Genomic DNA, 47,112 nt, shown 5'->3' on the forward strand with positions numbered 1-47,112 from the left:
GCTGGCCAGGGGGCCTTCGGCGGTGCCGGACGGTTCGGTGGTCAGGGCTTCGGCGCCAGAGCTGCCGGCGGCGGCCTTGGTGCCGGACAGGGCCGATTCGGTGCTGGCCAGGGGGCCTTCGGAGGTGCCGGACGGTTCGGTGGTCAGGGCTTCGGCGCCGGGGCAGCCGGAGGCAGTGGACCCGGTGTCGGACAGGGCCGATTCGGTGCTGGCCAGGGAGCCTTCGGCGGTGCCGGCCGGTTCGGCGGTCAGGGCTTCGGCGCCGGGGCTGCCGGCGGCAGCGGACCCGGTGCCGGACAGGGCCGATTCGGTGCTGGCCAGGGGGCCTTCGGCGGTGACGGCCAATTCGGTGGTCAGGGCTTTGGCGCCGGTGCGGCTGTTCAGGGGGCCGGTGCCCCGGGCGGGGGCGTATTCGGCGGTCAGGCGGGCGCACAGGGCGGTGCCGGCTCGCAAGGAGATAATCCAGCCCGGCGGCGAGCCGTCTTCCTCCGGATGCTGATGCGGCGCCGCATGGGAGGCGGTGTCAATGCCCAGTCCGGCGGACAGGGCGAACTGCAGCAGGGCGGCCAGACCTTCCCGGCGCTTGGCGCAGCAGGTGGCGAGGGTCGCTTCGGCGGTCAAGGTTTCGGTGGTGCTGCGGCCACGGGCCTTGGCGGCGGACAGGGCGGCCTGTTTAGGAGGGAGCAGCCCGCGCAGGGCGGCTTCGGGGCGACAATGCAGGGTTTCGAGGACCAGATCATCGACGGCTCTGCCGAACGGGAAAGCTAGGAAGGCGAGCCCCCCGACGCCGGTGCGGGGGGCAACGGGAGCGCACCGCAACGGGCTTTTTCCCCGCCGATCCCTGCCGCAACGTTGACTGAACGGTGATCATCACTGCATCCGGGCTTCGCCACCGCTCTGTTTGACCAAAACACGCTCTTTCTGCGGCAATAACCCGGTGCGCGCGGCCAGTCATGCCCCGCCCGGCGCGCCTGAACCGAGGGGATCGCAATGCGAATATTGGTGACCGGTGCCACCGGCTATGTGGGTTCACGCGTGGCGCGCCGCTTGGCCGGTGAGGGACATGCAGTCAAGGCATTGATCCGGCCCGCCTCGGCGGTTGTAAAGGACACAGTCGACACGCTGACGGCGCTTGGGGTCGGGATCGTCGTCGGCGATATCGCTGATTTACACAACGCTGCGGCTGCAGTGCGCGACGTGGACGTCGTCGTGCACCTTGCATGGCAGGGCAATCCCATGAACGTGCAACCTGCGTCACCGGGCAGCCCCTTCTTGGATTTCCAGGCCAATCTCCACGCGATGAGCGGCTTGATCGAGGCGTGCAAGCAAGCGCAGGTGGGGAGGCTGGTCTTCGCCAGCAGCGTCTCTGTCTACGGTACGCGCAGCATGGAGTCGCCAACACCGCTTCGCGAGGAGGAGGGACCGAGCGACCTTGCGTTTATGCCGGGCCGTCGCTGGCACAACTTCGGCGCATCGAAGGCCGCGGCGGAATACCTCCTGCTGACGCACCTGCCCTGTCCGGAGCTCGTCATTCTCCGTTCGGCCATCGTCTATGGCGTCGGGGCACCATTGCCTTCCTCCTTGGTTGGTCGTCTGGTCAAGTCCGGACCGTGGGACAGCGGTCGGCACACGGTCCAGTGGATCCATATTGAGGACCTTGTCGAGGCCATCGATTTGGCTGTCCAAGCGCCGGATGCCGCCAACCAAATCTTCAATCTGGCAGGCAGCGAAGCGATCGACAATACGACCTTCCAGCACGGGGCCCTAAGGATCATCAATGCCGTGCAGCACGGGGCGGCGCAGAAGGCAGAGCCATTTTCGGAGCAAGCGGTTAGTCCTACCTTCGATATCCGTAAGGTACGGGCGGTGCTCGGATTCGTTCCGAGGAAGGGCATGGCAGAGGGGCTGGAGGAGATGGTCCGCGCCGTCTTGGCCGACTCAGGAGAGGCGGAAACGGCGGGCAAGGTCGCGTCGGCGCCTCGCATGCGCACCATGAACCGACCACTCGGTCCCAATGCCGACGTCTCCATTGCAGGCAATCAGGCCCCGATGCTCGGAAAGACGGTCCTTGTCACCGGGGCCACCCGAGGCATCGGCCGTGTGACGGCCATCGAGCTGGCGCGCCTTGGGGCGACGGTTGTCGCCATCGGCCGCAGCGAGAAACGGGGAAAGGAGCTCGTCGAGGGGAGCGAGGTGCAGGAAATGCCCGGGGCGATCCACTTCATCGCCGCCGATCTCTCAAGCCAGGCAGAGACGCGAAGGTTGGCGGACGACTTCATGCAACGCGCATCTCGGCTTGATGTCTTAGTCAATAATGCGGGCGGGTTCTTTGACCAACGGCAACTGACCGTCGATGGCATCGAGATGACGTTTGCCGTGAACCATCTGGCGTACTTTCTGCTCACGAACCTCCTGCTCCCTGCTCTTCGCGGCTCCGTCCCGTCACGCGTGGTCAATGTTGCCTCTCATGCCCATTACACGGCGCAGTTGAATCTGAACGATCTCCAGGCGCTTCGACACTATGACCCGCTCGGCGCCTATGCCGATGCGAAGCTGGCCAATCTCCTTTTTACCTATGCCTTGGCGAGCCGACTCGAGGGCACCGGCGTCACGGTCAATGCCGTTCATCCAGGCTTCATCGCGACGGACGTCGGCACTCGGATACGGGATCACCTGCCATGGGCTGCCAGGGAGCGAATCTCGCGATCCGAGGTCAGCATAGAACAGGGTGCTGAGACCATGATATATTTGGCGAGCGCGCCAGAGGTCGAGAGTGCGAACGGGATGTACTTCGACAAGTGCCGGCCGGTGCAGTCGTCTCCTCTCTCTTACGACGCGAATTGGGCCGAGTATCTGTGGCAGACGTGCGCCCAACTGACCGGTCTTGCCGCGTAGGCGATGCGGTGTATAACCCAGGGCAATCGCATCAAGCACTGCTAATATTAGCGGATGCCCAGCAGACGCGGAATCGCCGTGAACTCATTGGATTTGGCCTCCGTGGCCACCTGCCCAAGCACCACCCGCTTGGCCGTCGGCCCGACACTGACCAGGTGCAACGCGGCCAACCCGTTGCTGCGGTTGTGCAAAATATATAGGGTCACAGCATGAACCTTCATCGACACAGGGTCTTCTCCCTGGCCATCTTATTGCTGCTCGCGTGCTTCGGGTCGTATGCGACGGCGCGGGATGAGATCCATACTCTTCGCCACGATGGCCTGACGCGACGCTTCCTCGTGCATCTGCCCCCTCAATACACGAAGGGCAAGGACCTGCCGATGGTCATGGTGTTTCACGGCGGTGGCGGGAACATCGAGAATATCATGAGAGAGACCAGGATGAATGTCGCGGCGGACCGGCATGGCTTCATCGCGGTGTATCCGGCCGGTACCGGGGGCAAGCGTCGGCGCATGCTGACCTGGAACGCGGGTTACTGCTGTGGGGAGGCGAAGGAGAACAACGTGGACGACGTTGGGTTCGTCTCGAAGCTAATCGACTTCATGGTCTCCAAGTATCAAGTCGACAGCCACAGGGTCTATGCCACCGGCCACTCCAACGGCGCCATGCTGTCGTTTCGCTTGGCGTGTGAATTGCCGGAACGGATCACGGCGGTCGCCCCGAACAGCGGACATGGCCGGGTGCTGACCTGTCGCAGGGGAACGAGACCGGTCCCCATCATGTATCTACACGGAACAGAGGACAAAGGGCTCCCAATCGAGGGTGGAGAGTGCGGCGGCATGTTCCAGGATTTTTTGAATAGCGTGGGGATACCGGCCGATAGGAAGAGTGCCCTTTGGAAATGCGACTCGGTGCAGGCCGTGTTGAAGAAGTTTGCCGCGCGTAATGGGTGTTCGACCAAGACGCGGCGAACACGCATGAGCGGGGCGACCCTCGAAGGCTATCTGGATTGTCCGAAAGGCGGCGAGGTGGAGTTCTACCTCTTGGATGGTGCCGGTCATACCTGGCCAGGCGGGGAATACGGTACCGATGCCTGCGAGCGAAAACCGGACGGGCGGTTATGCCAACAGTGGAAGGACCACGCGGGTGCGATCAGCCGTTTCAACGCAAACGAGAAGATGTGGGAATTCTTCTCCAAGTACAAAATTGATCAGCAAGTGTCCTTGCCTCAATGAGCGGTCGGCCTTCTGACACGGGGCAAGGACCCTTTGCCGGCCAGGTTGCCCTGATCTATGGAGGCGGGCGTGGAATTGGCGCGGCTTGTGCTATTGGGCTGGCCGAGGGGGGAGCCGATATCAGCGTGGTGTCGCGTACCTTCGGGGAGGTCCAGCGGGTGTGTGGGGTGGCTCAAGGTAGAGGGGTGCAGGCCGAGGCAATCGTCGCGGACCTAGGCGACCCTGATCAGATCATGCACTCGGTAGCGCGCACGATGGAGCGTTTCGGCCGTATCGATCTGGTCATCAACCTGGTGGCCGATACGGGGCCGTTGAACGTGGCAACTTGGGAGGTCTCGGAGGCGGATTGGCGCAGCATGTTAGCGGTCAATGTCAGCGCACCCTGTGCCATCGCGCGCCTCGTGGTGCCGATCATGTTGCAGCAGGCGCGCGGCAAGCTTCTTTTTGCCACTTCCCCGTTTGGCGACAGGGTTACACCCGGTATGGGCGGCTACGGCTGCTCACGCGCTGCCGTCAACCATCTAGTGCTTCAGCTTGGCGCCGAGCTTCAGGGCTCCATCGTGGCTGCCTGCCTGGTCTATCCTGGGATCACCGATACGCCCGGGTTGCGCTCCTTTCGCGAACGACATCATGCGGGGGGGGCCAGCCTGCCATTTGCTTCCGCCGTGCACCCAGAGAATATGGCGCGGTTGTTCCTTTGGGCAGCCCTACAGCCGCCTGACGCGATCAACGGGGCCGTCATCGCATGGAACGATCCACAGGTCCAGGCCGCCCTACGCGTCTTCTGGAGCGGACGCCCCGGCCGTTGGTAGCCGACTGAGTCTCGACAAATCACCACTCTCCCCGAGCCAACGAGCGCGGACAAGGTCGGTATCGAGCTCGGCAAGAAGTGCCGCGGCCATCGGCATCAGACCATCTCGACCAGCGCCTTGCTGACTTGCCAGAGACGGGCGCAGACCGCAGGATCAGTGGTGGCGGGCGCGATCGGTGCCTGCACATCCTGATCCATGTAGATACCCGTCAACGGCGCAAGCCGGGGCTCCAGCAATAGGGCCGCCACATGGGTGGCCGCCTTTTCCGCAGACAGCATCCGGCCGCGACTCATCGGCGCCAGCTCAGGCCGCTCGCTCAGCCCCGCGCGGTCGAGGGTCTCGTTGCGTACGATGCCCGGACTGACCGTGGCGACCCGAGGCCCGCTTGGCCCCAGCCGCTCGGTCAAGCTGTTGGAAAACATCACGGTGGCAAATTTCGCCCGTCCATAGGCATCCAACGGATCATAGCTGCGCGAGCAGAAGATATCGCTGAAATCAAGTCCGGAACGGCGGTAGATCTCCGAGATCAGGTTCACGATATGCCCGTCCGCCGGGATCGCGTCCAGCAGGAGAGTGGTCAGCAGGAAGTGGGCAAGGTAATTCACCGCGAAGGTGGCCTCGATCCCCTCGGCCGTCATCTGGCGGCTGGCGAAGACCGCGCCCGCGTTGTTCACCAAGACATCGACACGCGGGTGTCGGGCCAGGATGTCGGCAGCCAACTTGCGGACTTGGGCCATTTCCGAGATGTCGGCGATCAGAAGCTCGCCCGGCGTACAGCTCGGCCGCTCCTCAAGCTCGCGCATTAGCGCGTTGCCCGCCTCCTGGTCGCGGCCGACGGCAACGACGCGGGCACCGCAACGCGACAGGATCACCGCCAGCTCGCGTCCGATGCCCACGGTTGCGCTGGTGATGACGCAGATCTTGTCCGTCAGCGGCCTGGACCGACTTTCCAGCGCGGCTATCACCGCGGGCAACCTGGGCTTGTTGTCGGGCACGCGTCCCTCCCGCCGCAGGGCGAAGACGATCTCCTGCGCACATTCGGCGAGACCCACCCAGGTGCTGTGGCCGGTGCGGAAACCCAGTAGCCGGGCGGCCTTGTCGATAGCCAGGACCGGCTGTTCCCGCGGATACTCCTGGCGCACCCGGTCCTCGGTCGCTTCGGAATCGGACAGCAGGCGGCCCAAGCGCTGAAGCTCGGACAACAGCACTTCGGGCGCGATCGCCGTCGGCTCGGCGATGTTGAAGACATTGCCTTGGGCATGGGGCAGGCGGGCCGCCGCGATGAACGCGGTGCAAAGGTCCTCGGGGTGGAGCCGCTGGAGCGGAGTCGGCGGGCACGCCGCCGCGCCCCCCAACATGATCGCGCGTAGATCGGTGAGCGCGTCGGGATCGCTCCTGTCATAGAGTGCGGGTACCCGCAGGACCACCCGCCCGACCTTATGACCCGGCATGCCGGCGAAGACCCGCTCCAGCGCCAGCGCGACGTGCGCCGCCTCGGGCATGCCCTGCCCGTCCGGGCGCAGCGGGTCGCACTCGCGTAAAGGCACAGGGTACCCCACCACGGGCGCATAGACTGCCGCATCGCTCAGCAGTATCGCACGCTTGACTGCTGCCCGATCTGCCGCGGCCATCAAACGGCGCACCCGCGCCTCGAGCACAGCAGGGGGCAGATCGGTGCGAATGTCGAGCAGGAACAGCGCATCGGCCTCGGCCAAAGCCGCCTGGAGCGCGACATCGTTGTCAGTGGCCGCCAGGTCCCCGCCGGGCAGGCGGCTGACCTCCCAGCGCGCCTTTTCCAGTGCGGCACAAAGCCGCGCGCCCAGATCGCCGCCAGAATCCGAGACGACGCCCTTCATTCAACCCACCACCTGTTTGCGGGCACCATAGCCATCCGTCATTCAACCGGCAATTCGACAGGGAACTTGGCCGCGGTCGAGTAATAAAACTCGAGCCGACCCAGCACCTCGCGGAGGCAGTCCTTGGCGGTCATGCGCGGGCGCCACCCCGCTGCGCGCAGTCTTGCGGGGTAGAATTTCCGCAAGCCAACGTTGTTTCGCGACGCGACCTCGGCGTAGGGGTTATCCTCTCGGCCGACGTTCATGATCTCCCACATCAGCGACAGTACGTCATAGGCGGTGATGGGCTCTTCGCCGGCGACCAGCGCGCAACGGTTGCACAGATCAGGATGATCGGCCGCCAACAGCGCAGCGCTGCCGATATCGGTGCCGTGAGTCCATTGCATCGTGTCCCACATCCGCCGCAGACCCTCGGCCGCTTCGGGATTGCGGATCAGTTGAGTGACGACGTTGTCCACGAACGGGCTGGTGCGGCCAGAGATGATCGAGGGGCGCAGCATCACATAGTCAAAGGCGCCCACCTCGGACGCCTCGAAGACGATATCCTCGGCTCGTATCAGGCTCTCGCCCAGTGCCTGCTGGGCGGGATTGCCATGGGCCTCGCGCGGGGCGTCGTCGGTCAACGGCCACAGGTCGGGAGTGCGATGCGGTACATGGACATTGTTGGATGATACCATCACAAAGCGCGACACCTTGCCCCGGCAGGCCGCTACCAGGTTGCGGGTACCTCCGACATTGACATGCTCCAGCATGTCGGGGTCGATCTTCGGCGGCGGGCCGATGAGCGCGGTGTGAAAGACGAGATCCACCCCTTCGAGCGCCTCGTCCAGCGCACGCAGATCGGCCAGGTCGCCCGGCACTATCTCGATCCGGTCGCGATAGTTGATTCGGTGCATCGAATCGGGGAGCGCGAAGACCCGGACCGCGTTGTCGGTCCGCATCAGGGCCTCCAGCACATACTGACCCACGGCACCGGAAGGGCCGGTCACCAGCATTTTCATCTGGTCTCGCAAGAAGGTCTGGTCGCCGACATACAGTGATCCCTTTCCACCCTTAGTAACTGTCCATCAATTACTTCCCGCTTTGAGCGTCAACGTCGGCCAACAATCGGGAAATAGAAAATGGACACTTTCTTAGCTCAACCGCGGCCGAGCCCTCCACTCCCGCCGGAGGTAGCCCCGCCCCGGGCGCGGGCCGCCGCGATCCGCTGGCGCAGCGCGCCCCAGCGCTTGCGGCGCTCAGCCCTCTCCTGCAACCGCTCCGGGGTCAGGCCCTGTTCCGCGCGCCGCGCGGCATTGGCCCGCCTAGCTTCGCGCAAAGCGTCGAATTCCTTGACGTACAGCGCTAGCGCTTCCGCACCGTCCGGCGATTTCAGTCGAGCCTTGGCAAGTTCCACACGGGCCAACGCTTCTTGGCCATCCCTCATATGCATTAACGCGGCGCGATAGCTACGCTCGGCGTCCTCCACCTTCCCTTCAGCGGCAAACGCATCGCCGTAGAGCCGCTGCACCGCTCCCCGCAGGTTGCGCCCGGTCACCCTGCTCAGCAGCGCACGCGCCTCGGGCAGTTTCTTCTGGGCGATCAGCGCCCCAGCCATGGAGAGCCGCGCTCTCCCGTTGCGGTTGCGCCCCTCTTCCTTGCCGAGGATGTCGCCAAAGGCGGCTTCGGCACCGGCAAAATCTTTTTGCGCAAGCTTCAGATCACCCAGACGCTTCAACAGCGCCTGGTTGCCGGGATTCTGCGCCAGTGCCGCGGTGAGGACCGAGATCGCCTCGGCCGGCTTGTCGGTGCGCGCCAACAGGCGTGCAAGCTGCATTGCGGTGCGCGGATCGCCCGGATTGGCGGTCAGGGCGAAGGACAGATGTGCGCGGGCCTCGTCAAGCTGCTCCTGCCGGGCCAATATCGTGGCGATACGCCGCCGCACATCGGGCGACTGCGGCTGGATCTCCATCGCGCGGTTCAGTACCTCAATCGCTGCATCGGGGCGTTTCTGCTGCTCATGCAGCGCAGCAAGACCCATCAGCGCGGGGATCGAGATCGGGTCGATCTCCAGCGCCCTGTGGTAATGGGTCTCGGCATAGTCGGGATTGCCGCCTCGCAGCCCCACGCTCCCCGCCATCAGCGGTGCAATCCGGTTCTTCGGATCGCTCCGCATGACCTCCTCGAGACAATCGGTCGCCTCTTCCAACAGATTCTGGCGCATATAACTGACTGCCAGCATTAGCAGCAGGCGGCTGTTGTGCGGATCCTGCCCCAGCATCTCCGAAAGCTCTGCCTGTGCCTCATCGGAGCGTCCGTCTCGCATCAGGCCGCGCACATAGTGCAGGCGCTGGTCGACGTTCCCCGGCACTTGCTCCACGTTCGGCACCCATTGCCCTCGCAAACTTGAAACGGGCATGTCCGATCCTCACTGGTTTGGTACAAATAACTTGCCGTCCGTATTGTAAACTATTTCCCGCTTACCCTAAGCTTCTTTCACAAGCATTGACGAGAGGCTGCGCCACGGCAGGGATCGTTACCGGCTCGCCCTGCCCCGACTGGGCAAAGGATACCGAAGAAAACAAGACGTTCAAGCGTTTGGGAGCCCTCGCAAGCGCGCCACAGGAAATGTGTGCCCTTGACATTTCGGAGCCTGATACGGCCGCTCTGGTTACTTGGGTCGCAAGGTAGCGGAGCCAGTTGCCGCCGCGGACGGTCAGCGTTCACGGCGACAACAGCACCGAAGTCAAGCGCACCTCACGTCAGAGCGGCACGAAGTAGCGAGCACTTGTCGCTGTTCCCCCCGGTGCAATGACCCAGATACGACTTGTCTTTGTGCCGACCGGCACGGGGGCCACGATCTGCTTGTCCGACCGGATCTCGAATGATGTCGACGTTGCCCCGAACAAGACGCGGGTCGCCCCCTCGAAGCCCGAACCATTGATCGTGACGCTGGTCCCAACGGAACCTGAGGTCGGCGTGAAGCTCAGGATTTCGGGTCGCGGGTACACCTTAAACTCACTGGTCGATGCGCCAACTCCATTCGCGGTGGTGACAGTGATGGGACCTGTCGTTGCCTGCACTGGAACCCGGACGACAATCGTGCTCGGCGAACTCCCCAGAATCTCGGCGGACACGCCGGCAAAAGCGACTTCCGATACATCATAGAACGCGACCCCCGTAACAGTCACCACATCACCCACCTTGCCCGCGGCAGGGCTAAAGCCCGTCACCGATGGACCTGCAACCACAAAGTCCTCCGGAGACGTGGTCGTGCCTAAATGGTTCGTGACCTCAATGGGGCCGGTGCTCGCACCTTGGGGGACCTGGACAAACAATCGTTGCAGATCACCGCTGAACGAGCCCGCGGGGACGCCGTTGAAACGCACCGACTCGATATTGAAGAGCGCCTGCCCCTCAATCGTCACAACGGCTCCCACCGTGCCTGAATTCGGACTGACCCCCGCAATCACCGGCAATGGCACTTGAAAGTCGCTCGTGCTGGTAGCCGTCCCGCGTCCGGTCTGCACCGAGATAGGGCCAGGCGACACTGCAGGGGGAACCGCGGCTACAATCCGCTCAGCTGAGACCCACTCGAAGACGGCGGGGATGCCGTTGAACGTGACTCCCGAAACCTCGAAAAGATCTATTCCAGTAATCTCCACCACGGTTCCAGGCGTTCCGCTATCCGGCGTAAACGACACGATCCGGGGGTCATATTCGACAATGGTCGAAGGCGCCTCGAAGAAATCCAGCACCTGGCGGTTGAAATCACTCATGAACCAGTGCGCGGAGTAGGTGACCTTCAACTGATCATTGATCATCGTCTCAAAGTTCCGGTAAGCTTCCGGGATTTTGTCATAGAGCGGACTCATATCTGGATCAACGAGGAGATAGTCATCGGCATCCAGGATACCCGCATCTTTGAGCGCCTGATAGATCACGCGCGAGTCATCGCGTGAGATGCCCTCAAGACGCCAGAAACGCTCTGGATATAGCGGCGAGGCGTGGTGGAGCCAGAGCTGTGTCGGTACCCCCCGGAAAAGAAAATCATTGTACGCCTGCTGGGCGGATTCGCCGCCGACAGTCGTATCGTTTTCGGCGAGCACGAACATGGTTGGTGTATTGCTCGTCGCTAAGGATTCGAGTTGGCCTGGTGAGATGTAAACGGCTCTCGCGGCGACCGGAAATTCGAGATAGGCTTGGTTGGCGTCGTTAAAGAGCGAAACGAATATGCCGCCATGGGAAATGCCAAGCAGATAGACCGGGTCAGCGCTCGTCATCACTCCGCGTCGAATGAGGTCAAGCCGTACGGCGGCAATCCGCTGAAGATCGATGTTGTCTTCCGCATCAGGCTCTATATCCCATAAGACGTTTGCGCGGTCAAAGCTGCTCACCGCGACGACTGCGAAGCCGCGATTGTTGGCATCGTCGATAAAGCGCAATATTTCCGTATCGCCAACAATTGAGTGGGAGTTGCCTTTGCCTCCGTGTATCAGAAAAATGACCCCGTTGCCGCCTTGATCGGGAAAGAAGCTGTAGACGCGTGGGGCCCCCCATCGTGGCATATCACGATACCCGGCGCTAATCGACACATCCCTGTCCGGCATGACGAGTGTGGTGTGTGCTGAGAGGGGATCCGCCAAATACTGCGTGTCGCCCGTCCACTGATCGAAAACGCGTGTCGGCGATCCGATCTCATAGGGTTCGCCCGATTCGTTGACGGGCTCATCTCCGTACGGGTCGGCCCAAACGTGGAGCGTCGACAATGCCTGATAGGCCCCACTGCCGCTGCCATTGGTCACGGACAGGTTAAAATCGTCGGCAATCAGCTGGTGGGGAAGCATTGCGCAAACGAAGAGGCAGAGACCGATGATTACGGATGATCTGCGAGCGGTTACGTGAGGAAGGTAGTGCATGATGATCTCCAATCAACACGCTTAGGCGACGCATATCGTTATCCGAGGGCTTGTCCCGGGTCGTGGGGACTGCATGTGAGCCCTCGTTGCGGGCGCTCCCATCCGAAGCGTGCGCCTGGTGTTGGCTACCTCTTACGTTAGGACCGACGCGATCACGTGACTGTGACTGACTTCACTATTCGGTGCTCCGCCGCAATCGCTAGTCGTTGTCAACCGGCTCGACATCTGTTGAAATCCGAGCCCACCACAACCGATGGGGTGCGAGGAAATGGACGGGGGAGATTCCGAGCGGGCTGTGCGGGCGGGCGTTCACGGGCGGACCTGAAGCGGACCTGGAGCGGATTTGCGAGGAGATTGTGACGGCCGATCCGCCGCAGCGCTCGGAGATCGCGCGGCGGGCCTTGATCGTAAACCCGGCTAGCGGAATGCGTAGTCAGGGCTTCCAGCCCTGACGGAGTCAGGCCAGGATGGCCTGACTCCGTACCTGGCGAGTCCAGTGGCCGGATTCTTGGTCGAGGCTGCGCGGCGGGTATGTCGGGGACACTGGCATCCGCTTGACTGATGCTTGCAAGTAAATGAATTTTTTCCGCTTATCCTAAGTTTTTTTCACACGCATTGATGAGCGGCTGCGCCACAGCAGGGATCGTTGCCGGCTCGCCCTACCCCGGCTGGGCAAAAAATCCCATCTGCCCCGGAGCGGACCCTGGTACGGGCAGATCGCCGTCGGCCTGGGCAGCTTCAATGATCTCACGCAACCCCTCGTAGATCGGGATGCTGGGATAGAAGCCCAGATCCCGCTTGCCCCTGGAAATGTCGTACTGCTGGACATAGCGGCTCCATATCCGGGTCTGATCGGGAACCATATCCGCGCCCGTGGCCGAACCGCTCGCGATCCGCGTCACGCGCCCGACGGTGCGGTAGGTCACCACGTCGGGACCCGCCACGTTGAAGCTCCCGTCCTTGGCACGTTCTTCGAAACAGGCACGCAGAATCGCCTCCACGGCGTCGCGAACATGGACGAACTGGCGCTGCTGCTCACCCTGGCGGCCCTGGCCGAAGCTCGGACCTAGCGCCACCGTACGCACCATACGGTCGAAGAGCGGATCCCCGATTCCATAGACCAGCGCAAAGCGCAGGATCACGTGGTCGTAGCCGCCGCGTTTGGCGTAGAAGCGGACCAGGTTCTCACCTGCGATCTTGGACATGCCGTAATCGGCCAGATCATGCCCGCCATCAACACGCAGGGCGTGAGACTCATGGATCGGCCAGTCCTTAGGGCTGAATTGGTTCTGGTAGACCGCAACCGAGCTGAAATAGACAAAACGCTCCAGCGTGGCCGAACCCTCGCATGCGCGCAGGAGGTCGTGCGTTCCCTGCACATTGGTCTTGCGCAGATCGGGCACCGTGCAGGAGCCCGCCAGCCGCGCGGCCATATGCAGCACGATCCGTGCCCCGTCGATCAACCGCGCGAGCGCGTCGCAATCGTCCAGCCCGCCGATGACCGCCTCGATCTGCGCGTTCTCGGGCAGGGCGCCCTCCGTGCCGGGCACGACCAGCGCACGGATGCGATAGCCTTTCTCCAAGAGCCTTGGCAACAGGTGCTTGCCGATATAGCCGGTGCAGCCGGTGATTGCGAAATCCACCCGCGAGGTGCTCGCTGCCGGCACATCGCTGTCAGCTCCCGGCGCCGGGCCTGCCGCGGCCACGGTATAGGACTCGTGGCCGGCATTTCCGAGGTACACCTCGGTCCCGCCATCGGGATTCTCGTGATAGATCCAACGGCTGGCGAGACGCGCGGGGCTTGGCCCACCGAACGGATTGGCTGTGCCCAGGCACAGCCCCTCGGGGGTCGACACCATGGTTCTCCCTCCATAGTTGTAGGGGTTGTTCATGCCGTTCAGCGTGACCGGTACCCAGGACACGCCATCCTTCGTGCGCCACAGCTCGAACCCGCCGCCGACTTCGGCCAACTGCTCGAACCCGATCCCGTTGAACAACCGCCGAGCGGTGGGCGAGGGACGGTGGGCGTATTGCAGGAACACGCTCCAGTCGAAGGTGGAAACGTAAATCCAGCCGTCATGGACGCACATCCGCCAGGTATAGCCGGAGAAGATGTTGTCAAACCCCGGTCCCATTCCCGATAACGGATACTTGATTCCATCGGGTGTCTCCCTCGGCATACCCACCAGCAGGTCCCAACTGTCGTCGGGCCAGATGCGGATAATCTCCCCGGCGCCCGGGCCGACCAGGTTCGTGCGATCATAGCCGCCATTCTGGATCGAGCTGCCGACGTAAAGAGCACCGTTGAACTCGCACATGCCCATCGCGATCTCGGACAGCGGTCCGCGATGGGCGCCGCGGTCGATCACCTTGCGCCATTGCAGCGGACCGTCACCGCAGGGCGGCGTCGTCCAGATCTGGTAGCCCTCGAAATGGTTGAAGGTCCCGGCGTAGAGCTGGCCATTGGCCTTAGCCATCATGAAGATGCCGTTGTTGTTGGGATCACCGAAGCCCAGGTCGCAAGCCACCTCCCACCTCCCTGGCTGGGGGTCCTTCGAGCGCATCAGCACGGCCGTTCGGTTCGAGTTGAACTGGATACCCTCCCCCGCCGGCGGCGCATAGAGGTAGCCGTCGAAGGATACGAGCTCGCGGAAGGTCGAGATGCGCTCGTTACCGATCCCCGGCTCAGTGGCCGGCTCGAAGGTCAGTCCGTCCTCGGAGCGCAGCACATGCGCCGCGCAGCCCCGCAGTACCGTGGACATCGTGGAGACATAGAGCGTGGGCTTAGTATCGGATTCGCCCTGAAACACGGTCATGCCCCGATAGCCCAGATCGCGCGGTGCAGGCTCGCCCTGCTTACCCGGGATCATCGGCGAGCGGTAGGCCAGCTCCCACTTGTCCTCTCCCGGGGTCCAGCGCCAGATCTGACCCTGCATGTCCAGATCCTGCACTTTTGCTGGAACATCCACCGGCCAGGGCTCCAGCGCGGGCGGGTCGATCGGCGGGAATAGCTTCAGCAGCTTGAAGGAGTTACGGGTCATCCCGCAGTAGAGACGCCCCTCATAATAGGTCATGCCATGGACATAGGCATTATCGGGGTCGCCCACGCCGTTCTTGGCGAGCTGCCGAAAATGACCGCTGGTCAACCCAACGCCCGCGCCCGAGCGGCCCTGCGCGATTTGCTCTTCAGTCATCGTGTGGACCCTAGGCGCGATCAATCGATTCAACGCTGTCTTCTGCTTGCAATACGACGGATGGAAGTCCACCCGACCCCATTGGACTCGGAATGGCTTGGGACAGTCGATTGGGAAAAGACCGATCGCCGGTCAAGATACGATTTGTCAACACACGCCATCTCCGTGACCGAGCCGCCCGCTTGGGCCGGAGGTCTAGTGGTCGGCAAGAAAGCCGTCGATATGCTCTACCAACAGCATGGGTTGGAGCAGGGGGAACAGATGGCCGGCATTGGCAATGGTCCTGCTGGTCAGGGACGGCATCAGCGTCTCGAGCGCAAGGAGGGTCGGCAGGAACCTCGAGCGTCGACCGAAGAGCGCGAATGAGGGCATCGCAATTGCCGCGATCTCCGTTCTCCCGAGACCCGTCCCGTCGGGCAGATCGCAAGTCGCGCTCGTCTGCTCGACCAGTTGACGCCACTTCTTCAACCGCCGGGAATCACCAGCAATGTCGGGAGGCCCGAGCAGGCTCATCAACGGCGCGGCAGCCCCATCGCGCTCGCGATGCTCGATCAGCTCCTCGATAAATCCGTACGCGACGCGCGGCAGCTGGTCATATTCCTTCAGACCCGCCGCGGCAAGTCGACCCCGCTGGGCCTGCCAAAACGCCTTCCCGATCTGCTGCAACGAGGGCACCCAGGCATCGACGAGGCTCAGAGTCGCACCACGATGCGGATGCCGCGCAGCACACGCCAGCGTCACGGCCCCGCCGAAGCTGTGACCGACCAGGTGCGCCCGGGCGATACCGAGGTGATCGAGCAGCGCGATGAGATCGTCCGCAAGATCGATCGCCCGATAACCGGTTGGCATACACTCGGTATGTCCATGGCCACGCAGGTCATACACCGTCACCCGAAAGCGCTTGGCCAGCATCGGCGCAACGGTGAGGTACCAGAACGCCAGGTTGCAGAACAGGCCGTGCACCAGGACCAGGTCCGGCCCTTGACCGATCTGCTGGTAATGGACGGAAATGCCGTTGATGCGCACACGAGGCATGGTCGGATCACAGATAACCCAACGCCTTCAACCGCTCGCGGATCTGTGCCTCGGCCTCCGGCGACAGGGTCTCCAGGTCCCCCTGGGCGTCGACCCGCCCGATCGCTTCCCCTTCCGCGAAGCGCACCGGGTGCGCATCGAGATGGCCCGACTCGTAGATCGACTCCGGCACTCTGCCCTCGAGCTCGGGTGAGAGCGGCAATCCCAGGCTGTAGAGCAGGATCGGCGTGATGTCGTTGATCGACAGCGGCTCGACCCGGGCATTGCACCGAAGGCCTGGTCCCGCTGCGATGAAGATGCCGTCGGGATGATGGGTGGCATAGGGCATCGGACGCGGCTTGATCGACGCGTCGGCCCGCAGCACGGACAGGAATCCGAGATCCGCCAACACAATCGTGAGGTCCGGCGCCTGCTCACCACTGATCCCCGGGAAAACCTCGTCCCGGGTCATAACGCGGGTGATCATGCGCTCTCCGGTCTGCGGATCGCGGACCTCGAGCAGCTTGCGCACCAGCGCGTCGCGGAATTGCGGATACTCGTCGGCGGTGACTCCCGGCTCGCCGGGTCCACGCGCCTTGCGGATATGAATGGCGTTGCTGCTGGAGCTGAAGGCAAAGGCCTTGGTCTGCGACCAATCGAAGAGGGTGCCCACCTCCGTATTCTCATCCAAGGCGACGCGGGAATCGCTGTCGATGGGCGCGTCATCACGCCAGCGCAGGTAACCGTTTTCCGCCAGCCAGGTGTTGGCGTAGAAGATCCTGTCGCCGGCGAGCGCAAAGCCGTGATCGGATGCGACCACGATGGTCGCTTCCGGCCCCGCGGCGGCGATCATTTCCCCGATAAACCCATCGAGTTCGCGGTAGTACTGCAACGCCAGATCACGCGCCCGAAGCGATGCCGGCGACCCGTAACGGCCCGCGGTCTGCTTGTCGATCAGGTGATAGCATAGGTGCTGGATACGATCCGTTCCGTCGTACAGCACCGCGGTCAGCTCGGCCGGCTCCTCCTCCATCAGGAACTTGAGGATTTCGAACCAGCGACGCTCGCGCACCAGGTGGAACTGCACCCAGTCCTCCAGGTTGTCCTCCGCGAGCCCCTGAACGGCCTGGCGCTCCTGCTGCCAGTCCGTCGCCAGCTCTTTGGCGTTGAACCCCTGTCTCTCCCTGATGCGCGCATACAGCTCCCGCGGATACACCGCCCGCGCCAGATAGCTCCAGGGAACATAGCCGGGGATGATATTGGCACCTTCGAGCCTGGGGGCTGGAAACATCATCGGGAAATTGAGACAGGTCACCTTGCACCCCTGGCGTGTCGCCATAGACCACAGGGTCTCACACTTGACGTCCGATGCGTTGGCGAGCGTGTAGCTCGGCGGATCGGTGGTGCAGTCGACCCTGATGAAGTCGTATACGCCATGATTGCCCGGCGTGCGGCCGGTCATCAGTGTCGTCCACGCCGGCGGCGTCAATGGATGTGCCGTCGACACCAAGGGTGCCCGCACACCACGCTTGATCAGGTGGTTCAGATTGGGCATGACTCCGTCGCCCATCAGGGGATCGAGCAGGGCGAAGGTCCCCCCGTCGACACCGATGAGCACTGTCTTGCTGGACTTGCATGAAGACATCGCTATTCCTCTCGCGTTACCCTGAACATCGCGCCGGGAGCGCGCTCCTCATCCCCGTCTCCCGCTGGGAGATGGCCGGGGTGAGGGCATCTAGCGCAACGCCTCGATCGACTGCACCAAATCGCCGACCTTCATGTCTTTCAGTTGCGTGCCGTCGGTACGCAGCTGATTGAACAACCGGTCACCCAGCCCGAGTTGCTGTTGCAGCTCGGCGATGAGATAGACGAGACTGATGGACTCCATTCCGAGGTCGACCAGCCGGGTGTCAGCGGAGATCTCGCCGGGATCCCAATCCTCCGCCACGTCTTCGATCAGTGCACGAATTGCCGCGAACACCTCGCCCGCACCCAGTGAATCGTCTTGCTCTACCATGATGAAACGTTAAACCCCCGCAAACAGAACAGCAAACGCCAGCACCCGCGAGGCATCCATGTCGCGAGTCAGTACCGTTGGTGCGGCGGCGCCACGCCGCTCCAGCTCGGCCTTCAGCTCGCCGTGCAGATCGACCTCGACCCGCCCGGACCCGGCGTCTATCGCGCGCACTTCCACCTCCCGCAGCAGATTGCCCAGACCCCGGTGCAACGCCTTCGCGACCGCCTCTTTCGCACACCAGCAGGTGATCATAACGCGCTCAGGTTGCCGCTGTGCTGAAATCAGGGCTCGCTCTGCCGGGGAGAACGCGGTCTCGGTGAAGCCATCGGGCTTGGACTCGACCCCCTCGATGTCAATGCCGACGCCGAGACAGGCATCGGCCTCGCCGGCGAGGGCCACGGCGGTGCGAGCGGCGTGGGCGATGGAGAGATGCGGCGGCGCGCCCGATGCCGCATGCGGGTCCCAGGCAACGAATGGGTGTCCGTCCTCGCCGATGACCACCTCGATCTCCGCCGCAGCGGGCATCGAAGCCATGCGCCGACCCATCAGGACGCGAGCGGCATCCTTGGCGCAGACCCGCCCGAGCAGCCACTCGATGCGGCGCTTGACGGCCGCATCGGCCATCGCCTGCCAGGTGGAGCGCTCGCTGCGCCCGAGCACCAGATGCGCAAGCACGCGCAGCCAGATCTGGCCACTGGAGGTCAGGATCTCGTGGGGCAAGTCGTCGAGCACCACGAGGCTCAACCGCGCCGCCCCGACCTCACCGCCGAGCAGGTCGGGTCTGGGCTCGGCCAGCAATTGAGAGGCCGGCTGACACCGCAGGCGGAAGAAGCGGGTCGGCAGGTCGAAACGCTTGTCCCACCAGCCGCCGATGCGCTGCTGCAGAGTGCCGTCGGCGCGGATCAGCTCGATATCCGATCTCACCTCGGTGTCGCCGACCAGCGTGATCCTGGCCCGGCAACGTGCCCGCTCGCCGGGTGCCAGATTGGGTCCGTAGATCTGCAGCGACTCCATGCGGAACGGAAAGACGTGAAACCCCCGCGGGAGATGATCCGCCGTCCACATGCCGATGAGCTGCCCGGCCGCGTCCAGGGTGATGGCGTCGGTCTGGAGCACCGGCGCCGCGGTGGATCGGAACAGACGGCCGTGGTCCAGCCCCAGGAAGGTGCCCTCGCTGCCATCCTCGCCCCACAGATCCATCGAGGCGATCGCCCGCAGGCGTGGGCCGTGGAACATGATCTCCCGGTAGACGTCCTCCGGGCGCCAGCGCGACGGACGCTCGGCGCGAAACGGCAGCGCATCCGCGACCGGGGGGGGCGGGCGCTCCGCGGCGAGCAGGATATCGGCTTCGATGATCGTGACCGGCGGCAGGCGCGGGTCGCGGGCCGGACCTGGCGGTTGCCGAAGGGTGACACGGACCACCTGCGCCCCGGGGATCGGCTCGGCATGCAGCAGGAGCTCGATCTCGCCGCGATCCAGGGCGATCCACTGATAGGCCCGGACCTCGCGCATCCCGACCACGACCAACCCGGGCATCAGGGCCGCAGCTGCCTCCGCCATCAGCTCCATGCTGAATGTAAGTGGCACCACGGGCAGCGCGCCAAGCTCGGGATCAGCGGACGAGATGTCGCGGCCGATGGTATGGTCGGCGAGGTACAGGCTCTCGCCCAGATCGATCCTGACCCGGCTGGAAAGACGCACCCCCGGCACCAGCTCGTCGATGGGACCGAGCATGGGCCAGGCGGACGCCGCGTCGGGCGGGCGCTGGTCCGCGAGATCGGCTGCGGCGCCGTTCTGCCCCAGGTAGGTCTCCATGATGCGCTGCTGGCAGCGCAGGAAGCTTCCCATAGTGCCGAACCAGGTGTCGAGGACCTCGGCGCCCGCGTCGGACTCCGCCACCGCAGGCAACGCGCCATGCTCCACCCCGACCCCAGTGGCCAGCTCCGCAAGCCGGGGCATTTCGCGCAGCTCGGCGCGTGCGGCAGGCTCGGCAGGGGCTTGCGGCTGGGCGGGCCGGGCCGGCGCTCGCTCCCGGGCCGAGCGCGATAGACGCAGCGGCTGCAACCCGGTCCTGATCGGAACCGAGCGGCGGACCGACCTCTCGCCGGCGACAGCCGCCTCTTGCGGGTACAGAACCGCCAGGTCCATCGGCACGCCTTGTGCCGCGAGCTGCGCCAACAAATGCAGGAACTGGGTCACGCCGTGCTGATGCTCCAGGTCGCTCGGCAACGCAAGGTGTGGCCTGCCCTTGAGCACGTCATCGACGAAGGCCGTGAGATTGTTGCGGGGTCCGCACTCGACGAAGAGACGCACCCCATCGGCATACATGCGCTCGATGCTCTCACGGAAACGCACGCGCCCCGCCCACTGCCCGATCGCCAGGCGCCGGATCTCGGCCGGATCGTCCGGCATCGGTGCAGCGGTCAGGCATGAGTAGATCGGCGTGCTGGGTGTCGCGATGTCCAGGCGCTCGAAGAATATGCCCAGTCCATCACAGAAGGGTTGAAACGCCGGGGTATGGTAGGCACGATCGAACGGCAACGGGGTTGACATCCCACCCAGATCATCCAGTTGTCCCCGCAACCAGGCCGCCGCCGCGTCGGTCAACGCGCATACGACCTGCTGGTGTGGGCAGTTGTCCATCGCCCAGTGCAGGTCGTCGCGCGCCGCCACCAACCCGGCGATCGTTTCGGGCTCGAGTCCCGCCACGCCGATCAGGCGGCCCCGCGCCACCAGCCCGCGCTGCTCAAGCTGCTCGTAATGGAGATTGAGCGCCAGGATGTCGTCGAGCAGCCTCTGCTCGTTGTCGTATCGGTTGGCACCGGCCGCGTACAGCGCCGAGTACTCGCCGGTACTGTGCCCGAGCATGGCGGCCGGCCGGATTGCCAGGGCCTCGAGCAGGCTGTACATCGCCTGGTTGGCCGCAAATACCGCCTCCGGACCGATGTCCATGCGCCACAGTGCACCGTCATCCATCCTGTCGCCGCCTTCACCCGCGGGGGCGGGCGGCGGAAAGATGACCTCGCTCGGCAACAGGCTGCGCGGATGATCGCGCAGCGCCCGGTCGATGCGGTCGAACCAGGCACGAGCCGGCGGAAAATGCAGGCACAGCCCGGCCAACATATTGCGGTACTGGGAGCCCTCGCCCGGAAAGAGGAAGGCGATCTTACCCTCCGGATAAAGCGGCTCGGCGAAGAAATAGATCCCATCGCGGGATCGGAACCGCCCGCAGCCCTGGTCGGCCAGCTTGGCGGCGGCGCGCTCCAGCTTCGCTGCGGCCTCGGCACGACCGGCAGCGACCACGGCGAGCCGCCACGGCTGCGCGCCGAGCCTTGTACAGAGCCGCCGGGCATCGGCGTACAGCGACCCGTCGCCGTCGGCAGCGAGCGCCGCGGCCTCGGCGCGTACGCGCTCGACCAGCTCCGCGCGCGAGGCGGCCTCGACCACCAGCAGCTCACTCGGCCGCGGCCAATCGAGCGGATCGGTCACGGATTCGGGACCCTGGTATTCCTCCAGGATGAGGTGCGCGTTGATTCCGCCGAACCCGAAGGCGTTGACGCCGGCGCGCCGCGGGGTGGTGCCGCCATGAATCCAGGGCCGCGTCTGGGCGCTGATGTAGAACGCAGAGCCGTCGAGCGCGAGTTCCGGATTCGGATGCTCGCAGTGCAGGGTCGGCGGCAGGGTCTTGTGGTGCAGCGACAGGGCGGTCTTGATGATCGCGGCCGCCCCCGCAGCTGGCAGACAGTGTCCGATCATCGACTTCACGGTGCCCAGGGCGCACCAGGGCCGTCCGCACTCGGGTGATCCGAAGACCTCTTTGAGCGCCGCCACCTCGGTTGCGTCACCGACCGTGGTCCCGGTGCCGTGGGCCTCGATCAGACCGACGCTGCGCGGATCGATGCCGGCGGCCTCATAGGCGCGGCGAAGCGCTAGCGTCTCGCCCTCGAGCCGCGGTGCAAGCAGCCCCATGGCCCGGCCGTCGCTGGCGATACCGACCGACTTCAACAGCGCATAGATCCGATCGCCGGCACGCCGGGCATCGCCGAGCCGCTTGAGGATCAGTATCCCCAGGCCCTCCGCGAGCAGGGTCCCGTCGGCGTCGCGGTCGAAGGGGCGAATCTCACCGCGTCGCGATATCGCCCCGAGCTGGCAGAAGATCTGGTAGATCGGCGGCGGCGTCGATGCATGGACGCCACCGACCACCGCCAGATCACAGCGACCGGCCCGCAGGTCGTCCATCCCGCGGCCGGTGGCGATCAGCGACGACGCGCAGGCCGCGTCGATAATGTAGTTGACGCCCTGGAAATTCAGCCGGTTGGCGACCCGGCCGGTGACCAGGTTCGGGATCAGTCCAGCGATCATCTCGGGATTGAACGGCGGCAGGTTGGCCTTCAGCTCCGCCTTGATCGCCGCGAGATCCTCCTCGCTGTGCTCGGGATGCAGGGTACGCAGGACATCGAGCACCCGGTCGATCACGACCCCGTGCTGCACCACGGTCGTGAAACCACGGTTGATATAGGTGCCGCGACCGAGCACGATCTCGACCCGATCACCCGGCAGCGGCGCCTGGAAAAAAGCCGCATCCTCCAGGGCCCGGTGCACCAGGTCCAGCGCCAGGAACTGGTCCGGCTCGCCGCCGTCGATCGAGCTGGGCACGACACCGTACTTCAGCGGATCGAAGCGTGCCAGGTCGCCGAGGAAACCGCCTTTCTTCGTATAGATACGGTCGTTGGCATTCGACTCCGGATCGTAGTAGAGATCGGCCCCCCATTCCGGCGGCGGCAATCCGACCAGGTCCCGGCCCCCGACGATGTTCTGCCAATAGGCACGCCGATCGGCCGAGCCCGGGAAGATACAGTCCATCCCGACGATCGCGATGTCTTCCTGAAGGGCCTCCCGGCCAGTGCCGCCGGCCGGGGGTTGCGACGAGTGCGCCATGCTCAGTGTGCCGCCGTCTCGGACGGTGTCGGATCGCACGCCGCGGTGTGCACCGCTGCTTCATCGCGCCAGGGCCCATCGCCCCAGACCACCTCCGCATCGCCCTTGGAGCCGAAGCGCAGCTCCCGGTCGAATCCCTCGCGGCCGAGCTGTGGCGGCACCGCCACGACCCCCAGGCGGGCGAACTGCTGTTTGATCTCCGGCGAGACCATGCCGGTCTTGTCCCACGGACCCCAGCTCAAGGCCACCACCCGCGACGGCCAGCGGCGGTCCAGCTCCAGGGCGAGCTTGCTCAGGATCTCGTTGGCTGCGCCATAGTCGCTCTGACCACGGTTGCCGAAACGTCCCGCGACCGAGGTGAAGAACGCGAGGAACGCGAGGGTCTCCGGGCGTAGGCGGCGACTCAGCACGAAGCCGCTCGCGACCTTGGTATCGACCACCCGGTCGAACGATTCCCCGGTCTTGTCGCCGATGCGCTTGTCCTCGACGATGCCTGCCCCGTGGACCACGCCGTCGATGCGCCCAAAGCGTTCGTAGAGTGCATCGATGAGCCCCCCGAATGCCGCCTCGTCGCGCACATCCACGGATCGATACTCGACCTCGGCACCGGCAGCGCGACAGGCATCCAAACTGGCGCGGATCTCGCGCGCCTTTTGGATGCGCCGAAACTCGGACTCGATCCGGGCCAGCTGCACCGCGGCCCCGCTGCGCCGCAACCGCTCGGCAAGCCTGGCCTTGAGTTCGCGCGCGTCGGTGATCCCCCGGATATCGTCCGCCTCGCTGTCCGGCAGCGGTGAACTGCCGCACAGGATCAGCTTCGGGCGATAGAGCCGCGCCAGTTCCTGGGCGATCTCCGCGGTGATGCCGCGGGCACCGCCGGTGATCAGAATCACCGATCCGGCATCCAGGAGAATCTGCGGCGTCCCGCCGCCGAGTGGGGCATAGCGGGCAGGAAAGCAAAGACGCCGGCCGGCCTGATAACCGATCTCCACCGGGCCGCCGTCGGGGACCGCTTCGACGAGCAGGCGCTCTGCGATCTCAACAGGGGTTGCGGTCTCCCCAAAGTCCACACACCGGCAATGGGCGGACGGCCATTCCTTCACCAGCGTCTTCAACAGGCCGCCGGGGCCGGCGTGATCGACACGCAACCCGGCACCAGGGTTGCCGATTCCGAGATCGCCGCCCAACCTGACCGCCGCCACGACGACGCACCCGCGATCCCCGCCCAGCTCCGGATCGAAGACCATCGCCAGATTGAACAGGCTCTTGGTCCCGATGCGCACCGTCTGCAGCCACTGGGCCAACGTCAGCTCATCGAAAGCGGGCGCCGGGCGCAGCGGCAGGCAGTGGAAGATCCCCGCCAGCGCGGCCGCTGCCGGCAGCGACTCGCGCAGCCCCTGCACCGCGTGCGAATCGGTCAGGTCGAGGCACCGCACCCCGTCCCCGGCGGCACCGGCGGGACCATGGCGCAGCAGGATCGGCTCCGCCCCATGCTCGCGCAGGCGATCCACGAGGCGTTGCGCAACCCCCTCTTCGTCGTCCGTGACCAGATAGATCGCCCCCCTGTCGCAGACGAAGGGCACGCTGCTGTGCGGCAGCGGAGCCGGCTCGATCAGGAAACGCGGCAGCTCCGGGAGGGCGGTCCGCGGCCCGGCCTGCGCCGGCACGGCCGCAGTCCCTCCCAACAGGCCAGGCGCCGGACTGGATGCCGCTGCCGGCGCCTGCACGGCGCCGCCCAGCGTCGCGAAGCGATCGATGATGCCGCGCAGGGTGCGCTCATGGACCGCCTGCTCCACCACCGCGCGCACCGTCGCGTCCCCCCCATCGGGGAACAGCCGCTTGCGGAAGGCACCGAGGATCTCGGTGCGCTTGATCGAGTCGATCCCCAGGTCCGCCTCGACGTTCAGGTCCAGATCCAGCATCTCCGGCGGATACCCGGTGCGCTCGCCGACCAGTTCGAGCAGCGCCGTGCGCAGGGCCTCTGCATCCAAGGCCCCAGAGGGCTGGGCGGGCTGCGCCGGCGGGGCCGTTGCGGCACCTGCCAGCGTCGCGAAGCGATCGATGATGCCGCGCAGGGTACGCTCCTGGGCCGCCTGCTCCACTACCCCACGCACGGTCGCGTCCCCCCCATCGGGGAACAGCCGCTTGCGGAAGGCCCCGAGGATCTCGGTGCGCTTGATCGAGTCGATCCCCAGGTCGGCCTCGATGTTCAGGTCCAGGTCCAGCATCTCCGGCGGATACCCGGTACGCTCGCCCACCAGCTCCAGCAGCACCGTGCGCAGAGCGCCTTCATCCAGACCCGAAGATGGTTGGGGTGGCTCCGCCGGCGCAGGGGGGCTTGCCGGAGCGACAGTGGATGCAGGCGCCTGGCCTCCGGGCGCCTGGTCCGCGAATACCGCCGGGGTCTGGGGTGCGGGCGTCGCCACCGCGGCCGACGCGAGGACACCCGGGTGCTCCAAAGACAGGGTTGCCCCGGGCGCAGCGGCGGCGCGATGCCCGCGCCCCTGCAGATAGGTGAGCATGACCCGGGTCTGGGTCTCCAGAAACTGGTTGTTCAGGCGCAGGTACTGGGCCATCACCTGATCGGAAGACGCGGGGAGTCCCGCAGCGGCGACCGGCGGCGGCGCGGCCGGCGCAGGGGCGGCGGGCGGCGCGACCGCAGGCTGCTCGGGTGCGCTGGTCGCCGCCACCGGCGCAGCCAGTGTGGCAGGCGGCGGCTGCCGCTTCGACACCCGCGGCTCGGCCCGCGGCCGGACGTAGCCTCCGTTCACCAACCAGGTGCTCGGGCTCGGCGCGGGGCCCTGGGCCGCCTCAGCCAACCGGTTGATATCGATGGACTTCGCGTTCCGGTTGGCGAAGAGTCGCGCCAGGCTCAGATCGACACCTGCCGCGGCGAGCTGGCCGAGCAGGTGCATCAACTGGACGAGCCCCGAGCGCTGTGGCGAGTCGGACGCCAGCGCCATGTGGGGGCGGTCACCGAGGATGCGCCCCACCAGTTTGGTCAGCACGCCGTGGGGACCGACCTCAACGAAGAGCCGGGCGCCATCCTCGTACATCGCGCCGATCTGATCGACGAAATTGACCGGACTGACCAGGTGCCGCGACAGCAGTGCGAGCACCTCTGCCGGCTGCTGGGGATAGCGGGCGGCGGTCACGTTGGAGTACACAGGCAGCGCGGGCGGGTGCATCTGCACGCGTGCGAGTTCGGCGGACAGCCGCTCGCTGGCCGGTGCCACACAAGGGGAATGGAAGCCACAGGCCACCGGTATCCGCCGCACCGACAGGTCCGCCCGCTCCAGCACATCAATTGCCGCGGTGACTCCCGCGGAGGTGCCCGCAATGACCGTGAGGTCCGGCGCGTTGCGGTTGGCGACCCGGACCTCGGAGTTGCCCTCGAGCAGGGCCGCCACTGTGTCGGCGCCGGCGGAGACCGATGCCATGGTGCCGAGGTCCTCGCCCGCTGCCTCGACGATACAGCGGCCGCGCAGCTCCGACAGCCGCAGCAGGGTCGGCCGGTCGATCACGCCGGCCCGGTGCAGGGCGACATACTCGCCGTAGCTGTGGCCCGCCACCATCGCCGGCGCGAGCCCGAACGACTCCAGAAGCCCCAGCATCGCGAGACTGGCCGCACCGATCGCCGGCTGGGCGATCTCGGTGCGGGTCAGCTCCGCGCGCTGCGCCTCGGCGTCGGCGTCCGTGAAGGCGTGGGGCGGAAAGACCCGATCAGTGAGCCTCCCATCCAGCACATCGGCCAGCACGGCGTCGGCCTCGGCGAAGGTAGCGCGCACCTGTGCGAAATAGAGGGCCAGATCCCGCAGCATGCTCGGATACTGAGAGCCCTGGCCCGGGAACAGGAAGGCAATCGGGGCATCGCCGAGGGACTCGCCGGCGCCGAAGAACACCCCGCGGGGATCGATCATCTGCACTGCGGCCCCCGCCGGGACGCCTTGATCGCTACCCAGCCAGCGCGCGGCAGTCGCAAGGCGCTCGCGCAGCTCGGTGCCCCCCCCGGCGACGATCGCGAGACGGGCCGGGGCGCGGGGGTCGAAGCGTTCCACCAGGCTGAGGCCGAGATCGGCCAGGGACAGGCCGGCGGCCTCGGGCAGTTGGGCGGCGATCACCTCGACGGCACGTGCCAGCTCGGACCGGGAGCCGGCGCTGAGCACCAAGAGTTCGACGGGCCAGTGCGCCCGCAGCGATTCGATATCCGCGGCGGCGAAGGCGCCGCGATACTCCTCGAGCACCGCATGGAAGTTGGTGCCGCCGAAACCGAATGCGCTGACACCGGCACGCCGCGGCTGGCCGTCGGGGCGTGCGATCCAGGGTCGGCTCTCACCGAGCACGTAGAAGGGACTGTCGGCCGCGGCCAGGACCGGATTCGGACGCTCCACATTGAGCGTCGACGGCAGCACCTGATGACGCAATGCCAGCGCCATCTTGATCAGGCCGGCCGTACCGGCAGCGGCCTTGGTGTGGCCGATCATCGACTTGACCGAGCCCAGGCCGCACGACTTCGCGGTCGCCCGGGCCTCGGAGAAGACCTCGGACAGGGTCTCGACCTCCGCCTGATCCCCCGCCGAGGTCCCGGTGCCGTGCGCCTCGATCAGACCGACGCTCGCCGGGTCGATCCCCGATCTGCCGTAGGCTCGCCGCAGCGCCAGCGCCTGGCCCTGCGGCCGGGGCGCGGTGAGGCTCTTGTCACGACCGTCGCTGGAGCCCGCCGTCCCCTGGATCAGGGCATGGATCCGGGCCCCCTCCCGCTCGGCGTCTGCCAACCGCCGCAGCACGACGACGGAGACGCCCTCGCTGATCGCGATGCCGTCGGCATCGGCATCGAATGTCCGGCAGCGTCCGCGCGGAGAAAGGGCGCGGGTCTTCGAGAACGCCAGGAAATCGAAAGGGTTCTGGAATGAGTCCGCACCACCGACGATGACCATGTCGCTGCTGCCGGTCTCAAGCTCGCGCACGGCGAGGGTCACGGCGGCGAGGGACGACCCGCAGGCGGCATCGACCGTGAAGTTGACGCCGCCGAGGTCGAAGCGGTTGGCGACCCGCCCGGCGGTGATGTTGAGCAGGACCCCGGGGAAGGAATCCTCGGTCCATTCCGGCAACTGCTCCAGTATCCAATCCGGGACCTCGCCGATCAGCGACGGCAGCGACGAGCGCACCGCGTAACGCTGACCCAGGGCCCCGGTGCCGCCGCCGACACCGATGATCACCGATGTGCGTTGGCGAAGCTGCGCATCGGCGATGACACCGTTCGGGTAGCCCGCATCTTCGAGGGCCGCCCGCACCGTTTCGAGGACCAGCAGGTGCAGCGGCTCGATGGACCGCAATGAGTTGGGGGGAATGCCGTAGCGCAGGGGATCGAAGGGGTAGTCTTCGATGAAGCCGCCCCACTTCGAGTAGACCTTGTCGCGGGCGCCGGGGTCCGGGTCGTAATAGCGCTGCCAGTCCCAGCGGTCCTCCGGGACCTCCTGGATTGCATCGACGCCGTCGAGGATGTTCTCCCAATAGCTGCCGAGATCCGGCGCCTTCGGCAGGATGCAGCCCATACCGACGATGGCGATCCGGGCCGGGCTCGGCACCACCTGGGGCAGCCCGTCCTGCAGCCCGCCGAGGGCCTCCAGATAGCGCGTACCGCCCTCGCACAGGTCCTCGTGCAGCTCGGTGATCGTCGTGACCCGGTCGCGGATCCCGGCGATCTGCCCGATCATGTAGAGGCCCTCGGCGCGTTGGTAGTCGGTGTCCACCGGGCTGAGCCTGGCGGCACCGGCTACCTTACCGTAATCCGGGTTGCGGACGACACCCTTGGAGGCGATGCGCAGGCGCCCGACGTTGAATTCCTCGAGCCGGTCGCGGACCTCCTCCGGCGCCGCACCCGCGGCGGCGAGGCGCTCCTTCTCCTGGCTAAACGCCGCGGCGAACGACGTCTCGGCGCATCGAGTCACGTGACCGGGGCCGGATTCGAGCTCGATCGTGCTGTGGCACTCGCGCATGACCGACTGGAAGTCCGGGACCACGGCCCCGGTCTCGACCGCCTCACGGGTGAAGATGTAGGCGCTGCCGATCAGCACGCCGATTCGGCAGCCACGCTCGGCGAGACCGGCCGCCAACACCGACACCATCGCCGCCGAGCGCGCATCGTGTATACCTCCGGCAAACAGCACATGGCAGCGGTTGGCCTCCGATGGCGGGAGCGCATCCAGCAGCACCGCGATCATCTCCTCCCACAGCACGAAGCTCGAACGGGGGCCCACATGTCCCCCGCATTCGCGCCCCTCGAAGATGAACCGCCGCGCGCCGGCGTCCAGGAACAGACGCAGCAGCCCCGGAGAGGGGACATGCAGGTAAGTCGGGATCCCCTCCGCCTCCAGTGCCATGGCCTGCTCTGGCCGGCCGCCGGCGATGAGGGCGAAGTCCGGCCGCGCACGGCGAATCAGGGCAACCTGTTCCTCCCGCAGGTCCTGCTGGACGAACCCGAGGATACCGACGCCCCATGGACGACCGGCGACCGCGTCGCGCGTCGCATTCAGCAACGGCTCGGCCTCGGCCGCGCGCATCAGTGCCAACGCCAGGAACGGCAACCCACCCCCTTCGGCCACCCGCGCCGCGAAGTCCGGCCGGTCACTCACCCGTGTCATCGGGCCTTGCACGATGGGGTATCGTGTACGATGGGATTGGGCAAGGGGTGAGCCCGCTGCCAATGGCCGCAGGCGCACAGCGGCATCGACATGGTGCACGAGTGCCTGGATCAGCGCCTCCGTGACGCCATACACAGTTCGATACTTGGTTGCCAGGCGCGCCGCGAAACACGCATCCTGACCGATTGGCCAGACGCTACGCGCAGGGGTATAGGGATCGACCGCGGCGCGCTGCGCCGCCCGCCACGCTCGGCGGGCAACCGCAGGATCTTCGGCGACGCAGAGTTCGGCCGCCGTCGCGATCAGCTGCTGCGTTTCCTCATGGCCACGACGCTGAACGAAACGAAACCCCTCGCCGCCCAGGTTGACGCAGAAGGTCTCGGAGCCGTCCATGCGCTGGAGCATTTGCCGAGCCGGCTCAGGCAGCACGGACTCCCGGACCAGCGCGAGCTCGTGATCGAGGACCACCCCGGCGGCACCGGCCGCATAGGCCGCGCCGACCGTGTGTAGACCGATTCCACCCTGAACATGAACCGGCAACGGCGAGGCCGCCGCCAGCCGCTGAAGGAGGATGAAGGCAGTCTCGCTGCCGACGCGACCGCCCGCCTCGTTCCCCTTGGCGATCAGCCCGTCGATGCCGACCGCGGCACCGAGTGCCGCCTCTGCGCCACAGGTTACCTCCAGGAAGATACGCAACCCCGAGTCGGAGCCGGCACGCAACCTCTGGATCAGACCCCGCAACCGGTCATCATCGGCCATCGTCAGGATCACCAGCCCGAGACGCCCGCGCAACGTATCGGTCATGCGGGCAAAGATCCGCTCTTGGTCACCCGCAACCTTGATCCCGATCGGACCAGGTGCAAAGCCCGCGAGCCGCTCGAGGGCAGCCCAGGTGCCGGGGTGATCCGGATCGGCGAACTCCAGATTGAGGACACCGGAGTGGCCCGCCCGGCTCGCCGCGATGGCGATGGCCGGATCCAGACAATATGCCGGCGTCAATGCGGTAATCGAGAAGGACAGGCTTCTAGCTTTCATAGCTTGGGCGTCGAGACCCGGAAGATTGTTGATCCATAACCTGACCATGCTTGGTCTCTTTCGATACCAACCATTCAGGGCTTCCGCTGAAACCCATGTGGCGCGTAAGCGCTACGGGATCAACCGTGGTTGTTAGGTGCCGGGGACGAACCGCCAGAGAGGAAACTGGCCATCGGCTCAGGGTGACTGCCTCACGACCGAGCCGACGTCCCCGCGCCACTGACGGTCGCTCTGTGTTCAGGTTAGGCCAAAGACGCCGCCCGTTGCCGGTACAGGATCGGTTCCACCGCGCTGGCCATCGCTTGCAGGTCCATGCCTCCCCCCAGAAATTCGTCCAGCCGACCAGCGATGGTCAGTGTATCTTTCATCACATCATCGTAGCGGACATTGAGCACCGAGAAGCGCTCTTGCCGGCTCAGCCAGTCGTCAATCGCTCGCAGGTGCGCCTCGAATAGCGGGATCATCTCCTCTGGGGGCGCCGAGCTATCGGGGGCCGTCCCCCGCCGCTCCATCATCACATTCTGAGAAGCCAATACCTCCCGCAGATCACGTCGCATGAATACGACACGATACTCGTAGCCAGCCGGCAGTTCCCGCAGGAGCAGATAGATGATTTTGACGACTGCCCCCCGGGCGCCGGACAGCCAGCCGGAGTCTTCCTTGAGATGCTTGACAGCTTCGAGCTCGTAATAACCGTTGGGGTTGTCCGAGTCTCTCTCCCGAATATTGTCGATGAGGACAGGCAAGCCACCCGCCTCGAGCATTCGCATCATCATCGAGGTGCCGGAACGCGGAAGGCCTGATACGACGGTGATGAAGTCACGACGTCCTTGCCCTTGAATCGTGTGGAACTTATTCACTGAATCGGGTCTCCGACAACGCCACGGACCCGCCCCCTAAGCAGCAACCGACTATTCAAGGAAGAAATAGGGATAGGAAAACCAGACGCACGATCACTTTAAAACGCCCGCCCCAACCCTTGGCTAGAGTTTATCATTGATGAGCGGCGGGCGGCAAGCGCCTCATGCGGGCGGCAGCCCTGAAACATGGCCGCGCGACCGCAGTCACGGTCGATGCACGGGGCGCGCGCCTGACCAAGGCGACCCCATCGCCTTCATCCGCGCCTCCTGCGCCGCCCTCCGGCTCGACCCCGCGCGGATGCGAAGACATGGACAAGAACACCCCACACGGATAAGATGGACAACTCGCTGCAACTTGTGTGGCGCCCCAGTCCCAGGAGAGGTGCCGGAGTGGCCGATCGGGCCTGACTCGAAATCAGGTGTACGCGCGAGCGTACCGTGGGTTCGAATCCCACCCTCTCCGCCAATCAAAGATCTTAAGCCGCCGCCGTCGCAGGATCGCCTGACCCCTCGCATCGCCCGCGGCGTCAGGTAGGCACCGAGCCGCGCCGGCGCCAGGACACTCAAACACCTCGTCCAGATGAATCGCGTGGTCGTCGTAATGGGCCTTCAGTGTCCACGCAGTTCCGATCAATCAGGATGCATGTGAACCATGACCGGCGAACAACCGAAGAATCCATTACACGGGGTTAGCCTGGAACGTGTTGTCCTGACGCTTGTCGATTATTACGGCTGGGATGGGCTCGCTGACAAGATCAGCATCAATTGTTTCAAAAACGAGCCGTCGGTGAAATCCAGTTTGAAATTCCTGCGCAGAACCCCCTGGGCTCGTGCGCAAGTGGAGAATTTGTATATTTCCACATTGCCGCGTCTGCTTCGACAATCATCATCGGGACGAGTTCGCTGATAAGTCAGACATGCCCATTAGGGGACACCTTTGCTGTCTCGGACGTTGTCGTTGTCGTTGTCGTAATCGCGTTGTTGATCCCGCGAGGATGCGCTGGCCCCGTGCGTGACGACCGAAGCCTTTCAAACTCTTAGCAGCCTGGTACGCCCAGGCGGCCTCGATCATCGTCCCGACCAATGCCGAAGCCTCGCACACCGGTGGTCGAGGCTTCCTGGGCCATGTAAATACGATATCGACCGACTAAAGCTTCGACTTCCGGCTATCTTGTGGCCGGAAAAATAATCAAAGCCGGTGCCCGGTCGCAGCGGCGCGCACGGACCTGATCGTCCATCTGGGAACCAGCGCACGCTGTCCCGGCCGCAGCGAACGGCGGCGACTGTTCAACCGGGTCTGTTCGATGGCCTCAATGCGATACCACAAAAAAAACCTGGAAACGATGCGAACGGTCGAATGACTGGCATCCGCGGCAGTCAACTGACCCCATGTATTCTTAGCTTTCACGAAGGATGGTCTCCGAAAAGCGATTGCCCTGTGGTGCGCCGAGGGTGCGAGCCCGGTACAGGACCGGGCTGCGCCCCGCGGCCGTTGGTGTCTTCCTCACAGACCGTCGTGTTGGGGCGGGTTTGAAACCCGCCCCTACCTCCGGTTATCACGTATGCCGGCGATAATGCGGGTAGGATAATCCGTATCAAGCTTCTCGGATATAGGTGAGATTCCTCAGGGCAGCCGGATACGCTCCAAGGCCCCCCTGGACAGGTTGCCGCGTCGATCCTCCGCTTCGATGTAGTAACGCACGTCGCCAACACCGATCGGCAGGTCGGCGGTCAGGTAGTCCGCGGTCACCGTGGCCCCGGTTTCGCACGGATAGGGGCCGTGGTTGTCCATCGTCAGGCGTTGTTCCCCGGCCGGGGTGCGCAGCACCAGTTCGACCCGTTTCAGCCCTGAGACATCGGCGACAAAGGTGTGCGCGACGCCCTGGCGCGACGCATCGAGCAGGCATCCCTGCCCCCAGCGCTTGCCGCCCGGATTCTCCGGCGTCACCCAGGGTGCGAAGATGGTGGGCCCAAGACGATCTTGCCCGGCCGCGATCAGCGCGTCGAGCGCCGGCTTGAGCAGCCGAAGCCCCAGGTTGGCCGCGTTGGTGACCTGCTGGTCCCAGAGGTACTGACCGGTCCAGTACCAATAACAACTGGTTTCGGCGGTCAACAGCAGACGGATAGCCTCGGCCAGTTCCGGATGATCGGGCGCGTTGTCTTCCAGCGTATGCACGGCATTCTGGAAGGCGGTGAGCACGGCCCAGGAGTTCAGATCAGGCGAATAGGGCTGGTCGTAGCGGCTGAACCACTTCATGAACTGCGGATCGCCGTTGTCGGCGCCGGCCCAGGAACCCGGTTCGATGTGAACCACCTGACTGGGGTCGGGCGGGAAACGCTGGAGATAATCCTCGGTAGTGGTCAGTTCGAAGCGGCTGTCCTGCTGCAGCCACTCGACCAGCCGACCGGTGTTGTGCCCATAGTAGCTGTCCGCACCGCCGCCGTGATTGTCGCCGTCCGAATGCAGCAGGAAGAACGGCGGATGCGCGGGATCGTAGCTGCCGGTTTCGACGATCCGCTCGTAAACCTGGCCCAGCACATCCGCATACTGCAGTGCACCGAAGCCGCCGCGCGCGTCCTCGTTGCCGATATAGCGCTCGGCCGGAACGGCAATGATGGTGTGAAGCTTGCCGTCCGGGTCTTCGTAGCCCACGTATTCGGGCCGCAACAGGCGCGGTGAGATTTTCGATCCGGCCCAGATATTCTGCAATTGCACCCAGTCATCCACCGGCGGATTGGTCTGTTCGGCCGCGTTCGGCGGCAACATACCCTCGCCGAGGCCGGCATAGGGGTAATCGCGACAGGCGCGAAAGCGGTGAATCGAGTCATAGATCACCGCCGTCACACCGGCCTCGATCAGCGCCGGAATCATGCGCACGTGAAACGCGGTTTCCGGCGGAAACAGCACGCGCGAGGCCTCGACACCGAACGCCCGCTGGATCACATCGCGGTGCCAGGCGATCTGCCGAACGATGTCCTGCGCCGGAATCAGCGGCATCAGCGGATGGAAAAAACCGAAGGCTGAAAAAGCGACACGCGGGTTGCCGAGTTCGGTTCTGAGCTCGCCCATCCGGCGCAGGGCATGGTTCCAGCCGGAGAAACGGCCGCCGCAAAATCCCTCGTCGCCGCAGCGATCAAGTTGCTCGATCAGTGAGCCGCTCCAACTCGTCGACAACCCCGCATGCGGCAGTTGGCCGTCACTGTATTGCTGCACGGCGGTGGGAATGAAATCGGTATAGTTGCCGCCGCGTGAGCCGAAAATTCCGTCTTTCTCGCCATCCCAGTAGTATCGGTCGGTGGTATTGTAATAGGGCTGGTGCATGTGCTTGTGGATACCGAAGTAGAGCTTCACTTCGGCACCGCCGGATACCGCAACGCGGGCTTCGGCTTTCACTCGTTGGGGATGAATCAGATGCACATCCCGATCATTCTTGATCCAGTCTTCGCCCTGCGCATGAGCGATGTCGGCCTGGCGACAGCCTTCGATCTGGACGCTGATGCGGTGGCCCGCAATGCTCCCCACCGGCACGGCAGCGACATAGGTCCATTCGCCGGAAGCGGCCTGGCTGGACCGAATGGCGTCGCCATTGAGCAGTGTCTGCATCCCCGGTGCACGCAGGATGACTTGCGGAAAGGGAATCTCGCCATCCGCGGTGAATCGGACGTCGAACGCCGGATGCATGCCGTCGGGCGCGCAGTGAAGCTCCTGCGGACAGTCAATGAGCAAAAATCGGGTAAATATCCCCATCGATCACACCTCGCCATCGGGTTGGTCAGTCAAGGCAACGAACGTCGGCCGATCACCCCGCCTGAAACGAGGGAGCATAGTACAAGATGCTCCGCTTGAGAACGAAGGACAGGAAATTTCCCGGGCCGGTCGAGACCGGCCGGCAGCAATCGTGATCATCGTTCCGGCCGCCCGAAGACCGGAGGCCGAGGCTTTAGTCGGTCGACATCGCGGCTGCGTGGCCTCCGGTGCACGACGCCAGGGCACTGGCAGGAACGATGGTCAAGGCCGTCCGCTAACCCCGCGTGATCAGTCCTCCTGATTCTTGAAATCCTCATAATCGCCGATTACAAAGACCAGTTTCTGGCGATCAGCCAAGAACATTTCAGTGCTCGAGACGCCGTAACCCGCATAGATCTTGGTACCAAACTGATTCTCTGCACTGACCGGCAGCCGCTCGAGATCGACCATAAAGGTCTCGCTGGCAAGTGCTCCGGTGTAGACGGGCGAGAGGGAACCATCGGTCACCGACGTCCAACCGTCGCTCAACCACTGGTAGACCTCCTGGTATGGGGTTACCGCATAGATGAACATGCTTCCAGTCCGCATGTCCGGCGGCAGCTTGAGCAGATCCTCGGCGGACATCGACACAGTGACACTCAGCACCTTCGGGCCTGACTCGGTCCCGTCCCACTCCAGACGAGCGGCAGTCAAGAGCGCGGTGACATCCTGGCTGAACTGGTATTTGTCATAGTAGGCATCACCAGGTTTCGGGTCTGCGAGTATCGCGTTCTTTGATAGACCAGCCGTATCAAAACGAATTTCGCTAAGATCGATCAGGCGGAAGCTCTGGTTGTTCTGACCTTTAAAGTAGAGCTTTTTCTGCTTGTGGTCGCGAATCAACGTCGGACCGGTGTAATCATCGCCGAAGTCGGGGGTTACGTCGGTTCCATGAACCACGTCGACGTTGTTGATCAGATGAACTGCAACCTGGAGGTAATCCTTATTCCGCAGCGTCGCGAACTCCCGCAGCTTGGCAAGTTTCGTAAAACGCGATATCGGTCCGGAGTCAGCTTTGAGACCCGTCATCTCGTTTTTCGGATTGGCGTTCTTGATCTCCGGTTTCGCCAGTTCCTTGAGCATATCAGGCCATGGCGGCTCATTGGTCAGCACGCCGATCTTGTCGATTTGGTCACCCCAATAAATATTCTGCTTTCCCTCAACCCACTCGATCAGCAGCGATTTACCGGCGCTATCATGAACGATGACGTGCACCGGCACCGCTTTTGTAATAGGCCACACGCCCCCTATCTTCACGAAGTCGGGGCTTGCCGAATTCGTGAGTGCGTTATTCACTTCGGCAACGGTCTTGAAATTCCCCAGAATGTAATTGACCGTATCGAGCCACAGAAGCTGTTCGGGGCCGCTGGTCCAGCGGGGATAGCTCGAGCCATCCAACCATAGAAAAGCCGCGGACAGACCATATTCGTTCAGCCCGTCCAGCATATAGGGTCCCCCAATCCCCGGAACCTTCTTGATCCACTCAAGAGCGGTCATGCCGACGAAGCCATACCAATTACTCCAGGTCTTGCCGGTCCACAGCCCAAATCTGGACTTCCACTCCACCCCTCGCTCAAACGCCTTCAAGGCAACCTCCCAGCCTTGGTCGACATTGGGAAAATCCAGTGTCCGCGCCGACACGACCGGCGACTGGACGCCATTGACTGGGAGGATAATTTCCGAGCAGGCTTGGCTATCGGTCACCCAGAGCCCTGAAGCGGACAACACCGTGGCCATCACGGCTTTTCTCAAGAATGCGTGAGCGCTTGTGCGGTTACTGCTGATCATGTCGTTCTCCGATGCAGATGTGAAGCGCCTGACCTCGACCGTCATCGCATAACGATCTATTCAAGTCGCCGCCGATGACCTTGTCTCAGAAAGGCGTTATTGCCGTTGTACCTGATATTCAGACCCGGCCCTGGCCCTAGGGGGAGGGTCTGAAACCCGCGCCTACATCCGGATATCGCGTGCGACGCCTCGATCCGGCTGGCTCACAACGCACTCCACAAGCGCAGTACCGAACCGAGTCGTTCCGTGTTGTGACGCCTTCGCCTCGATCACTGACGGCAGAAGCCACACACTGAGAGTCAACCGAGGCAAGTCTAGACCTCGGCCGAACGCCGCGACGAGAACCAGGTTACACTTTGAATTGACGCACCGAACGCGTACCCGCTGTGACTTGCTGGAGCGAGAATCGACGCTGAGTCGCCGCTTCGTCGTTATCCTGGCGAGCCGTAGAGAGGCGATAGGCATGCGATGGCCATGATCAGTATCCAAGTCCAACAACAGCCCTTTCAGATCGCCGCCGAACAGGAAGCCCTGTGGCGCGGCAAGCCGCAGGTGGGGGCCTTGGTCACCTTTGTCGGTCTGATGCGGGACATCAACGTAGATCGCGAGGTCAGCGCCATGACCCTCGAACACTATCCCGGCATGACCGAGAAAGCCCTGGAGGCCATCGCCGCGGAGGCCGCCGCACGCTGGGACTTGCTGGGTCTGCGGATCGTCCATCGCGTCGGCCTGCTGACGCCACAGGAGCCGATCGTGTTCGTCGGGGTGGTGAGCCGACACCGCACCGAGGCCTTTCGCGCCTGCGAGTTCCTGATCGATTATCTGAAAACCAGGGCACCGTTCTGGAAGAAGGAGACGACCCCCGACGGCGAGCGCTGGGTGGAGGCGCGGGCGACCGACGAGGCCGCGGCGGGGCGCTGGTCACCTTAAACCGGGCCAGCTCCAGCAATCGTCGCGTCTGCCGGGGCCAGTCTCATCCAAAAACATCGCACACCGCGCTGGGCGCGGTTTAGCCTCATTCGGCGCCGACCGGCAGCCGGTGGGCTGAGGCCGGCTCCAGAATCATCCGCTCCACGTCCGCGAGCCGAATCTCCCGGCCGTCCAGGGTGCGGAACCCGCGACCCTCGATGGTGCGGCGGCGCGCCTCATAGCGGGTGACGGCCCCGGTGTTGGCGTTCACGACCTCGACCGCCAGCACGGCATTCCCGGTCTCCCACTGCCAAAACAGGTACCAACCCGAACCCGCCAGCATGAGGCCGAGCAGCGCATAAGCGACCGTGCGGACCAAACCGGCAGACAGCAGCAACGGCGGAGCGGTCGGTGCCCCGGCTCGGCCCGCTGCGCGCCATCTGGTGCGAACGACCAGATAGGCGCCAAGCATCACGACAATCGTCAGCAGGAATTTCCAGATCATAGGACTCCGAATGCAGTCGGCGCGGGTGCCGCCGTCGAATGCGACTCCGGCAGGATACCGGTTGCGAGCCGTTCCCCCGGTCGATACCATCCGGACGAACCCGCGGTTCAGTCCGTAAGATACGCCAAACCGATCCGCACCATGCACCACCCGTCCGCTCTACCGGCCCTGATCCTGGCCCTGTTGACAACCTTGCTGCTGGGGGGCTGCGACGAGTCCGCGCACCCGACGGTGGACCTGAGCCGGGCGGTCCGGGTGGGCGATCTGGATCAGATCAAACGGCACATCTACTGGAAGACGGATCTGAATCAGGCGGACCCCGACGGCAACCACCCACTGCACGTGGCGGCCAGGGCCGGTCAGGTCGGCATCGCCCGCGAACTCGTCCAACATGGCGCATCGCTGGTCGCCGTGGATGGTGCCGGACGCACCCCTTTGGAACTGGCGCTGATCAACGGCAGAACCCAGGTTGCCGCCATGCTGGTGAAGGAGGGTGCGGCAGTGGATGCACAGGCCATCCTGCTCGCCCTGGTGCGGGCCGGGGTCGCGGATCGCGATAGTTTCGCCTTCCTGCTCCGGCGCGGCGCCGATCTCAACCGACCGGACGCGCACGGCGCCGCGCCGCTGCACCTGGCGGTCGGACTGGGCCACCTGGAAACGGTCAAGCGGCTGATCGCGCGCGGGGCCGACATCAACCAACCCGACGGGTCCGGCCGAACCCCGCTGGCACTGGCGCTGGGCTTGGATCCTAAGGGTAAGAACACCGCTGCTATCCGGCAGGCATTGCAACAATCCGGCGCCCGTCCATAAAGGGGCCGCGCCATCGACTCGCGGAGAGAAAACATGACCGAGAAGGTCGAGGACCTGACCGTCTCCTACACGGAAGACGGCATCGAGACCTGCAAGGAATTGGACAAGGTGATCTTGTCCAAGGGCGCCTGGACCACCATCCTTTTCCGTTATCAGGACTGGGACCGCACCAAGGAGATCTATGGACCGGACAAATACACCATCCGCCGCTATCAGAAGCGTGCCGGTGAATACCGTCAGCAGTCCAAGTTCAACATCTCGAGTCGCGCCCAGGCCGAGGGCCTGATCAAGGCCTTGCAGGGGTGGATCGGGGAGGAGCCCGAGGCTTGAGATTGGCGGCCTTCATCGTCGTTCCGGCCGCAGGACCGAAAATCGAGGCTTTACCGGCCGGGATATTGTGGGAGCGGCCTCCGGCCGCGACCGGGCCTCGCAAACTGCCGCAGGGTCGCGAGTGACCGCGGCTTCGCATCGCGGCCGGAGGCCGCTCCCACGTTCAGCTGACGGAGTGGCTGAGTTTTATTCTACGGCCATTACCCGGACGCGGCGCCGCCCGCTAAAGCGTCGGCCTCCAGTCCAGTCGCCCCGGTCACCGGATGATGAACATCAAAATCCCCATCCTGCTCGCCCTCGGCCTGCTGCTCGCCGGCGGCGGCTATCTGCTCGGCCGCGGCCAGGCCGGCCCGGCCGACCAACCGCGAGGCGCCGACCAACCCCTGGCATCAATCCAGGCGGCACCGATCTATCAGTGCCCCATGCACCCCTGGATCACGTCAGACAAACCCGGTGACCGCTGCACGATTTGCGGCATGGACCTCGTCGCCGTCGGCGGTAACGGCGCGGCAGCGGCGGCCGATCCCGACCGCGTCACGCTCAACGCCGCCCAGATCGCCGTCACCGGCGTCGCGACCAGCGAGGTCACCCGGGGTGCGCTGACCCGCACCCTGCGTGTCAGCGGGGTCATCAACGATGATGACACCCGGCATCGCATCCTGGCCGCGCGGGTGCCGGGGCGCATCGAGACACTCCAGGTCAACTATGTGGGCGCCGAGGTGGCGGCCGGGGCGCCGCTCGCCACCGTCTTCAGCCCCGAAATGCTCACCGCCCAACGCCAGTATGTCGAACGGCTCAAGGCCGGCGATGTCGCCTCCCCCCGCGCCGAGCGCGCGGCGGCCCGCGAACGCCTGCTCGAATTGGGTCTCACCGAGGAGGAGATCCGCATCCTGGACCGCACGCTCAAGCCCACCGCCATGGTCAATATCCGCGCGCCGCTGTCCGGCACCGTGGTCTCGCGCGCGGTCTACGAGGGTCAATATGTCAAGACCAACGACCCGCTGTTCGAAATCGGCGACTTCTCGCGCATGTGGTTCGTGTTCGACGCCTACGAGCCCGACCTCGCCTGGCTGCGCCTGGGCCAGACCGTGGAGGTGTCGGTGCCCTCGCTCCCCGGCCAGGTGCTGACCGCTCCCATCAGCTTCATCGACCCCAACCTGGATGAACAGACCCGCACGGCGCGCGTGCGGGTCACCCTGGAGAACCCCGAACGCCGGCTGCGCTACCGCCAGACCGCCCAGGCGCTGGTGTCGGTCACCACGCCGGACCACCTGCTGGTGCCGCGCGCGGCCGTCCTGCAGCACAGCGGCCGGCCCATCGTCTATCTCGACCTGGGTGAGCAGGGCGGCTATCTGGCCCGCGAAATCCGGCTGGGGCGCGTGGGCGACACCCAGGCCGAAGTGCTCAGCGGCCTCAACGCGGGCGACCGGGTCGTGACCACCGCCGCCCTGATCCTCGATGCGCAGGCCCAACTCGCCCACGCGGGTGCGGCGGCGGACCCTCACCAGGGCCATCGCCCGCCGGTGACGATTCCCGCCGCCCCTCCGCCGCCGGCCGAGGCGGCTTACGGATTGCTGCGTACCCTGGCCTTCGCCACCGCCGATGGCGCGAACGCACTCGCGGCCGATGATCTGGCCGCCTACCAACAGCAGTTGCCCGCCTTGCGCGCGGCGCTCGCCGCCTATCTCGCCGGCGATGCCGCGACGGCGCGGGGTGAACTGGCCGCCTTCACCGGCACGCTCGCCGAGGCGTCCGACCTCGACGCGGCCCGCCGCGCCTTTGAGCCATTCAGCACCGCCGTGGCGGATCTGGCCCGCACCCGGCACCTCCACCACCGGGAGGAACTCTGGATCTATCAGTGTCCCATGACCCCGGTGCTCGGTACCGCCCGCTGGCTCTCCCGGTCGCGGCAACTGCGTAACCCCTTCTTCGGGTCCGCCATGCTCGAATGCGGCGAAGCAGTGAACGAGTAGAGCGTTCCATCGTGTCTTGCTGGTCCAGGTGCGCGCGAGGGCCTCGATCAAGATTCCGGCCATTTGCGCTCGCCGAGTGCGTAGTCAGGCCATCCTGGCCTGACACCGTCAGGGCTGGAAGCCCTGACTACGCACGCCGCTGGCCGGGATTACGATCAAGGCCGCTGCGAGGGACCATCCATGGCACTGGATTCCGGCATCCTGCCGGAATGACACTTCAACTTCAGTTGGTAGGGAGTACGCCTAGCAGCCTGTCGGACTTTAGGCGACTTCCGAATAAGACGCTATCAAGAATCAAGCTCCGTAGGAGCCCGCTTGCGGGCGACGTGACCTGCCGGAATCGCGTCATTGTGCCCCCACCCGTCGCCCGCAAGCGGGCTCCTACGGGTTGGATTTCTCGCGGAAATCACCTTACGTTAGATTGTGGAGCAACAAAAAGCCTTTATGTTGACTCATGCCCTTATCCTAGGGGCTAAGTCCGACAGGCTGCTAGACCCTATGATCGCCCGGCTCATCCACTGGTCGCTGCATAACCGCTTCCTGGTCCTGAGCGGCCTGCTCGCCCTCTGCGCCTGGGGCCTGGTCGCGCTGCAGCGCGTGCCCATCGACGCCATTCCCGACCTGTCGGAGAATCAGGTCATCGTCTATGCCGACTGGCCCGGCCGCTCGCCGCAAGAGGTCGAGGATCAGATCACCTACCCGCTGTCCGTCTCATTGCAGGGCCTGGCCGGGGTGCGGACCGTGCGGGCCAGTTCCATGTTCGGCTTTTCGTTCCTCACGGTGATCTTCGCCGATCAGGTCGATGTCTACTTTGCCCGCACCCGGGTGTTGGAACGGCTCAATTCATTGGGCGACCTGCTGCCGGCCGGTGTGATCGCGCGGCTCGGACCGGATGCCACGGGCCTTGGCTGGGTCTACCAGTATTACCTCAAAGACACCTCGGGCACGCAGGACCTGGGCTCGTTGCGCACCCTGCAAGATACTTTCATCCGCTATCAACTCGCCGCCGTTCCGGGCGTGGCCGAGGTCGCCGGCATCGGCGGCTTCGTGCGCCAATACGAGATCGAGGTCTCGTCACTCAAACTGAAGCAATACGGCGCCACGCTGGGCGAGGTCATGGATGCCGTCGGCAGCGGCAATCGCAATGTCGGCGGCAAGACCATCGAGGAAAACGGCGCCGAGTACATCGTCCGCGGCATCGGCCTGGTGCAGGATCTCACCGACCTGGAACAGATTCCGGTACTGCCGCGTAACGGCACCCCGCTCTATCTGCGCGATGTCGCCACCATCCGCGTCGGCGGCGACTTCCGCCGCGGCGCGCTCGATGTGAATGGCAAGGAGGTGGTCGGCGGCATCGTGGTCATGCGCTATGGCGAGAACGCCTATCGCGTCATCCAGGACGTGAAGACCCGGATCGCCGGCCTGAGCCCCGGCCTGCCGCCGGGTGTCAGCCTGGCCGCCTTCTATGACCGCAGCGAATTGATCGAGCGCGCCATCTCCACCCTCAAGGAGGCGCTGACCGAGGAAGTCATCCTGGTGACGCTGATGCACATCCTCTTTCTCTTCCATTTTCGCAGCATCCTGATCGTCACCCTGCCCTTGCCGGCGTCCATTCTGATCGCCTTCATTCTGATGGATCAGTTCGGCATCCCCTCGAACATCATGTCGCTGACCGGGATCGCCATTTCCATCGGCGTTCTGGTGGATGCCGGCATCGTCATGACCGAGAACGTCATCCGGCATTGCGAGCGCGCCGAGGCCGCGCTGCGCCGCCGGCTCAACGCCGCCGAGGTCTTCGCCCAGACCTTGGCCGCCGCCACCCAGGTCGGGCGGCCCATCGTGTTCTCGATGCTGGTGATCATCTTCGCCTTCGTGCCGGTGTTCCTGCTCACCGGCCAGGAAGGCAAGCTGTTTCATCCGCTGGCCTATACCAAGACCTTCGCCCTGATCGGGGCCACCCTGCTGGCGGTGACCGCCGTGCCGGTCTTCTGCACCCTGCTGATCCGCGGCCCCTTCCAGCCGGAGTCGGAGAACTGGCTGATGCAGCGCCTGCTGCGCCTCTACGAGCCGGCGCTCGACTGGGCACTGCGCCACCGCAAGACCGTGTTGGGGCTCGCGACCAGCCTGCTCGCCGTCTGCATCGTCATCGCCTGGGGGCTGCCGCGCGCCCTCAATGCCCACCTGCCCGAGTCGATCGCCCGGTATACCCAGGGGTTCGGCACCGAATTCATGCCCACCCTGGAGGAAGGGTCGCTGCTCTTCATGCCGGTGCTGCTGCCGGCCACCGCGTTCACCGAGGTGAAACGCATCATGGCCTGGCAGGATCAGGTCATCAGCGCGCACCCGGCGGTCGCCTCGGCGGCCGGCAAGCTGGGGCGGGCCGCCACCGCGACCGACCCGGCGCCGGTCGAGATGATCGAAACCACCATCCAGCTCAAGCCGCCCGACGCCTGGTCGCCCGGGACGACCAAGGCATCGATCATCGCCGATCTGTCGGAGCGCCTGATGAATGTCCCCGGCTATGTGCCGGGGTTCCTCCAGCCGATCGAGAACCGCATCCTGATGACCAGCACCGGCATCCGGGCCCAGGTCGGCGTCAAGATCTTCGGCGACGATCTCGATGCACTCCAGGAGCAGGCCTTCGCGGTCGAGCGCGTCATCAATCGCGTCCCCGGTGCGGTCGGCGTCGCGCCGTCACGGGTGCAGGGCAAGCCCTATCTGGAGATTCAGGTCCGGCGCGAGATGCTCGGCCGCTACGGGCTGAGCGTTGCGGAGGTCTTCCGTCAGGTGGAGGCCGGGATTGGCGGGGTCAGCGTCGGCACCACCATCAAGGGCCGCGAACGCTGGCCGCTTCAGGTGCGGCTGGAACAATCCGAACGCGGCGACATCGACCGGCTGGGCGAGATCCTGGTCGCCACCCCCTCGGGCGCGACCGTGCAGTTGCGCCAGGTCGCCGACCTCAAGCGCGTCGTCGGCCCCAACGAGATCCAGAGCGAGAACGGCCGGCTGCGGGTCTTCGTACAGGCCAACGTCCGCGACCGCGACCTGGGCGGCTTCGTCGAGGAGATCAAGGAGCGCATCGCCGCCGAGATCACCCTGGCACCGGGAATGACCATCGACTACTCCGGTCAATACGAAAACCAGTTGCGCGCACGGGCCACGCTCGGCTACGTCGTCCCCGCCGTCATCCTCATCATCTTCGCGACCCTGGTGATGACCTTCCGCTCGGTGGGAGAAGCGGCCCATGTCCTCCTGGCGGTACCATTCGCACTCACCGGCGGCGTGCTGCTGCAAGCCTGGATGGGATTCAATTTCAGCGTGGCCGTCTGGGTGGGTTATATCGCGCTCTTCGGCACCGCCATTCAGACCGGCGTCATCATGGTCACCTATCTGGAGGAATCGGTAAAAACCATGAGCCAGGATCTCGGCCGCCCGCTGACCCGCGCGGAACTGACGCAAGCCGTCAAAGCCGGCGCCCGGCTGCGGCTGCGCCCCAAAGTCATGACCGTAGCCACCACCATCGCGTCACTGACCCCGATCTTCTGGCTTCAGCGCACCGGCGTCGAAATCATGCAGCCGCTGGCCGCCCCGGTGGTCGGCGGGATGCTCTCCAGCCTGGTGCATATTCTCATCGTCACCCCGGTCATCTTTATTTGGCTGCGGGAGCGGCAACTGGATCGCGCGGCGGCAAGGACAAGGAACGGCCCGACCTCTTGAACCCGGCAAAGGCAGTGATCACGCCAAGGCGCTTTACGGTATCCTAAATCCGGCAATTGCTCACACAAAGACACAAAGAACACGAAGGAAAACAGAGACTGGAGGCTTTCCGCCATGACCGTCAGGCTCAAGCCATCGGGGCTCGCCGCCCCTGACCTGTACGACACCGACATCGGCGCCTGGGCTGAGCAGCAGGCGCGCCTGCTGCGGGCCGGCTGGTTCGCGGAACTCGATATTGAGCACATCGCCGAGGAGATCGAAGACGTGGGCAAGAGCGAGCAGCGGGAACTGGCGAACCGGCTGTCGGTGTTGCTCGCCCATTTGTTGAAGTGGCACTACCAACCGGAGCGCCGGGGCAACAGTTGGCGTCGTACCATCCTCGCCCAACGGCGTTCGCTGAGTTTGCGCCTCAAGCGCACGCCGAGCCTCAAGACCATCCTGCGCGATCCCGACTGGCTGGAGGAAATCTGGGAAGATGCCATCAGCGCCGCCACCGCCGAGACGGGACTCGATGCCTTTCCTGAACACTGCCCCTGGGAGATCCCTCAGGTCTTGGATGCGGATTGGATGCCTGAATAAGCGCGATAGCCGGTCTCTGCTGAACTGGACGGAAGGTGCCTGCCGGTTTTGGTCATCGCTCCGGCCGGTTCCGCACGGCCTTGGGCGGAAATTTGATCCACAGATGCACACAGATGTTCACAGATACGCTTCTTCATCTGTGTTCATCTGTGACATCTGTGGACAAATCCGGATCATCGTTTTGGCCGGAGCGCCGATCATGGCCGGTCAGGCAAACTCACTGTCCTCGCTGCCGTCATCCTCACACAGCGACTGCTCTCCGGGTAGCGCCGAGGACGCGCCATCCGCATCCTCGTCCGTGATCGTGACCCACTGCCCCGGCAACGCCAGCAGCTCATCACCCAGATCGCCATCGATCACCGACACCAGCAGCCCGTAACTGACCCGCCAGCGCAGCCCATCCACCATCACCGCCGCCGACTTGGGATTCAGCTTCACCACCTGGCCGAACCGCTCCTGACCCTGGCGGTCCTTGAAACCCACCCGATCACCCACGCTCAGACGATTGCGGTCCAGCGCTTGCCGCTTGCGCGCGCCGATCGTCACATCCTGACCATCCAGATCGATCAGATAAAACGGAATGGTCCACCGCCTCCCGTCCGCCAGATCCTGAACATCAGCCTGTGTCCGATTCATTTTCAACAGTTTCGCCTCGATCAGACGGTTCTCGGTACTGTGAAACCAGCGGATGGTCTGACCGACACGCAGCACGCGCTTTACCGCCGCGATGCGCGCCGGATCATCGAGCTGATTGCGGATGGCCACGTTCAAGCGAAACAGTTGGAACAGGCTGGCCTGGCCCAGCGCGTCGAGGATGGCGGTGTAATTCATCGTTGCGGTCTCTGCTAAACCGCGCCCAGCGCGGTAGGCGATGTTATTGGATGGAATCGGCCCCGGCAGACGCGACGACTGCTGGATCTGGCGCGGTTTAATGATCGATCGACGATCCTGGTAAGCGTCGTCAGCCCGCAAAGCGCCGCATGTTACCGTGAAAACCACCCGCCGCCCCGTGGGAGCGGCCTCCGGCCGCGATGCGACGCCGCGGCGAACCCCAATGTTCAAGTCCCCGCGAGACCCCATCGCGGCCACAGACCGCTCCCACGATAGACCCTCAGCCACTGGAATGGGTCATCACCGTCACATCAACGCCCCGCATCAAAGCGGCGGCCATGATCGTCGGGGCGCACTGGAGGTCGAGGCTTAACCGTGAAAGTCGCGCAGCGACCCTGTGGGAGCGGCGTCCCGCCGCGATGGGGTCGGGCGTGTCACCGCAGCGTTCGCGATCACCGCGGCACCGCATCGCGGCGGGACGCCGC

At 64.8% G+C, this 47,112-nt stretch carries 27 protein-coding genes, 1 tRNA gene and 1 pseudogene; 11 read left to right on the forward strand and 18 right to left on the reverse strand.

Annotation, left to right across the window (positions count from 1 at the left end; all coding sequences use genetic code 11):
* Window positions 1-819: hypothetical protein (locus A39O_RS41705; RefSeq protein WP_026199267.1), on the reverse strand; the 819-nt coding region annotated here is incomplete at its 3' end.
* Between the two features lie 171 nt (window positions 820-990).
* Here A39O_RS41705 and A39O_RS38160 point away from each other — a divergent pair.
* On the forward strand, window positions 991-2,895 hold the full coding sequence (locus A39O_RS38160; protein ID WP_020504371.1) for an SDR family NAD(P)-dependent oxidoreductase: 1,905 nt from the start codon (window positions 991-993) through the stop codon (window positions 2,893-2,895).
* A 53-nt stretch (window positions 2,896-2,948) separates the two neighbouring features.
* Here the strand turns inward: A39O_RS38160 and A39O_RS40635 are convergent.
* Window positions 2,949-3,062 (reverse strand): annotated as a pseudogene (locus A39O_RS40635) (ISAs1 family transposase); the annotation flags it as partial.
* A 42-nt stretch (window positions 3,063-3,104) separates the two neighbouring features.
* On the opposite strand from A39O_RS40635, the gene A39O_RS0109225 reads away from it, so the two are divergent.
* Both A39O_RS0109225 and A39O_RS0109230 read left to right on the forward strand, forming a co-directional pair.
* Window positions 3,105-4,130: an extracellular catalytic domain type 1 short-chain-length polyhydroxyalkanoate depolymerase gene (locus A39O_RS0109225; RefSeq protein WP_051088788.1), complete on the forward strand. Its 1,026-nt coding sequence runs from the start codon at window positions 3,105-3,107 to the stop codon at window positions 4,128-4,130.
* On the forward strand, window positions 4,127-4,942 hold the full coding sequence (locus A39O_RS0109230) for an SDR family NAD(P)-dependent oxidoreductase (RefSeq protein WP_020504374.1): 816 nt from the start codon (window positions 4,127-4,129) through the stop codon (window positions 4,940-4,942). Before A39O_RS0109225 ends, A39O_RS0109230 begins: the two co-directional genes overlap by 4 nt.
* A gap of 95 nt (window positions 4,943-5,037) precedes the next feature.
* On the opposite strand, the gene A39O_RS36445 is transcribed toward A39O_RS0109230, so the two are convergent.
* From A39O_RS36445 to A39O_RS0109285, 11 genes are all read right to left on the reverse strand, one after another.
* The gene (locus A39O_RS36445) at window positions 5,038-6,798 is read right to left on the reverse strand and encodes an NAD-dependent epimerase/dehydratase family protein (protein WP_020504375.1); all 1,761 of its coding nucleotides are present in this window, start codon (window positions 6,796-6,798) and stop codon (window positions 5,038-5,040) included.
* Between the two features lie 38 nt (window positions 6,799-6,836).
* The gene (locus A39O_RS0109240; protein WP_020504376.1) at window positions 6,837-7,799 is read right to left on the reverse strand and encodes an NAD-dependent epimerase/dehydratase family protein; all 963 of its coding nucleotides are present in this window, start codon (window positions 7,797-7,799) and stop codon (window positions 6,837-6,839) included.
* 137 nt (window positions 7,800-7,936) lie between these two features.
* Window positions 7,937-9,196, reverse strand: coding sequence for a tetratricopeptide repeat protein (locus A39O_RS0109245; RefSeq protein ID WP_083924600.1), 1,260 nt, complete (start codon window positions 9,194-9,196; stop codon window positions 7,937-7,939).
* 343 nt (window positions 9,197-9,539) lie between these two features.
* Window positions 9,540-11,624, reverse strand: a complete 2,085-nt coding sequence (locus tag A39O_RS0109250; protein WP_020504378.1) for an IPT/TIG domain-containing protein — start codon at window positions 11,622-11,624, stop codon at window positions 9,540-9,542.
* A gap of 731 nt (window positions 11,625-12,355) precedes the next feature.
* Window positions 12,356-14,890: an NAD-dependent epimerase/dehydratase family protein gene (locus tag A39O_RS36450; RefSeq protein WP_020504379.1), complete on the reverse strand. Its 2,535-nt coding sequence runs from the start codon at window positions 14,888-14,890 to the stop codon at window positions 12,356-12,358.
* Between the two features lie 195 nt (window positions 14,891-15,085).
* The gene (locus A39O_RS36455; RefSeq protein ID WP_020504380.1) at window positions 15,086-15,916 is read right to left on the reverse strand and encodes an alpha/beta fold hydrolase; all 831 of its coding nucleotides are present in this window, start codon (window positions 15,914-15,916) and stop codon (window positions 15,086-15,088) included.
* Window positions 15,917-15,932: 16 nt separating this feature from the next.
* On the reverse strand, window positions 15,933-17,549 hold the full coding sequence (locus A39O_RS0109265; RefSeq protein ID WP_040527583.1) for an alkaline phosphatase family protein: 1,617 nt from the start codon (window positions 17,547-17,549) through the stop codon (window positions 15,933-15,935).
* Window positions 17,550-17,639: 90 nt separating this feature from the next.
* Window positions 17,640-17,921 (reverse strand): acyl carrier protein, encoded by a 282-nt coding sequence (locus A39O_RS32850; RefSeq protein WP_020504382.1) that lies wholly within the window; start codon window positions 17,919-17,921, stop codon window positions 17,640-17,642.
* A gap of 9 nt (window positions 17,922-17,930) precedes the next feature.
* Window positions 17,931-22,859 carry a type I polyketide synthase gene (locus tag A39O_RS32855; protein WP_020504383.1) on the reverse strand — a complete coding sequence of 1,643 codons (4,929 nt, stop codon included), beginning with the start codon at window positions 22,857-22,859 and terminating at the stop codon, window positions 17,931-17,933.
* Between the two features lie 2 nt (window positions 22,860-22,861).
* Window positions 22,862-30,538, reverse strand: coding sequence for a type I polyketide synthase (locus A39O_RS32860; RefSeq protein WP_169338429.1), 7,677 nt, complete (start codon window positions 30,536-30,538; stop codon window positions 22,862-22,864).
* 242 nt (window positions 30,539-30,780) lie between these two features.
* Window positions 30,781-31,398, reverse strand: coding sequence for a sulfotransferase family protein (locus A39O_RS0109285; RefSeq protein ID WP_211211560.1), 618 nt, complete (start codon window positions 31,396-31,398; stop codon window positions 30,781-30,783).
* A 376-nt stretch (window positions 31,399-31,774) separates the two neighbouring features.
* Here A39O_RS0109285 and A39O_RS0109290 point away from each other — a divergent pair.
* Together A39O_RS0109290 and A39O_RS38165 are read left to right on the forward strand one after the other, a co-directional pair.
* Window positions 31,775-31,864: transfer RNA gene (locus A39O_RS0109290), tRNA-Ser, on the forward strand.
* Window positions 31,865-32,050: 186 nt separating this feature from the next.
* Window positions 32,051-32,305: a VF530 family protein gene (locus A39O_RS38165; RefSeq protein WP_083924604.1), complete on the forward strand. Its 255-nt coding sequence runs from the start codon at window positions 32,051-32,053 to the stop codon at window positions 32,303-32,305.
* Between the two features lie 717 nt (window positions 32,306-33,022).
* On the opposite strand, the gene A39O_RS0109295 is transcribed toward A39O_RS38165, so the two are convergent.
* Window positions 33,023-35,146: a polysaccharide deacetylase family protein gene (locus tag A39O_RS0109295; RefSeq protein WP_040527584.1), complete on the reverse strand. Its 2,124-nt coding sequence runs from the start codon at window positions 35,144-35,146 to the stop codon at window positions 33,023-33,025.
* A 288-nt stretch (window positions 35,147-35,434) separates the two neighbouring features.
* On the reverse strand, window positions 35,435-36,973 hold the full coding sequence (locus tag A39O_RS0109300; RefSeq protein WP_157639901.1) for a linear amide C-N hydrolase: 1,539 nt from the start codon (window positions 36,971-36,973) through the stop codon (window positions 35,435-35,437).
* A 474-nt stretch (window positions 36,974-37,447) separates the two neighbouring features.
* On the opposite strand from A39O_RS0109300, the gene moaE reads away from it, so the two are divergent.
* Window positions 37,448-37,903, forward strand: coding sequence for a molybdopterin synthase catalytic subunit MoaE (moaE, locus tag A39O_RS0109305; RefSeq protein WP_026199272.1), 456 nt, complete (start codon window positions 37,448-37,450; stop codon window positions 37,901-37,903).
* Between the two features lie 85 nt (window positions 37,904-37,988).
* Here moaE and A39O_RS0109310 read toward each other — a convergent pair whose 3' ends face one another.
* On the reverse strand, window positions 37,989-38,387 hold the full coding sequence (locus A39O_RS0109310; RefSeq protein WP_020504389.1) for a hypothetical protein: 399 nt from the start codon (window positions 38,385-38,387) through the stop codon (window positions 37,989-37,991).
* A gap of 141 nt (window positions 38,388-38,528) precedes the next feature.
* On the opposite strand from A39O_RS0109310, the gene A39O_RS0109315 reads away from it, so the two are divergent.
* The 5 genes from A39O_RS0109315 to A39O_RS0109335 all read left to right on the forward strand — a co-directional run bounded on the left by A39O_RS0109315 (window position 38,529) and on the right by A39O_RS0109335 (window position 45,796).
* Window positions 38,529-39,197, forward strand: a complete 669-nt coding sequence (locus tag A39O_RS0109315; protein ID WP_020504390.1) for an ankyrin repeat domain-containing protein — start codon at window positions 38,529-38,531, stop codon at window positions 39,195-39,197.
* Window positions 39,198-39,230: 33 nt separating this feature from the next.
* Window positions 39,231-39,527 (forward strand): hypothetical protein, encoded by a 297-nt coding sequence (locus A39O_RS0109320; protein WP_020504391.1) that lies wholly within the window; start codon window positions 39,231-39,233, stop codon window positions 39,525-39,527.
* Between the two features lie 266 nt (window positions 39,528-39,793).
* Entirely contained in the window at window positions 39,794-41,500 is a 1,707-nt protein-coding gene (locus A39O_RS32865) for an efflux RND transporter periplasmic adaptor subunit (RefSeq protein WP_169338430.1), read from the forward strand.
* A 498-nt stretch (window positions 41,501-41,998) separates the two neighbouring features.
* Window positions 41,999-45,217: an efflux RND transporter permease subunit gene (locus tag A39O_RS0109330; RefSeq protein ID WP_020504393.1), complete on the forward strand. Its 3,219-nt coding sequence runs from the start codon at window positions 41,999-42,001 to the stop codon at window positions 45,215-45,217.
* A gap of 114 nt (window positions 45,218-45,331) precedes the next feature.
* Window positions 45,332-45,796, forward strand: a complete 465-nt coding sequence (locus tag A39O_RS0109335) for a DUF29 domain-containing protein (protein ID WP_020504394.1) — start codon at window positions 45,332-45,334, stop codon at window positions 45,794-45,796.
* A 207-nt stretch (window positions 45,797-46,003) separates the two neighbouring features.
* Here A39O_RS0109335 and A39O_RS0109340 read toward each other — a convergent pair whose 3' ends face one another.
* Window positions 46,004-46,627, reverse strand: a complete 624-nt coding sequence (locus tag A39O_RS0109340; RefSeq protein ID WP_020504395.1) for a hypothetical protein — start codon at window positions 46,625-46,627, stop codon at window positions 46,004-46,006.
* A 280-nt stretch (window positions 46,628-46,907) separates the two neighbouring features.
* The coding region (locus A39O_RS42155; RefSeq protein ID WP_211211561.1) for a hypothetical protein at window positions 46,908-47,112 on the reverse strand (205 nt) is incomplete at its 5' end.

The sequence above is a fragment of the Lamprocystis purpurea DSM 4197 genome (genome assembly GCF_000379525.1).
Classification (GTDB): domain Bacteria; phylum Pseudomonadota; class Gammaproteobacteria; order Chromatiales; family Chromatiaceae; genus Thiodictyon; species Thiodictyon purpureum.

Excerpts from the sequence above, each read along its gene's own strand:
- A39O_RS0109330 (WP_020504393.1), top strand. The coding sequence starts at position 41,999 with ATGATCGCCCGGCTCATCCACTGGTCGCTGCATAACCGCTTCCTGGTC.
- A39O_RS0109265 (WP_040527583.1), bottom strand. The coding sequence starts at position 17,549 with ATGTCTTCATGCAAGTCCAGCAAGACAGTGCTCATCGGTGTCGACGGG.
- A39O_RS0109240 (WP_020504376.1), bottom strand. The coding sequence starts at position 7,799 with ATGAAAATGCTGGTGACCGGCCCTTCCGGTGCCGTGGGTCAGTATGTG.
- A39O_RS36450 (WP_020504379.1), bottom strand. The coding sequence starts at position 14,890 with ATGACTGAAGAGCAAATCGCGCAGGGCCGCTCGGGCGCGGGCGTTGGG.
- A39O_RS38165 (WP_083924604.1), top strand. The coding sequence starts at position 32,051 with ATGACCGGCGAACAACCGAAGAATCCATTACACGGGGTTAGCCTGGAA.
- A39O_RS0109310 (WP_020504389.1), bottom strand. The coding sequence starts at position 38,387 with ATGATCTGGAAATTCCTGCTGACGATTGTCGTGATGCTTGGCGCCTAT.
- A39O_RS0109315 (WP_020504390.1), top strand. The coding sequence starts at position 38,529 with ATGCACCACCCGTCCGCTCTACCGGCCCTGATCCTGGCCCTGTTGACA.
- A39O_RS0109335 (WP_020504394.1), top strand. The coding sequence starts at position 45,332 with ATGACCGTCAGGCTCAAGCCATCGGGGCTCGCCGCCCCTGACCTGTAC.
- A39O_RS38160 (WP_020504371.1), top strand. The coding sequence starts at position 991 with ATGCGAATATTGGTGACCGGTGCCACCGGCTATGTGGGTTCACGCGTG.
- A39O_RS0109320 (WP_020504391.1), top strand. The coding sequence starts at position 39,231 with ATGACCGAGAAGGTCGAGGACCTGACCGTCTCCTACACGGAAGACGGC.
- A39O_RS32865 (WP_169338430.1), top strand. The coding sequence starts at position 39,794 with ATGAACATCAAAATCCCCATCCTGCTCGCCCTCGGCCTGCTGCTCGCC.
- A39O_RS32855 (WP_020504383.1), bottom strand. The coding sequence starts at position 22,859 with ATGGCGCACTCGTCGCAACCCCCGGCCGGCGGCACTGGCCGGGAGGCC.
- A39O_RS0109230 (WP_020504374.1), top strand. The coding sequence starts at position 4,127 with ATGAGCGGTCGGCCTTCTGACACGGGGCAAGGACCCTTTGCCGGCCAG.
- A39O_RS0109250 (WP_020504378.1), bottom strand. The coding sequence starts at position 11,624 with ATGCTTCCCCACCAGCTGATTGCCGACGATTTTAACCTGTCCGTGACC.
- A39O_RS36445 (WP_020504375.1), bottom strand. The coding sequence starts at position 6,798 with ATGAAGGGCGTCGTCTCGGATTCTGGCGGCGATCTGGGCGCGCGGCTT.
- A39O_RS32860 (WP_169338429.1), bottom strand. The coding sequence starts at position 30,538 with ATGAAAGCTAGAAGCCTGTCCTTCTCGATTACCGCATTGACGCCGGCA.
- A39O_RS0109245 (WP_083924600.1), bottom strand. The coding sequence starts at position 9,196 with ATGCCCGTTTCAAGTTTGCGAGGGCAATGGGTGCCGAACGTGGAGCAA.
- A39O_RS32850 (WP_020504382.1), bottom strand. The coding sequence starts at position 17,921 with ATGGTAGAGCAAGACGATTCACTGGGTGCGGGCGAGGTGTTCGCGGCA.
- A39O_RS0109225 (WP_051088788.1), top strand. The coding sequence starts at position 3,105 with ATGAACCTTCATCGACACAGGGTCTTCTCCCTGGCCATCTTATTGCTG.
- A39O_RS0109340 (WP_020504395.1), bottom strand. The coding sequence starts at position 46,627 with ATGAATTACACCGCCATCCTCGACGCGCTGGGCCAGGCCAGCCTGTTC.
- moaE (WP_026199272.1), top strand. The coding sequence starts at position 37,448 with ATGATCAGTATCCAAGTCCAACAACAGCCCTTTCAGATCGCCGCCGAA.
- A39O_RS0109300 (WP_157639901.1), bottom strand. The coding sequence starts at position 36,973 with ATGATCAGCAGTAACCGCACAAGCGCTCACGCATTCTTGAGAAAAGCC.
- A39O_RS0109295 (WP_040527584.1), bottom strand. The coding sequence starts at position 35,146 with ATGGGGATATTTACCCGATTTTTGCTCATTGACTGTCCGCAGGAGCTT.